The organism is Fundidesulfovibrio magnetotacticus (assembly GCF_013019105.1).
Classification (GTDB): Bacteria; Desulfobacterota; Desulfovibrionia; order Desulfovibrionales; family Desulfovibrionaceae; genus Fundidesulfovibrio; species Fundidesulfovibrio magnetotacticus.
Genome location: NZ_BLTE01000010.1, coordinates 1 through 52391 on the forward strand (window position 1 = coordinate 1; position 52391 = coordinate 52391).

Below are 52391 nucleotides of genomic sequence, written 5' to 3' on the forward strand. Positions count from 1 at the left end.
CTGATCTGGGGCCTCGGCCTGGACGACGAACTGGCAAAGTCCATCGAACTGGCCCTGGGCACGGGATACGCCATCAAGAACTGGCCCGTCTCGGGCCTGCCCTCCAAGAGGGACATGGACAAGGCCAGCCCCTTGACGGTGTGGGTGCCGCTTTCCGTGTGGAACGCCCTGCCTCCGTCCACGCGCCGTCACCTGCGCGACTGGGAGCTGACCCAGCGCGTGCTCGTGCTCGACAGCGACAAGAAGGGGCCCGACGTGGAGGAAATCCTCGAACTGGGCTTCCTCACGGCGCTCACGCCGCCCGTCACCGACAACAAGGTGCGCGACGCGGTGTTCCGCGCCAAGGAAGTGCGCGGCCTCTACGACGACATCTTCGGCATGACCCGCGAGATCATGCTGGAGCGCGAACTCCTGGCCCGCAAGACGGATCAGATCATCTTTCTGAACACGGTGCTCACCCGCGCCTCCCAGAGCCTGGAGCCCGGGCGCATTCTCTCCGACGCCCGCGAGGACCTGAGCCTGCTCTTCCCCGTGCACGGCCTCCAGGGCATCTTCTGGCAGCCCGACGACGAGGGCCGCCTGGAGGCCGAGCTGTTCCTGGCCCCCTGCCTGGATCCCCACGGACGCCAGCGCTGGGTGGAACACCTCATGAGCCACGGCACGCGCCTGGCCGGAGGCATGCTGGACGCCTTCACCGTGGAGTATCTGATCCAGAGCTCTCCGGAAGACTGCCTGGCCGACCCCACGCCCCAGAACACGCTGCTCCTGCCCCTCAAGGTGGCCGGAAGCGCCTTCGGATGCCTGGCCATCTCCAAGGACAAGGACCTGCGACTGGGCCGCGACCAGGTGACCTCCCTCAACGCCGCCGCCAACCACCTGGCCCTTGCCCTGCGCAACGCCATGCTCTTCCGTGACGTGAAGGCCAAGGCCGATCACGACGGCCTGACACGCATCCACAATCGCCAATCCTTTGACGAGCGGCTGGCCGACGAACTCAAGCGCCACCAGCGCTACCGCCACAACCTGAGCCTGCTGCTCTTCGACCTGGACCACTTCAAGGCCATCAACGACACCTACGGCCATCAGGCCGGCGACATGGTGCTGCGCGACGTGGGGGCCATTCTGGAGGAATCCTGCCGCGACACGGACTTCGCGGCGCGCTACGGCGGAGAGGAATTCGTGATCATCCTGCCCCAGACCAGCGAGGAGCAGGCCTGGGTGCTGGCCGAGCGCATCCGCCGCAAGGTGGAGCACAAGGGCTTCCAGTTCTCGGACAAGACCTTCAAGGTGACGGCCTCCATCGGCGTGGCCACCCTCACGCCCGGCTCCCTGGACCGGCGCGAGGACCTGATCCACAAGGCGGACCAGGCCCTGTACCTGGCCAAATCCGGCGGCCGCAACATGGTGTGCGTGTCGCAGGGGCGCGAACAGATGAAGGCGGCCGCCCTGGCGCGACCTGCTTGACAACGGACGTGCCCCGGCATACGAAGGCCAACTCGCGGGCAGTTAGCTCAGATGGATAGAGCGTTGGCCTCCGGAGCCAAAGGCCACAGGTTCGAATCCTGTACTGCCCGCCAAGAATTTCAGGTGGTTACGTCAGAGCATGACGTAGCCACCTTTTTTCACGGCTACCCTCGACCCCATTGTCTCAGGCGTCCCCTTTCCATCACACTTCCACTCCCCCGGGCTGAAGGCCACCTGGCGCAATGTGTAAGGCGGCGCGCGATTCGGCACTGATTTGCGCCGCATTCGGCACGCCGCCCTGTCTCATCTCACGCCTGTTTTAACGCCTCCTCTGCCTGCCTGATGCGGGCGGTGAGGAGGTCCATGTATTCGGGCGACAACTCCGCCCCTACGAAGCGCCGTTTCGTCTCCAGGCAGGCCAGCGCCGTGGTGCCTCCGCCCATGAACGGGTCAAGCACCGTCGCCCCTTCGGGCGTCACGGCCAGGAGGTCCTTGACCAGCTCCACCGGCTTGCCGGTGACGTGGACCTTCCTGGCCGTGTTCACCGCGTGCTTGAACACGCCGGGCAGGCAACGGCGATGGGTTGGGCGGGCCTTGTCCTTCACTGCATAGAGCACGAACTCGGTGTCGTGCTTGAACTCGCCCAGGTTGGGCCGGGCGCTTGGCTTGTGCCACACCACGATGCCGCGCCACGCCCACCCGGCCCCCTGGAGGGCGTCGGTCATGGCCGGGAGCTGCCGCCAGTCGCTGAAGACCATGCACGGCGCGCCGGACCTAGACACGCGCCAACATTCACCCAGCCACAGCGTGGCCCACATGGTGAATGACCTTTGGTCCTTGAGGTCGCCCAGCATGGGCGGGTAGGTGCGTTTCGTGCCCGTCCTTTGGTACTTGTCCGCCGGGTCCGCCTGGCGGGCCGCCATGTGCAGCCCTCCGCTCGAATAGGGCGGATCGGTGAGCACCGCATCGACGGACGCGCCCGGCATCTCCCGAAGGATGCCGAGCGCGTCGCCGCAAGATACTATTCCGTTTTCAAAGACCTCGCGCATGGTGCCTCCTGGGCAGAGGCTCCATGGCCTTCGGTGCTGGGGCTCGCGGCCCTCACGTGGTTGAGGGTTTGGCAGCGGGGGCATTTGATCTCGATTTCCACCACGCTGCCTTTGGCCAGAAGACGCTTACAGTGGCCGCAACGTATTTCCCTCATTACCTTTCTTTACAGGTAGCGCCGGAAGCGGTAGCGCTCTAACGCCCGCGCGGGCAGGAGCGCGGCTTCGGCCGTGGCGGGTTGTTTAGGCAACCCGTCGGTGGGGCGGTTGCCGCCGCCCTGCCGCTCCTCTCAGTACCTCGTGACCCGATCCGCCCCTTCGTCCGCTTCGATGGCCTGGCGGCAGTGTCCGGCCCCGAACACCGCGTCCAGGCAGCGCTCCAGCGCCATACCCAAAAGGCTCCCGGAGGCGGCCGCCTTGCCCACCCGGCTGCTCACGGTCTCGTCGGGGTCTCCGCCGGTGAGCACGGACAGGAACTGGTCCAGCCCCAGCAATACGTTCCAGATATAGCGCCGCATGGTTCACGCCCCGAGGATTTCGGCCGCCCGTCCGGCGGCGATGAGCCCGGCGGCCTCCATGCGCTGCACCGCGTTGACGGTCCGTGCATCGTCGGTGCGGATGGCCGTTGCCGCGCGCCACTCTTCCCAGAAGAGCCCCACGTTGGGGTCCGAGAACTCAAGACCTTTGAGCAGCACCAGCTCGGCCTCGGTGAAGCGGGCTAGGAACTCCAGGCGCGTCATCTCGCGGGAGACGGGCGGAGCGTTTTCTCCCCACGGCGCGTTCATGAAGTCCAGGCACTGCTGCCATGTCGTGGGACCGTTGAGGACGTGGACAGCCCCGTCCGCCTCGTAGACCAGTACAGGATAGCACCCGAACCCTGGGCACGCGGCTACGGCCTTGGCGTGGTCGGAGATGAGGCGCACGGGCTGACCAGAAACAACAACGTCGGTGTCGTCTTTGTCAGGCTCCTGGAGTCCAAGCGATGCAAGAAAATCCCGCGAAACGCCGTCGACCGGATTATGAAGGATGGTGATGCTCATATTAGATGTCCCATGCGATGAAGGTACTGGTGTCGGCCTTGCCCGCGCCTCCCGGGAGAGTCGAGGTGGCGTTTTGGTTATAGCCAAGACCGCCGTTAGCCTGGACCGTGGGGGAGCCCGTCACGGTACCGCCGGTAAGCAGTTTCGCGCGGCCCCCGCCTATACCGCCAAAACCCCAGACTCCCGGCAAGGTGGCCCGCTGCGGAGTGTTTGCGGACACTGTAAAACCAGGGCCTACCGTAAGGGTTCCAGCGACGGCGACAATTACAATCCCCGAAGGACTTCCTTGGCGGGTGTAATCATGAGACCAACTACCTCCCCCTGAGAGATAATGACCAGAAAATCCGCCGCGCCAGGACCTCGCCTTCTCGCCATCAGCCAGGGCATAGGGGTTGTTTATGGACTGCCAAAAGCTTCCAGTACAGCCTCCGCCGGGTCCATTTGCACCTGCCCCGGGACCTCCGCCCTGGTAGAAACCAGGGCCACCGCCAGCATATGTTCCCGCTCCGGCCGCCCCAAGCTGCGTTTTGTCCACAATAAGGTTTGTGCCGGGCGTGATGCTGCCGAACACCGTAGGAGAAAGGTCTTTCCAGAGTTGCGGATCACCAACGAAGTAGTTCTTCTCCCGGACCATGTTCATGATTGCGGCCTGGGACACCATGTCAGACGACAGTGAAAGCGCCTTGGGAATGCTAATGTCGTAGTTTTCCCAGTCCTTGTTGACGCTCGCCATGCCATCCATGTGAATTTTGGAGGCGCTTCCGGTGACAGTCACGTTGCCAAGGAAGAGGCAGAACAGGCCACGGCATTTGTTCAGCACCGTAATCGTCGCGCCGTTGAGGGTCACGTCCTTGTCCCAGACGGCAACGTGCATGGGGCCATCAAGCTCGCTGGGAAGCTGAAGCGTCCCCGTGACGCTCGTTTCGGTGCGCTTGTTATAGAGCGCGGCGAGCTTCGCCAGACCATCGCCAGCCTGTGACAGGGTGAGCACCTGGGACCAGGGCTGGAGAGCCCCGCCGTCAGCGCCCCCGCCTTTGAATGCGTACAGACTCATGCCATCCCCCTAGAGCGGCGCGACTTCGGCGGTTAGGTCGATGCGCTTGCCTGCGGCCACCGCGACCTTGGCGCGCACGCGCAGGGCCTCGCCCGGGGCCAGGGTGAGCGCCCGGCCCAGGTTGAGGGGGTCCATGAGGTCCGTCCAGGCGGTCGAACCGTCGGTGCCGGACCCGGCCGGGACCTGGACCTCGCCCAGCACGTAGTCCGCGCCCGAGAGACGCCGGGCGAACTGGAGGGTGGTTGCAATCGCGCAGTCGCTGGCGGCGCGCAGGCGGCCCAGGAGCACGCCATTGCCGCCTGATGCCTCGGAGGCGGCTTCGTAGAACGTGACGAACGCCGCGAAGTCGGTGTCCATGAGTGCGTGCGCCGCCGTGGTGGCAGGCAGGCCGGGGAAGGCAGGGGTAGAGCCCATGGTGATCTCCTAGAAATCTCCGAAATACGTGTAGCGTTCGGCCAGGGTGAGGGCCGAGCCCGCGCCGCCGTTGGAGCTGCCCTCGCCGGGAGGCCCCTGCGGCCCCTCCGGGCCACGTGCGCCGACCGGCCCTTGCGGACCTTCGGGGCCTTGCTCCCCTTGCGGCCCCTGGGGGCCTTGCGCGCCCTGGTCGCCCTTGTCCCCCTTCGGCCCGGCGAGGCCCTGCGGCCCGGTGACGGGCGTGGTGACGTGGGGGCCGACGATCACGGTGCAGGGGGCGTCGGGCACGGCCACGAACCGGACGAACCCGCCCACGGACAGGCTCCAGGAGCTGCCAAGGGAGCCCAGACCGTTGGGGAACAGCGCCAGCACCGCCTCGCCGTGGGCATCGGTGACGCCCTCCGCCAGTCCCGGGACCTCCATGCCCTGGTAACGCTCCTGGGCCGTCAGGGACGCCTTGACGGCGGCCCCCTGCACGGGCTGCCCCTGGCCGTCCAGGTAACGGACGGTGACGACCGCCGTGGGGATGGCGCTCACGCCTGCCCCGGCGCGGGCCAGGTCAGGGAGTCCAGCACGGCCTGGACGGCCTCCGGGCTCGCGGCCTCGCGGACCTGCTTCTTGGCGGCCAGGCGGGCAGCCTCGATGGCTGCCCCGATGGAGTGCCACGCCTGGGACATGGCCAGGATAGTCTCGGCCACCTCGCGCGGCGTCGCGCCGGTGATGCCCACCTCGCCCGCGATGAGCGGATAGTCCGCCGCAACGGGCTCCGAGGCGGCCAGGAACGCCCGGGCCTGGGCTTCCTTGGCCATGTAGGTCATGGCGCGCCCGGCGGAGAGACTCATGTAAGGCGAGAGCTGCTGGTCGGCCTGGGCGTCGATGACCGCCTCGGCATAGGCCGTCACGGCGGCCATGTCCGGCTGCCAGTCCTGGCCGCTCCAGACGTGAAAGCGCGTGGGCGGCGCGGCGAGGGTGCAGCCTTCGGGCAGCGGCCCCAGCGACTGGACGGCCAGGGGCTGTCGGGTGGCCGTGCCCCAGGCGATCTTGCCCCGGTGGTCCTCCACCACGCGCCAGGCGTTGGCCTGGGCGTCGAACACTGCGGCCTGGCCGTCGCCGGTCTCGGGCGGGGCTACGGCGGTGCAGTTGGCCGGGAAGAGGTAGTTGGGGCTGCCGTCCTCCTGTTGCGGGCGCGCGGGCGAGACGGGCGGGGTGTACGCCCTGAGATGCAGGCCTTGATCGTCGTAAAGGTACACTTGCACGGCTACCTCCAACGGAAGATGTATTGCACGGCGATGTTCACCGGGCGCGTCTCGTAGCGGGATATCTGGTTGCGGTGCCAGCCGGAGTTGGCTCCGGTCATGAACATGCCGCCTTCGGTCTGGGAGAGCAGGCCCGCCGTGCTCTGCACCGTGCCGCTGCCAGCGTAGGCCGTGCCGAATCCGCCGTTTTCAGACCCCACGCCGGTGCCCGGGTTGCCCACGAACAGACCGTGCACATGGTCCAGCGTGGCGCTGGTCTGCTTGGTGCCCACGCGGTCGCCGGTCACGCCGTCGCCCCGGTTTGTGCGGATGTCGGTGTCCAGGTCCACGCCTGCGCCGTCGTCCACGCCGCGCAGGAAAATGCCGTTCAGCTTCGGCGTGCCGAAGAGCGCCCCTTCCCCGCCGTAGGTGTAGCCCCACACGTCGAAGAGCAGGGGGTAGTCCAGCTTGGGCAGCTGGAGCCCCTGGGCCTTGAGCCAGTCGCCGCTTGCGGGCAGCTCGTCGGCGAACCAGGGAATCACCTCGCCCACCAGGCCGGAGCCGGAGAGGATGGCGAGGGCCTGGCGCAGCTGGTCATAGTCGCCCTTCACCAGCGTGATCCCGGCGGCGAGGATCACGCGGGCGATGTTCTCCTGAACGTCGTTCAGCCACTCAGGCGTTACCACCGTGGCCATCTGCGGGACGGTCGGGTCGCCCGCGCTGAAGAGGTTGTTCACGGCTCCCGGGCCGTCGATTCTGTGCATGGGTCATCCTCCGTAGGCGAAGTGGAATAAGGTGTGCGCCGGGACCGCCGCGCGGATGGCGCACTCCAGCAGCGCGTTGCTCCAACTGGCCAGGGGCTCCCCGGCGGCCGAGACGCCCGCGCGGAACAGCGCCGTGGGTTCGCCCCCGGCGTGGACCACCCAGACGTACTGCCAGGGCGCGCCCTGGCGCAGGGGCTCCCCGGCGCGGCTCCCGGCCGTGAAGAAGCCCTCGTAATTGGTGAGCCGGTCCCCGGCGGCGGAGTGCCCGGCCAGGAACTGGCCGAACTCCTGGATGGTGATGGTGTAGCCCAGCTGGGCGGCCAGCCAGACGTAGTAGTCGCGGTTGATGGCGGAGCGCTCCGCCAGGGCCACGGTCAAGAGCGCCAGACGCTCCTGGATGAGCAGGCCGGGCTGGCGGCAGTGGCCGGGCAGGCCGTAGCAGCGCTCGTAGTCCTCCAGCCACTCCAGGGATTGCAGGGGCGTGAGCCCGCGCAAGGGGTCCAGGGAGACGGCCAGGGCGCGGTCCAGGGCAGCGCCCTCGGCAGCCAGCTCCGCCTCGATGGGGCCGGTGAGGGCGTAGCTGGAGGGCAGCAGCTGGGCGAGCAGCTCGGCATGACCGGCCATCAAAGCGCCTCCACCTGCACCAGGCCCAGGCGCGGCCACTCCAGGCGCTCGCGGTCCACCACGGCCGCGAAGTTGGCCTGGGGCACGCGCACCACCCGGTCCAGCACGCCCGGCTGCCCGGAGACGACGGCCTCGATGCGTGAGCGGTAGACGGTCTGGCCGGGCGCGAGGGCCTTGAACTCGGCGGCCAGGGCTTCCTGGAGGCGCGCCGTGAGCAGAGCCAGGGTGGTCACGCTGGCGTCCAGGCGCACGGCCACGGAGACGAGTACGGCCACGGGCGTGGGGGCCAGCACCCAGGCGTCGCGGCAGGCGGCCGGGCGGGAGGCGTCCACGGCGGCCTGCGCGGCGGCCAGGGCCTCGGGAGACGGCGCGCCTTCCGGCCCCAGCACGGCCACATCCACGCTGCCCAGACCCCGGCGGTTGGGGAAGGTCCAGGCCCGGGAGATGCCGGGAACGGCCAGCGCCCAGCGGCGGTAGTCGTGGACGTTGCCGCCGCCGGGCGGGTGCTGGAGGTAGTCCAGGAGCCGGGCCAGCAGCTCGGCGTCCGTCTCGGCGTCCACGCCGCCGGAGAGCGTCAGGCTGGCCTGGGGCAGCACGCCCGCCGGGGCCTGGGAGAATAGCACCGGCTCCGCCACGAGCGCGGGCATGACGCCGGGCGCGGCGGCCAGGGCGGCCACGGTGGCCGTGCCGTCCTGACTGATGATGGCTTGGCCGGACGTTAGAAAGGTGAGCCCCGTGGCCACGTGCTTAACGGCCTCTCCCGAGGGGATGACCGATCCGGCCGCGCCCTGGATGACCAGCTGACCCGTGGCCGCGATGGCGGGCTTGCGGGTGATGCCGCGCAGGGCCGCGTGGCGATCCAGCCATTCGGGATCGGAGGTGTCCGGCAGCACCTGGCGGGCGATCCAGAGCTGATGGTGATAGAGGCCAACCACGGCGGAGGCCAGGGCCGTGGCGCGGATGTAGTGGTCCGAATCCGGGTCCGTTGCCGCGTCGGGCAGCAGGTTGAGGATGTCTCGCAGGTAGGCCTCGCGCACGGCCTCGAAGGTGGGGACGGTGTACATCAGGACACCCTCACCGGATGCTGGAAGGTGGCCTCGCGGCCCGTGGCGTCCTCCACGGTGATGAGCAGGAGGCAGCGGCCGTCGTGGGGCTGCTCCACCTCCACGGCGATGGAGCGGGCGCGACCGTCATCCAAAAGGGGGCGCAGGGCCTGCTCGGCATACTGCCGGGCCAGGACGCCGATGCGCGGGAGGTCCTTTGAGCGGGCCAGCTCGTGCAGGCGCGAGCCGATGGACGGATCGGCCCACCAGGAGCCCAGCGGCGTGGCAAGACGGATGTAGACGGCGTTGCCCAGATGGCTTATTCGGGCGGATAAGTACTCGCCGGTGTACGGATCAATGGCCTGGTCGATGCCCATGGCCGCCACTTTAGTGGCGGGCAGGGGAGGCGGGATAGGTGAAGGGGTTCAGTGGAGATGAAGGTTTGAGCAATAGTATCGAACAGGAGTCGTCCGTATGCGGTTGCTAATGAATGGAATCAATGGGCACTACCTTCAGTATATTATCGACAATGACCATGGAAAAACTGAAGAAGTCCTAGCAGCTGTCGCATATGCAACACAATCGTCACTCCTTTTTGACTGGTGCTGGAACAATAAAATACCGCTGACATTTTACGGAAGACTTGATGATGGCATAGCGGTTTCATCGTCAATACTTGACGGATTCATCAAGAGGCGTTCACAGAGATATATATGTCGCCTTGTTCAGCATCACCATGCAAAAGTAATATGGTGGAAAGGGTCTGGTCTGTACATCGGGTCGGCAAACCTATCTGGAAGTGCGTGGTATTCGAATGTTGAGACCGGCTGTTTTTTTGATGAAAGCGAGATTACCGACGAGATGGCTAATGACATCGACGATTTATTTCAGCTGCTCCAGGACAAATCAACTCCACTAACTGATGAGCTATTCAACGCAGTCAAAAAACGGGAACGCGCACTTCATTTATCCAAGCCCAATGCAGATGAATTCTGGGGATGTCCTGCCATTAAGAAGTGGTCCGGCTTAGTTCAGACTGCTCCTAAAAGTGCAAAGGCAAGGCAGCGCAGTAAATTTTTAGACGAGTGGCACTCTACACTTCAAGAATTGAGGGATATTGGAGATAGAATTAGCAAAGAGGGCAACCGTCCGGCCTGGGTGCATGAATCAACCCCACGAGGTGCTCAGGTTGATCAGTTTTTACACGCTCATTATTACAACAACACGTTCGATGGCCGAAATGCAAAATACAATGATTATTACATTAAAAACAAAGACAGAAAAGAGAATGCCCTCGATGAGGCTATCCACTGGTGGAGTCGGCTGCCTAACGCACCACACGGTGAAGATGTAATGTTGAATGACACTGGTCCTGCACTAATGAGCGCACTTTCAAAAGAAAGCCTCGCGTCGATGACAATTGAATCATTTGCAATGATATGTGGTGGCGTGCATGCCATCAAAGACTATGCACGAAGGGTCGACAATCACAAGGTTGGCCTCCCGTCAGGCGGGCAGTACACGGTTCAAGATAAAGTTGATGCACTTTCTAAAATGATCTGGAGTGACGTATCACTCGGCGGGTATAACGTTTGCCAAGTCATTGATCACGTACTGTATGGCGGATCACCAGACCATTTGCCAGAGCGAATTTGGGATGCCGTAACTGATCCTAAGTGGAAAATTCGAGGACTTGCCATTAGCTCCTTTGGAGAACTAGTAGGCTGGGCATTGCCAGACAGGTTCCCGCCTCGGAACGGTCGTACATCCAAGGCACTAAAATCTCTCGGCTATGACGTCACTATTCATGCCGAGTAACTTAGGGTAGCTAACAGCAGGCTCCTCCGTTGTCCTGCCGCCGTCGTTCTCCCGGTGCACGTGGTGCCGCAGGCTCACCTCTCTGCTCACGTGGTCCACGTCCGCGATGGAAGTGCTTGTTAAGTGCATGTTGTCGTAACATAGGCAACTTGGCCTCATGAACGGCTAGAACAATTCCATATTGAATGCGGTGGTAGCTTTCTATGTCGAGCAATATATCGAAGCACCCTTGCCCACGTTGTTGCAAACTAACAAACTGCGTTACGATTCGCTCACATAAAATCCACTGGGATGACGAAGACGCACCCATTAGCGGATGGGATGAGTATTCTATACTACAGTGCATGGGATGCGAAACTAACTTTTTCTTGCACGAAGAATGGTTTTCAGAATGGCAAGACTCTGACCCAGATGATCCTCCAGTAACAACAAAAATATACTTCCCAAAAATTGAGAAAAAGAAAGCAGGCTCATTGTCCTTTGATATTTTCGTTACTGATGAATATGCAGTAAAATCTTTGCATGATGAAATTTATAAGGCAATCAACAATGACATGCCACAGCTTGCAGCGGCTGGAATTAGGACGTTGATTGACAGATTTGCTGTTTCGATTACTGGGAAGAACCAAAATTTTGAGAAAAATATTGGATATCTCTGCGACAAAGGACACATTTCTATTGACCAGCTTGGCATGTTGACGACGATTCTTGATGTTGGACATAGTGTTGTACACCGCTCTAATGTCCCAAGAATGGAAGATGTCGAGACATGCTTAAGGATCATCGAACTATTAATGGTATTGGTAAATGACGGACCTGAGGTTGCAGCTAGAATCAAATCAAGAATTCCAGAGAGAACAAAATAGTATTTGTAGAGTTTAAAGTCATCAACCTGCCTTTTCTCCCCCTCCCTCCGGCTCCTCCGTCGGCCCGCCGCCGTCATTCTCCCGGTGGACGTGGTGCCTTAAGCTCACCTCCCCGCTCACGTGGTCCACGTCCGCGATGGACGTGCCCGTGAAGTGGACGTTGCCCCTCCACAAGGCCTCGCTGCCGCCGTTCTCTTCCCCGCCCATCTCCCATTCCGGCGCGTACAACCCCATGCGCTCGCTGGCGGTGGCTTCGATCTCGCGGGCCTCCATGCGGATGGACTTCTTCGCCGTGATCTTCAGCTCGTCGCAGTCGATTTCGATGATCCTGTCTTCCTTCAGGACGATCCGCGCGCCGCTCTGGTTGTACACGGCCACCTCGCCGCTTTTCAGCCCGTCTACGCGGTAGGCCCCGGCCTCGGTGGCCACGATGACCGAATGCGCCGTCCTGCCGCCCAGGGGTAGCACGATGCACTGCGTGCCCTCGGGCGGGGCAGAGGTGAAGCCGAAGTGCTGGAACAGCTCGCTGGCCTGGAGCTTCTCGCCGCTCAGGCCGTCCGCCTGCATGAGCTGCACGCCGGGCTTGGTGTCCAGGGCCGTGAGCGCCGCCCGGAAGGCCAGGCGGATTCGCCCCAGGGCGCGGCCGATGCGGGCGTCCAGGCGGTCCACGTCCTTCATGGCAGTTCCACCACCTCCAGGGCCTTCTTGCCCTTCTTCTTGGACTTGAAGCCCGAGGCCAGCTCCGGCAGCCAGACGCCGTCTTCCTTGAGCACCAGCTCGGTGATCTTCCCACTGTCCCGGCCACCGGTGAAGGTCCGCTTCATGAGGAAGTACACGCCGTCCAGGCCGTGGGGCTCGCTCACCACCTGCACGCGTTGGCCCGGCCGCCAGGGCTCGCCGCTCGCGCCGCCCACGCGGTGGCCGCGCACCCGGGCCGTGATCTCGAAGCCCTCCAGGCGAGAATCCGCCAGCTGCTTCCTGGCCCGTCGCGCGGCCTCCTCCTGGTTGTCGCACTCGCCCTCGGGGATGATGAGCGGCCGGTAGCCGGGCACGTCCGGGTCCGTCTCCCGGTGCATGATGTCGTGGCGGCCCTCCTTGTCCTCGGTGCCGTGGGTCTGGCCCAGCACCGTGACCTCGGAATACCGGCCGGACACGTCTTCGCGCACGGCGAGGCTGAGGGTGTTGTTGCCCTTGCCGTCCAAGCGCACCACCAGCGTGGCCACGGGCGCGGCCGTGTAGTCCGGCCCGCCCACCACCAGCGTGCCGTCCGGCTCGCACCAGGCCCAGCAGCCGTTGGCCTCGCAGGCCTTGGCCAGCAGGTCCCAGGCGCGCTCGCCCGGCTCCACGGCGACCTTCTCCTTGCGGCCTTCGGTCTCCACGCGGATTTTCTCCACGCCCAGGGGGCGGGCCACAAGGTCCACCACTTCCTGCAACGTGGCCTCGCGCTGGGTGAACACGGGCGCGGAGCAATCCACCAGCACGGCGGCGTTGTCGCGGCCCGAGATGGTCAGGCTCTGGGTGTCCTTGGCCAGCTCGCGCTCCACGCGGTCGATGCGCCCGGTGAGCAGCACGTCGCCGCCCAGGAGCACCTCCACGGGAGCCCAGGGCCGCACGCCAGGCGGGATGTCCCCGACGGGGATGCCCAGGGTCACGCGCCAGGCGTCGGCCGGGGTGAGGAGGTCGGAATCTATCGTGTAGGAGGTCCAGTCCCGATGCTCGCCGCCGCCCACCCGCAGGGTGAGGCGGTCCTCACCGGGCGTAGCCACTGAGCACCTGCCGAGGGGCGATGAAGTTCGGGTTGCGCACGCCGGGGTTGAGGCGCGCCAGTTCCTCGGAGCGGGTGCGGTCGCCGTAGAGCCAGTGGGCCAGGAGGTGCAGGTTGCACAGGGCCGGGGCCGCCACGGCCACCACGGGCGGGTGCAGCTGGATAACCTGGGCTCCCAGGTCCTGCACGGCCAGGGCGGCGGAGCGCATGGCCTCCACCATGGGGTAGGCGGTCTGGGCGGGGAAGATGGCCCGGGCCTCGTCAATGGTGTCCTGGAAGCGCTGGCGGGAGACGCCCACCACGGCCTCCACCTCGGCCGGGGTGAGGGACGGCGCGGCCGTCTCCGCCACCAGCACGCCCGAGGCGGCCTGGGCCACGGCCATGGCTGAGGCCAGGTTGAGCGTGGCGGCGGCCATGGCCCTGCCCTGCCCGGCCGGGGTGGAGAGGTCCGGGGCGGGCGCGGGGTTGGTCTGTTCCGCCGGAGGCGTGACCACCACAGGCCGGGGCGCGGCCTCGCTGGTGAGCGGGCCGCTCACGGGCGTTCCGGCGTAGAGCGCCGGGACCATGGGATAGGCGCGGCGCGCGCCGGACTCGCTCACGGAGAAGTTGGGTAGCAGGCCGGACAGGCTGGCCAGGGGCGCGAAGCGGCCGAACACGTCGGTGGTGGCCAGGGTGGACACGTTGGAAACGAGCGATTGCGCCGTGCCCAGCAGGCCAAGCCCCTGCCCGAAGACGCCCGGCACGGCGGGAACGGCCACGCCAGCCAGGGAGGCGGCCTCGGAGAACACGCCCCGGGCCGCGCCCAGCAGGTCGCCCCGGGCCACCTGGGAGAGGACGTTGTTCAGCTTCCCGGCCCAGCCCTGCACGGCGGAGAGGTTCAGGCTCTTGAGCTTGTCGAGCCAGCCCTGGAGCTTCGAGGCGTTGGCCAGGGCCTTGGCCTTGGCGGAAGCGCCCCCGGCGAAGAAGGGGGCGTCGGGCTCGGCCTCCACCAGGTCCAGGCTCACCTGGGCGAAGTCCGGGTTGTCCTCGTGGTGCTCCACGGCGTAGGAGAGGAGGCTCGCGTTCATGGAGCCGAACACCGGGTGGACCAGCTCCCCGGGGCCGGGCTTGTCCAGGGCGTCCAGGAGCTTGCGGAGTCCCGCCTCGTAGTCCTTGCCCCAGAACACGGCCTGGAGGCGCACGCTCCGGGCGCGCCTGCCCAGGTCCTCCACTTCCGCGCCGTCGCGGTAGGGGTATTCGTGGCGCACCTGGGCGCGCTCGGCCGTGTCGGAGGTGCTGCACACCGCGAGCTTGACGCCCTTGAAGCTGGCGTCCTGCAACGTATCCTTCCAGGCCATCAGTCTCTCCGAGCCTCGGAGGCGTTGTGATCGTTGACCACGCGGGCCACCTCGCGGCCGTCCAGCTTCAGGACGGACTCCACCTTGATGACGCCGCGATCCTCCACCACGAGCTGCCGGGCGGCTTCGGTGGTCTCCTGAGACGGCCCCCAGAGCATGTTGCCCACGCCGCGCCCGGCCATGCCGCCGGAGAACCACCCGGCGAGGCCTCCCAGGAGCGCGCCCAGGGCCGTGCCTACCAGGGGGACGGCCGATCCCACGGCAGCGCCCATGGCCGCGCCAGCCAAGGCCCCGCCCGTCTCGCCGTAGGTTTCGGAATTCTTGACGTTCTTCTGGGCGCGGGTGAGCGTGGAGTCGTTTTCGGTCTGGTAGATGTCCCACGCGGCCACGCCAGCGGAGAGCCACGGGAGGGAGCGCGACGCCCCCCCCGCGAGCGAGGAGGCGGAGCGCGCCAGCCACCCGCCGGAAGCGGCAGCCGTCACGCCAGCGCCGCCCGAGAACATGCGCATGGCCCCGAACGCGGCGGCTGCCGCCGTCATGGCCCCGATGGCCGTTGTGGCCTCCATGGCAACGGTGGCCAGGCCGGGGAACCTCTGGGCCAGGTCGGCCGCGCCGTCCGCCAGAGCCTTGAGCGGACCGGAGGCGTCCGAGAGCATGTTGGAGCGGGCGATCTCCGCCTCGTTGGCGGCGCGCTCCACCGAGGCGGCCGTGGACCCCTTGTAGGTGGCGAAGCTGCGCTCGCCCTCGCCGGAGGCGTTGGCCATGTCCCCGAGGATTTGCTTGACGTAGTCCTTCTGGTTGATGGCGGCCAGGAGCGCCAGCAGGGCCTGCCGGTCCTGCACCACCTGGCCGATGGCCGAAGCGCTGGCCAGGTCGGCCATGTCGCCCAGAATCTGCTGCTTCTCGTCGCCCTGGGCGGAGCCGAGGCGCTTCTTGAGGGCCTGATAGCGCTTGTCCTTGCCCATGACCTGCTGTTCGATGAGGTCGCCGAAGGCCTCCAGGGGCAGCTTGCCCTTTTCCCGGGCCTTGGTGAGCGTGCCGGTGAGGTCGATGCCCAGCTTGGCGAAGTCCTTCTGGGTGTCCTGGCTGTTGAGCTTCTGGAGCAGGTTGACCAGGTTGTTGCCCGCGTCGTCCTTGCTGCCCGCCGTGGTGGCCGCCGCCTGGGAATAGGCGAGCATCTGCTCGAACCCGGCCATGCTCTTCATGCCGGAGCCCAGGGCCAGCATCTTGGGCAGCCACTTGGCCATGTCCTTCAGCTCGAAGCCGCCGGACTGACCGGCCACCAATGCCTTGTCCAGGGCCAGGGCGGCTTCGTCCTCGCGGAAAAACTTGTTCTGCACGCCACGGATGACGATGTCCGCGATGTCGCCCGATTGCGTGCCGGAGGCGGTGGCGAACTTCTGGATGGTGGGGAGCAGCCGCTGGGCGGCGTCGGACTTGATGGCCCCGGAGGCCAGCATCTTGTCCAGGGCCTCGGCCGCCTCGTCGCGGGTGCCCCCGCCCTCGCGCACGGCCGCGTGGACGGCGTCAACCAGCTTGCCGCGTCCGGCCAGGCGCTTGGCCGGGTCCTTCTCGTCGGCGTAGGCGGTGTTGGCCATAAGCGTCATGCGTTTCTCGAAGGCGATGGGCTGGCGCAGGGCCGCCGCCGCGACGCCCGCCCCGGCCGCCGCGCCCGCCCCCACCTGGCCGATGCCGCGCATGGCGTTCATGGCTGCCCGGCCCGCGCCCCCGGCCTTGGTCAGGGCTCCGGCCAGGCGCTCGCCCGACTTGGAGGCCGCGTCCAGCTCGCGCCGGGCCTCGCGGGACTCCCGCGTGATCCGGGCCGCCTCCTGGGCCGCGCGCGTCAGGCGGTCGCTCCTGAAGGCCCCGGCGGCGCGCCCGGCGGATTGGAGGCCGCCCGAGGCCTCGCGGGCGTTCTCGCCCACCTGGCGCAGGGCGCGGGCCGTGACGCCCGCCCCCTGGGCCGTGCCCCGGGCCGCCTGGGTGATGGAGTCCAGGGCCTTGCGGGCCTGGCCGCCCAGCTCGTCGCGCAGGCGCAGGATGACTTCGAGGACGGTGCCCTTGGCCATCTAACGCCTCCGCCTGGGCACGATGTGGCGGCCCCGGCCGGGGGCCGGGGCCTTGCCGGTGAGGATGGCCACGAAGGATTCGATCTGGGGCATGGTCATGGAACGGATCTCCTGGAGGGTGAAGGACCGGCCCGCGAGCGCTGTTTCCAGGAGCCGAAGCTCCCTCAGCTGGCGCTCGCGGGCGCGAGCTTTCCCGCCAGCTCCTTCTCGGCGTCGTCCAGGACGGAATACTCGGCGTAGTGCAGCCCCTCCAGCAGCTCCGGGGTGATCTTTTCCGGCGGCAGGCTCCCCAGGCGCACCAGCGCGCGGGACCAGATGAACCGGGCCAGCTTGGCCGGGCAGGCCCCGTCCGGGGCCTGCTCCACGGCCCACTCCATGTCGCCCAGGGTGGGCGCGCGCATCTCGAATTCGGCGTGGCGCACGCCCTCGGCGTCCACGTGCCCGTACTTGAGGGTTCCGGTGACGGTGGTCCCGCTCATGCGGCTACTCCTTGGTGTGGCCCAGGGCCAGGAACTTGAGGTCCACGCGCGCCTCGTTCTCCACGCTGTACTTGCGCCCGGCGGAGATGCACACGCAATCCGAATAGCTCTCTCGCTGGCCGCCGTCGCTGGCCGGGTAGATGGTGAGCTTGGCACCCTCCACGGCCTCCCAGTCCTTGGGATCGTCCTTGGGGATGGCCGCCGTGACGGACAGCTCGAAGGTCTCCACGCCCTTGTGGAAGCCCAGGGCGCGCCCGGTCTTGTTCATGGTCTTGACCAGCTTCTTGCCGGTGTCGTGCTCCACGTTGAGGTCGATGACCTCGTATTCGGCCCCGTCCACTTCCAGGACGATGGCCCCGACGTATTCCTTGAGCGCCATGCGTTGTCTCCTTTACAGCAGCAGGTCGATGCGGCCCGCGAAGATGTGCAGCCCGTTGACCACGTCGCAGGGAATCTTGGCGTTGAGCCGGTTGGGGTCCTGGAGGTCGCGCTCCACGATGAGCCCGGGCAGGTTGGCCTTCACCTCCTCCACGATCTCCAGCTCTTCGAGCTTCAGGAGCACGTCGATGAGTTCCGAGCGGACCTTGGGCGCGGTGCGGCTGGAGAGCTTCTCGCGGGGGAAGCGCAGGCTGATGCGCGTGCGGCAGGCCAGGCGCACGTAATCCAGGGTGCGGATGGTGGTCAGGTCCAGGAGCGCGATGTCCTCCACGCCCTGGGGGTCCAGGGTGTAGGTGGTGATGGCGCGCACGACCTGCACCTTCTCGCCCGGCCCCACCTCCAGGGGCGTGACGCCGTTGGCCAGGAGCGTCTCCTGTTCCATGCGGCCCAGGCGCTTCTTCACCGGCGGCGCGGCGATGTTCGCAAGCGCCAGGGTGTTGAGCGGCCGGGCCGGGTCCTCCTCGGAGGCGATCACGGCCGCGAACGCCGCCGCCACCTCCCAGGGCAGGCTCACGGAGCCCGGCAGCAGCGCCCCGGTGATGCGCCCGGAATTGATGAGCCCGGCAAGGGTGGTGGCCGCCGCCAGGGTCCCGGTGGAGGCGTAGACGCCCACGGCCCCGCGCTGTTCCAGGGCGTGGCCTACGGCGTCCACGTGCTGGCGTAGGGCGGTGAGGCTGGTCTGGTCGGCGTAGGGCGTGACGATGATGTCGTGCCCGTCCGCGAACACGGCCGCCAGGGCGGGCGCGATGTCCGGGTCCGTGGCCCCGCCCGCCATGGGCGTGACCACAACGGCCACCCCGTCCACGGTGGAGCTGGCGCTCACGGGGATGAGGTTTCCGGTCGCGCCCTTGTTGCGCGCGGTCAGGGTGATGACGCCGTTCACGGCCCCGGCCGTCACCGGCAGGGAAGGATGGGCGTTGATCTTGTCGGCCAGGGCCTGGGCGATGGCCGCCGCCGTGGTGGCCAGGCTCACGGCGATCTGCACCGTCTGCGTGCCCACGGTCAGGCCCGCCACGCCCAGCCCCGCCGCCTGCCCCGTGACCGTGGCCGTGCAGCTGGCCGCGATCCCGGCCGCGTCGTCCGCGACGCCGATCACGCTGAGGCGCAGGTAGGCGTTGGCGGTGATGGCCGCGCGCGCCATGAGATGCGCCTGGGAGCCCGGCCCGAACAGCTCGGCCGCCTCCGCGTCGGAATAGACGTTCACGGGTGTGAGCGGGGCCTGGGCGCAGCCGGAGTTGCCCTGGGCCACGATGAGCACGCGCTGCTCGTTGTCGGGCAGGGTGCGCACCGCCAGCTTGGTGTTGAACTCGAAATACTTGCCCGGCTTCCTGATGGACGCCGGGAGCGTGTCGAAGCTGATGTGCTCACTGGCCATCGGGGGCCTCCTTGGGCAAGGCCTGGGCGGCGTCCGTCACGCGCTCCAGGTCGCCGTCGTCCAGGCGGCGCAGGTAGTAGGCGCTGGCGGGCACGTCCACGGCCTGGGCGTCGGTGATGTATTCGCGGGGCGCGCCCTCCCTGGGCACTTTCACGCCCGGAGCGGCCTTCACGCGGATGGTGTTCACGGGTTGCCTCCTTGCAGAGTGATGAGGTCCTGGGCGTCGGCCTGGCCGTCGTCCGGAACCAGATGGTAGTTCAGGCCCACGCGCTCCAGCATGAGCGGCTCGGGGCCGCCGGGCTCGCCCAGCACCACGTCGTAGCTGGTGTGCCACTCCATGACGTAGGCGGAGACGCTGTTGCTCTTGAGCCGGGCGTTGACCAGCGTGCGCGTGCGCCCCGGGGTCAGCTCCTCGATGTCCAGGCCCAGGTCCTGATGGAGCAGCAGCCGGCGCACGTCCTCAAGCATGGCGTAGGTGCCCACCTTCAGCACGTCGCCCTTGCGGGTGGCGGCTTCGGAGCGCGGATTGCGCGCCGCCACAATGACCGCGAAGGTGGCCGGGAAGCGCCAGACGCGCTTGGACATGGCCAGGGCCTTGCCCGGCCCGTCGCCCCCGAAGGCCACCCAGATGGCCGGGAAGGAGCGCACCACGCATTCGAGGCCCTCGTCGAACTCCCCGCCGTAGGTGGCCACGTTGGGCTTGTAGGGCAGCCCGGCCTCCGCGATCCGGGTCTTGATGGCCTCTTCGATGACGGCGATCATTCATCGCCCCCGGCCGGGCGCTGCCAGACCCGGCGGCCCGGGGAGAACAGCACGTCCCCCGCCGTGGCCGCCGGGTCCTGGAACCCTGGCAGGTTGATCTCGCCCCGGGCGATGAGCTTGAGCCAGCTGACGGCCCTGTCGTAGCGTTCCTGCACGGGGTCGGTTTCGTTCACCTCCGCCCCCGTGAGGCGGTAGCGGGCGATTTGGCACACCGCGTCGGTCAGGACCCGGTCAACCACGAGCACGGGCACGCGGTAGCGGGCGGCGAGGTAGCTGTCCGCCTCGCTGGAGGCCCTGGCAAGGGCCTCCAGGGCCACGGCTTCGTCCACCTCGCCGATGCGGGCGCGGTCGGTGAGGGCGATCACTTCGTCCTGGCCGAAGGCGTCGAGGAGGTCCTGCACGGTGGCGTACACGGGACGTTAGTCCTTCTTTTTGTTGTTCTTGGCGGGTTCAGGAGCGTCCACGGGCTCGGGAGTCTCTTCCACGGGCGCGGGGGCGTTCCCGGGGCTTTCGGGCTCTCCAGGAACGGTGGCGGCCTGGGAGCCGGAGGGAGCGCCGTCCTCGGGCGTCCCCACCTCGGGCGTCCAGGACGCCGAGGGCTGCACGCCGGTCTCCCTGGGCGCGGAGGCCTCCAGCACCCGCACGGCAAGGTCCGGATCGGCGCGCAGCTGCTTCAGCTGCTCCGCGCTGAACGTGCCCGAAGGCCAGGGCTTCTCCTCCGCCCCGTGAGGGACGCCCGCCCGGAAGTGCCCGCCGCGCAGGCTCCGGGTGATGACCACGGTGTCGATTCTGTCCACGGTGGCCCTCCTAGTTCAGCCAGGGCGTGACCAGCACGTCCACCAGCCCGGCGTTGGGGTTGTCGGAGCCGTCGGACCGGCGCGCTACCTGCACCACTTCGGCGGCGGCCGTGCGCAGGTTGGTGGGCACCACCAGCAGGGTGGGCTTGATGCCCAGGGGGCGGCCGCCGTCGGCCTTGAAGGCGCACATGGCGTCATAGGCCGCGTCGAAGTTGGCATCGGTCAGGGCTTTCTTGGAGCAGAAGCCGGTCTGCCAGAAGCCGAAGCCCGCGTTGCAGCGGTAGCGGATGCCGAAGCGGTAGGTGTCGGTCATGAACACGGCTTCGTCCTTGCCGTCGGTCATGGCGGACAGCTCGGGCTTGGTGCGCTCCTGGAACAGCACGGGCTTGAGCACGCGGGAGGTGTCCAGGAGAAACCAGGCCGGGTCCGTGCCCGCGTCGTAGTTGGAGACGGTGGCGGCCACGCCGGTGCCGTCCACCTTGGGGTAGACCGGGTGGTCGGTGTCGAAGAAGTTCTGCCCGTCGTAGCAGGCCGTGGAGAGCCCCAGCTTCAGCAGGGCGTAGACCAGCTCGTCCGGGAAACTCTTGGCGGCCCGGCCCATCTCGCCGAAGAGGGGCTTGTAGACGCCCACCTCGTCGTCTTCGATGTCCGTGCGCTTCACGCCCACCGTGGACTCGAAGAGCTTGTTGGTGATGGCATAGCCGTGGGCCGCCATGTCCTTGAGCACGCGCTCGCCCACCCACTCCACCAGCTGCGGGAACTGGCCCAGCCAGCCGTAGGTGTTGGCCCTGGACGTGGACGGCATGAGGGTGGCCACTTTGTCCCAATGCGCGGGCGTTTCGCCGAATACGCGCTGGAATTCGGCCTTGAAGCCCGTAAACAGAGCGGTGATGATCGCCGGGGTGATGAGTGCCATCTACTTGGTCTCCTTGCCTTTGGCGTAGTCTTCCTCGGACATGCCAAGGAGCTTGGCGGCTTCCTTCTCCTCCGCCGTGAGGGCGGCCGTGCCGGAGCCCGGCGCGCCCGGGGCGGGAGCGCCCCCCTGAGCCTGGGTCTGCATGCCGGAAAGCGCGGCGATGGGCGCGGCCTTGTCAAGGTAGGCCTTGGCCTGCTCGGGGCTCGTCTTGGCCAGGTGGCGCAGCCAGCCCTCCAGGCCCACGTTCACGCGGCCGTCCTTGAGGGCGGCGTCGATCTGGCCGGAGAGTGCGGCCGTGCCGTTGGCCTGTTCCAGCTCGGCCACGCGGGCCTTGAGGGCGGCGTTTTCCTCAGTCAGGGCCGTGAGGCCCTCCACCGGGGCGAACTTGGCCGGGTCGGGCTGGCCCGCCTGGGCGGTCAGGGCCGCGATCTGCGCGTCCTTGGCCTGGAGCACGGCCACCAGGTTCACGGACGCGGCGGCCTCGCCGCCCAGCTGCGCCTTCACTTTGTCCAGCTCGGCGATGATCTCCGCCGCCGTGGCCGTGACCGGCAGGTTGAGCATCCAGCGGAGGCGCTCCGCCAGGTCCTCGCTGAGGGCCGTCTGGCCCGCCTGTAAGTTCATCAGGTCATCCTCCTTATGGGTTTGCATCGCGGCGGCCACGGCGGCCATGCCGTCCAGGGCCGGGTTGTTGGTGAGCGCGGCGTTGATGAGGGTGCGGACGGCTCCGGTCTTGAGGTCGAAAGTGAAGAGGGGGGAGAGGAAGCGGTATTCGTCCGCCTGGATGTGCTGGCGTGCCGCGTTAGTCCATGCTACTTTGGCGAAGAGCCCTTTGGCAGGGACGTAGACCAGGGATTCGATCCACCCGGCGGCCACGGCCTTGTGGCCGCCGTCCTTGGCGGTGAGGGTGTGGTGCTCGTAGTCGATGAAGAGCGGCGTCTCGCGCGCCTCCACCTGGGCGATGAGCGCGGCCGCGATGTCCGCGTCCATGCGCCAGGTTTCGGCCTCGCTGCCCTCCATGACGCCAGGGCGGCCATCTCGGGCGGAGAACTCGCCGTCCGGGAAGAGCTGGACGTTGCAGCCTTCGGGCAGGTCCGAGGAGTCGGGGGTGAGCTGCACGGCCAGGGCGGCCGTAGCGTGCGTGGGGGAGTGTTTCGCGGTGCGCATGTCCGCCGCTTTAGCGGCGGCGGACTATGTGCGATAGGTGAAGGGGTTCAGTTCGTTATTGGACGTGAAGCTTTCGTGTTATTAAATGGAGATGCTATCATGAAGAAATTCATACTTACAAGCATAGAAAAAATCCGTAACTCACTAGGTTCTGGAAAGGCCATTGTTTTTGTTGGTTCAGGAGTCTCTTTAAATTCTGGAATGCCAAGTTGGTCTGAGTTGGTCCAAAAATTCGCCAACGAACTCGATGTCGATTCTAATAATCTATCGAGCGATGACTATATTAAAATTCCACAATATTACTACAACGAACGAGGCAGCAAAGAATACTTTGACCTATTAAGGCAATCAGTTGATTGCAGGCTTAAGCCGAACCCAATACATAATGTTATTGTCAAGTTAAATCCTTGGCACATAATTACAACCAACTTCGACAGTCTGATTGAATCTAGTGTGGACGAAAGCGACACAAAGTATCACCTAGTGAAGGAAAACAAAGACATTGCCTATGGCGACAGCAACAGAATGATAATTAAGATGCATGGAGACATTGACACATGCAATACTGTGCTCAAAGAGGATGACTATCTTTCTTATTCATCAAACTTTCGTTTGATTGAGAACACGGTAAAAACATTGCTGTCAAGTTATACAACAATATTCGTAGGGTTTTCAACGGATGACCCAAATTTTAAAATATTATACCAGTGGGTTAAGAATGAATTAGGCCTGCACATGAACGAGGCATATCTCATAGATACATCGCGCACATACAGCAAGCTGTTATTTGACTACTATAAGTCAAGAGGCATAAAGACGCTGTACATTAAAGACCTTGAAAAAATGGACCAGGATTATTGTCTGTTTTTGTCAAGAATTGCACTGGAAGAAGAGTATAAACAGATCGGCGCGGACAGCGGAAAGAGACTTTATGCAGTATTGCAATATATACTAAACAAGCCAGCTGTATCTTTCTCAGACCATGTTGCTAAACTGTACAATGCTCTCGAACCCTATGCAAAACTTAATGCACTGCTCCCGTCCATGATAGTTGAAGCGATAGGTGGTAAGGCTGTGCATAATTACAGGGCACATGGCGACCTGACCATTCTAAACAACAATGAATATTATAAGTTTTACGTTGAATTGTTCGATGATGGTAAACGGTGGAGAAATGTATTTAAAGAAAATCGCGTCAAATTGACAACAATACTAAAGACACTGAAAAAGGCAGGCATTAACACGCTTTGCCTAAGTGATGGTAGCCATAAATTTCGCTTCAATAACTTGAAGGATGATTCGTTGGGTTTTCCAAGTGAAATGTTTGATAGCATTATTACCTTTGACAATGAAAAGTTAGAACTGTTGCTCAATAAGCTCTTGTCAGGAATGCCTATTGAAGATAGAACTGCTCATGTCTTGTCTGCTGCTTATTGCCACTACAAACTTGGGAATTATATTGAATCCTATGCAGAGTTGAAAAGGGTTTCCGCAGAGTCACACAAGGCGAAGGACTACATATTAATGGCAATTGCTGAGTTCAACATTAAACTGCTGTCATTCTACATAAAGGTCAATCACCCTAAGTCAGACTTTCCAGAGATATGGAGCTATGCAGACAAAATTGATCTTGATGGAATCTTGTCGAGGCTGGCCCCTTCTCAACGTCATGTCGGGATGGCTTTAAAGAAAGTTTTCGACTTCGATTATGTGAATGAATACTTGGTCCGTTCTAATTCTAAGTATGAGGCTGTGTTGAACCAAAAGAGTATGATCGAGTCTGGGGGGGCGTCCTTCAATTCTGCACTCGCAGAGCAGCACACCAATGCCACAACTTTTTATTTATTTGTAGTCACAAACTTTATTATGATGGACGCATATACTCAATATCGAGGCGTTCTTGTTGATTATGTAAGAACAATATTTGCTAGTCACAGCATAACTCCAGCCGAGAAGAATCCATTTATCAGTCCTGATGATCACTTTAAGGCGTCTGAAATTGATTATTTTTGCATATTCATAGCTGCTAACTGCATGACATTTGACGATGTTTCTGCTATGTTTTCGAACAACAGCATGGATAGAATTGTGCTCTCGAAAGACGCCTGTGACAATATGATTTTAGCAATTGAAAATTCTAGCAAGCACAAGTTTTCATTTTTCAATCAGCCGAACACCACACACATTCTGATGCTACTCTTGGCACGATCCAACGCTGATCATGTTTTAGTTCAAAATGCTTTAAATATATATCTTCAGTATATAGTCACTGCCAAGCGTAATTATGAATACGCGAGCATTATACTTGCAAGTCTAAACAAAAATAGTCCAAGTATACTATCTGGTTTTGACTTTGAACATTTTGTGCAACTGTTGCTCAACATGTGTATTGCTGGGCACTTTGACGTTTTGTTTGATGAATTTTCTAGACTACTAAGAAATATATTTTATATCTCAGCAGAATATGGAAAGATTTACGAAAAAAGTGCCATTACAATTGACTCATTCTTGTGTCGTGTTGACGCATTGATTTCCTCAGATGATATACATGGATACCGTTTGTTCCAATATATTTGCATCGACATGTGCGCGGTTCTGCCAATTTCTGAGCGCTCTCATATTGAGAGTGTCATTAGCAATATTGCAATCGACAAGTATGATGGCGTTTATGAATCGATACGTATTGATATTTTGTTAGAAGCATTACGCTCCTCCGTGGCCTGCTCTGAAGATATTTCAAAGCGTGTTGTGGAATATTTGACTAAAAATATTAACAAGATCGATCAATACGATGCAGACTATAGCGAAATTATATCAAACGCCTCTGCTCTTCATGTTGCGAAGCTTATTGTTCTGCCGGACTCGATTGTCGACAAAATTTCAACACGAACTGATTTCTCAGGATTTGTGATTAATCCAGCGGGCTTTAATTATGCTAAATTTAAAATAGAATGGTTAAGGTATATTCCTGAATCAGTCCTTGGGAAATATCTAAAGAACTCGAATGTTATTACACTGGTCAAGAATGATTTGATGCGCATGATGCCTGCACGATTTAAGTTTTTTTACAGGCGCTTGCTTGATGTCTATTTTCAGGATGGCGACTGACAATCCGTCTATTGTGTGGACATTATGATGCGTTTATTGCGTTAGCGCCCCGTTAGAATCCATCGCAGGGGCTGTCGGCACATCAGCGCCCGCCAAGGAACCGCTGGAGGGCGCTGGAGGTCGTCTGTGCGATTTCGGCCTCGTCCTCCGGCCCGACGCCGAAGAACCGTCTGGCCGGGATGTCGCCCCATGGAATCGGCCCCCCGCGTCTGGTCCTTCCGAACTGGCCCTTCTTGGCCCCGAACTGATGCGTGGGGGCATAGGGCACGTTCGTGGTCACGCGGGCGAAGTCCGGACCGTGTTCGGCCTGGATGCTGCCCGCCAGGATGCCGCTCACTTGGAGGATCGGCGTGGAGCTGCCCCGGCGGTTCACCGTCACCGGCTTGAGCGGTGCCCAGGGCGCTCCCGTCACCGGGTCGCGCTGGCCCGCGAAGGCCCGCTCCGGGATGTCCGCCAGCACGCCCGCCAGGGGCCGGGTGACGGGCGTCATGTTCGCGCCCAGGGCGACGATGCGCATGAGCAGGGCGTCCACGGGGGAGGTGTTTACAAAGATTTCGATCATGGCTATTTCCTAACTGTCCCTGGTGGATGTGACACGGTAACATTCTCTCGGCCGTAGCACGGGCGGAAGCCCGGAGCGCCATGCGAGGTTTCCGCGCAAGCGGGTGAGGGGCCTCGCCATCCGCCAGGCAATCAGCGCTCGTCCCCTTGGGGGCGGGCGCTTTTGCGTTTCACCCGACGCACCACCCGGTCACGTTCCGCCTCGTCACGGCTCAGACGCCGCAGGCTCTGCACGTACATCTCGTCCCCCTCCACCGTGGCCTTCACCACCACGACAACCCCGCCCGGTTCGTCCAGCACGTAGAGCAGGCTGCGCGCCCCGTCCTTGAGCTTCTCCCCCTGGTCAACCGCGTCCTGGGCGGCCCGGTAGTCCGCCGGGCCAAGCTCCGGGTGGTTCCTGGTCTGCTTCCCGGCCGTGGCCTGGGAGAGCCGCCCCACCTGGCACTTGGCCCCGATGAGCGCCGCGTCCGCCTCGGGAACCACCACCAGGGGGAAGAAGGCCACCGGCCGTTCCAGCCAGTCGGGGAGCACCCGCTCTCCCATGTCCCGCACGATCTGGCGCGCGATCTCCGGTGGCGCGGCCTCGATGCGGCGCACCACGTCCTCCAGCTGCTGGCCCAGCCAGTTCGCGCCCGGGTTGGCCGAAAAGCCCACGTCCGTGAAGATGGTGTAGCCCGTCTCCGGGATCTTGTAGCCCGTGACCTTGCGGCGCGCCTCCTGACCCGTGGCCCGGTCCACCGTGGCCACCTCTTCCGTGACCATGTTGCCCACGCCGGATTCGGGCGTGACCTTCTCCGCCTCCATGCGCGAATCCGAGAGCGCCCGGACCCTGCACCGGCAGTTGAAGCCGTTGGGGGGGTAGTGGCTGGACCAGAACGGATCGTCGTAGCGGAAGGTGCGGCCGTTCAGAATCTTGTGGGCCGGGCGGGTCTTGCCGTCCAGGATGGCCACGTACTGCCACCAGGGCCGGGCGTCGGCGTTTTCGAGCATCTGCTTGTAGCGCCCGGCCATGAAGGCGGTCTGCATGTTCTGGCGGTAGATCAGGCGCAGGCGCGCCGGGCTGCCCAGCTGCACGCGGCGCTCCTCGCCGGTGCGCGGGTCCACCATGGGCTGCTTGCCCCACCAGCCCTTTTCGCAGAGCTTGGGCTCCAGGTGCTTGAGGAACCACGCCTCCGTCTTGCCCTCATTGAGGGCGGCCCGCGCGGCCTCCCGGATGTCCTGGAGCACGGCGAGCTGGGCCGCCTTGGCCACGGTGAAGCCCTGGGCGTGGGCGGCCTGGTCCATCTCCTTCCAGTCCCAGGTGATGCGGTGGCCCTTGGACTCGAAGTAGGCCACGGCGTCCTTGGGGGGCAGGCCCATGGCGAAGGAGAGGTTGACGGGCTGGGGCATCAGGCGTCGCCGGTTTCAGCCTGCGCGCTCAAGCGCCCCCACAGCTCCCCCACGAACAGCACCCGCGCGCACAGTTCTTCCAGGCCGCTCGTGTCCATCTTGGGGTACAGCTCCGCCAGCTTGCCCAGCAGGGCCTCCGGGGCCGTCCCGGCTTGGGCCTCCTCCAGGATCGGGGCCAGGAGGTCCCGGGCCAGGGCCGTGAGCACGGCGTCCGGGATGGTGGCCGCGTCCACGGCGTCCTGATCCGGGAAGAGCCCGGCGTCCACGTCCGCCTCGCCCTCTTCAGCGGAAAGCGCGGCCGTGGCCTCCGCCTTCCTGGGCTGCGGCGGCGCGGCGGGCTCCCCGGGTGCGGCCGTGGCCTGGCCCTTGCGCTTCAGCACCGGCTCGCCGTCCTCGGGCATGGGGATGCCCGCGCGCCGGTGCGCCCAGGCGGCCGGGATGTCCATCACGTCGGAGAGCATCGGCAGGGCCTTGGCCAGCTTCTCCAGGTCCTCGGGGCGGTTGGTGTCGAACTCGAACACCGGCATGAGCGCCCCGTCCGTGACGCCCGCGTTCAGCCAGGCCAGGGGCGCGCAGAGCTGGCGCGTGAGCGTGCTCGCGATCTGCCGGGCGTCGCTCCGCAGGATGTCCAGGCGCACCTCGTTGTGGATTTCGCCCAGGGCCTGGCTGCCCACGCCCTGGGTGTCCGTGGTCAGGGTGCTGCCCAGGATGGCCTTGCTCTGCCCCTTCTCGCAGATGTTGTGCATGGCCTCGAACGGCTTCTCACTGCCGCGTGCCGCGTCGTGGAATTCGATGAGCATGCCGTCCGGGATGGCCCCGGCCGCGTCGTGGCCGATGGCCTGGAGGGCGGTGAGCAGGGCCTTCTTCTCGTCGGCGCTGGCGGTGGCGGGATACTTGCCCAGCCTGAGCGGCAGGCCGTGGATTTCCAGGAACTCCGCGAAGTCGCCCCGGGCGTACTGCTTGAGGAGCCACGTCCACACGAGCACCCGGAAGAGCCCCTGGCGCGGCGACCAGCCGGACATGGAGGCGTGGCGGTGCACGATCCACCCGGCGGGCCACAGCTCCTGCCCATCGGGCGTCATGTCGCGCAGGCGCAGGGTCTGGAAGTCCGGGGCCAGCTGGAACATATTCTGCGGCCGGAAATGCAGGCCCACGGGCAGGCGCGTTGCGCCGTCCTGGCCCCATTCGATCTCCAGGCAGGCGAAGCCGTGGCCGATGGCGTCGGCCAGGTCCAGGATGGCGTCCTCGAAATCCGGGAGGGCCTCCAGCTGCTCGCGCACGCTGGCGGCCACCTCCTCCGCGCGCTTGTCGTTCGCGCGGCCGGGCCGGATGCTCCAGGGCACGGAGAGCAGCGCCCGGCGGCGCTTGGACAGCTCCGCGTGGATGTGCTCGTCGCGCTGTTCGATGGTGGCGAACAGCTCGTGCTGGCCCACGATGTCCCCGTGGTCGGCCGCGCGCAGGATGGTCTCCAGGCGGCGGGGTGTGACGCCGCCGGTGAGGCTGGCCAGGTACTGGCTGGCCAGCCCCACCACGGAGGCGTTGGGGGAGACCGTGCGCGTCTGCATCTCCTTCTGGCCCTTCAGGGCGCGGAACCCGGCCGCGAGGCGGTCAATCATCGTCGAGAGCATCCCAAATCCTCCGGATCAGCCCGCGCCCGCCGCTCTTGGGCACGGGGGTGAAAGCCATGGTGGTGAAGCCGCCCACGGCGACTTGCCAGAGCATTTCCAGGGCGTCGGGGCCATCGTCGTGGTCCGCTTTGGGGAAGTGCCGTAGTTGCTCGATCAGCGTGCGCTGGGTGGGGTGCAGGCGGATGCGCCCCTGCGCGAAATAGGGCTGCATGGCTTCGATGCGCAGGGTCTTGTCCGCGTGGGGCGTCACGGCCCGGGCCGGGATGGGCAGGCCCCGGGCGGCGGCGCGCGCGATCAGCTCCGTGCGCAGGAACTCCTGGAACTGGACGGACTCCACGGCCCAGAGCAGGCAGCGGAACTGCGCGTGCCAGGAAATCACGTCCTCAATGATGCGGTCCGGCAGGCGCTTGCGGATGTCCGCCACCACCACGTCCAGCACGGCGCGCTCCCGGGAATAGCCGCCCACGAGGATGGCTGAGGGGTCACGGCCCTGGCCGGACTTGCCCAGGGAGGGGTCCACCGCGCCGAAGAACTGCCAGTCGTTGGCGCGCTCCACCCAAAAGGTGATGCAGCCCGCGAAGGGCGCGCCTTCCCCGGCCACGGGGTCGTTTTGCTGCTCGGAGTCGAAAGCCGCATGGCCGTCGCGGGCGCGCTTGAGCATGAGTTTGTAGAGCGGCCGGGCGGACGGCCAGGAGACCACGGCCCCTTCCTCCATGGCGCTGGCGCGCTCCAGGTGGAAGGCGCGGGCGGCGTCCTCGCCATCCTGGAGGAGGATCTCCTCCCACTTGTCCCACAGGTCCAGGCGGTGGGGCCATTCGATGACGGCCCTAAACTTGCGCGAGCGCCAAAGCTTGTTGCCCAGCAGGCGAGAGAGCACGGAATCGTAGTGCAGCACCGTGCCGACAAGGATCACGTCCATGGCGTCGTCCGCGCCCGAGAGGTTGAGCACCGTGCGGGCCAGCCAGCTTTCCAGCTTGTCGCGCTGGTCAGGGCTGCGCACGTTCTCGTCGTTCTCCAGGTCATCGCAGATGACCAGGTCGGGCCGGTGCGGGCCGTGGCGCAGGCCGCGCATGCGCTTGCCGGAGCCGAACGCCTGGAGCTTCACCTCGCCCGCCGTGATGGCCACGCCAGCGTTCCAGAGCCGCCCCTGGCCGCAGGCCTCGGGGAAGTCCATGGCGAGGCGGGGGTTGGCCTCCAGCTCGGCCTTGAGGGGCTCCAGGAGCGTGGCGGCGGCCTGCTCGAAGGCGTCGGCGATGAGCGGGATGAATCGCTTACGCCCGGTGACGACGCACCAGAGCACGAAGATGAGGCTCACCACCGTGGACTTGGCCTCGCCGCGCGGGGCGGCCACGGCCAGGCGCTGGCCGTCCGGGTGGTCCACCAGGGCCGGAAGGGTTTCGTCCAGCCAGGTGTGCAGCACGGAGTCGCCGTGCCGGACGTAGTGCGGGAAGTAGGTGCGCCGGAAGAAGGCGAAGTCGCGCCAGGCGCGCTCCCGCCTGGCGGCGGAGGCGGCCGGATCGGGCGAGAAGCCCTCGCACTCTGCTTCGATGGTCCGGCGCAGCCCCTCGGAGAGGCGCGCCAGCTCAAGGAGGAAGTCCTTGCGCTTGAGCTTCATGGCTTACCCATACGCCCGCGCGATCTCCGCGCCGAAGGGCTCCAGCACTTCCACGAAGGCCGGGCCGTGCTGGGGGAAGCGGGCGCGGATGAAGTCCGAGAGTTTGTTGAGCACCGCCAGGGCCGTGGCCAGCTCGCTCGTCTCCGGCAGCACGCGCTTGCTGGCCGCCACGGTCTTGTTGAAGCTGTCCGCCAGGCTGGCAAGCATGGACACCTTGTCCTTGGCTTCGATGGTCTGGTCGGTGCTGATGGCGTCCATGATGGCCTTGTGCGCGACCACGTAGTCCGCCAGCATCTGGCGGGCCACGCTCTCCACGCCGTCACCGGCCAGCAGGCAGGCGGCGCGGAGCTTGTCCCAATCGTCGCCCAGCTCCTTGCAGCGGCGCTTCCAGCGCGCGGCCGTGGAGAGCGGCACACTGGCCTTCAAGGCGGCGATCTCCAGGGGCAGACGCTCGTGAATGAAGGCGGCGCGCACCGCCTCGCGCTTCTCGCGGGCGTGGGCCACGGGTTACCACCCCAAGAACTTGGCCTTGATGTAGAGCACCGCCGTGGTGACAACGCCCCCCACCAGCCCGCCGGAGATGCCACCGGCCACGGCCCCGGCCGTCATGGCCCGGCGCTCCATGCCGTCCAGGCGCACGTCCAGGGTGTCCAGCTTGTCTTCAATGCGCGCGAGCGCCTGCATTTCCGGCGTGTCCGGTTTGTGTACGTCCTTCACGGCTTCCCCCGTTCGACCAGCCGGTCGAGCTTGTCTTCGATGCTTTTCAGGCGGTCGAGCACGGCGTCGGTCTGCCGATGGCAGTCCTCGCGGCGCAGGAAGGTGTCCGCCGCCTTCTGGGCCTGTTCGGCCTGTGCCTTTTCCAGCGCGGCGCAACGGTCCTGGAGCGCGCGCACGGTGTCCACCTGGTGCTTGAGGATGAAGGCCCCGAGAGTCCCGGCCAGGGACAGCACGGCGGAGAGGATCAGGGCCGCCAGGGCGGCGGTGTCCATCTACCGGCCCCCCGCCGCGAACGCGGAGAGCGCCCGGGCCTGCGCCTGTACGGACCGGGACCAGGCCCCGTAGTCGCGGGCGTGGGCCAGGAGGTCCTCGGGAGATACAGGCGGCGTCACGGCTCTTCCCGGAAGTACCCCGGGGCCAGGGGCGGGGGCGGCTCCGGGATCGTGGCCAGCTCCGGCGGAAGCGGGGCCTTCGGGCAGAGCACCGCCGCCGTAACCGAGGGCTTCGTTGTACAGGCGCACGAAATCAGGGCCAAACAGGCAGCCAGGAGCAGAGCGCGCGGCATCCTTGATCCTCCGGGTGATGACTTTGGTCTGGACGACGATCCGTCCCTTCTCCTCCTGGAGCCGCACGGCCAGGGCGTTGGCCCGGCCGGTCTCCTCCTCCAGACGCTCGCGGGCCTTTTTCTCGGCTTCGGCGTAGGCGGAGGCGTATTCGGCCTTGAGCGCGGCCACCTCGGCCAGGCGCTCGGCGTCGGCCCGGGAATACCCGGCCCAATACCCGCCGCCGAACACGGTCAGCACCAGGAGCAGGGCCATGAGGGGATTGGCGATGAGGGCGGTCATGACGCGCCCCCGCAGACGCCGCGCCCCCACCCGGCCCGCTCGTAGAGAGGCTCCAGGGTGAGCAGGATGCGGCGGGGATAGCCCCGGTTCTCCTTGAAGGCGGCGGGCGAGCGCCCGGCGTTAAACCGCTCCAGGGACTCGAACCAGGCTAACGGGTCCGCGCCGTTCGCCCGGGCCACGGCCTTGTCCCGGGCAATCCAGCCCAGGCCGCCGTTGTAGGCGGAGAGGGTCATGGCCATGCGCTCGCAGGGCGCGCGGGCCTCCACCCGATCCCAGAGCCAGCGGTCGTAGGCGGCCAGCGCCCGGAGCGCCCAGCCGGGGTTGAAGGGCTGGGCCTGCGCCAGCTCCGGGTCCACGTTGCCCATCCACCGGGCTGTGGCAGGCATGAACTGCGTGAGCCCGGCCGCGCCCACGGGCGAGACGGCGTCCGCCCGCCAGCGGCTCTCCTGGTGCACCTGGGCGGCCATGGTGGCCACCGGAGCCTCCAGGCCCCAATGCACGCGGGCGCACCGGGTGAGGTCCGCCCGGTAGCGCACGGCCTGGGCGGGGATGGTTTCGGCGCGGGCGAAGGAGGCCAGGAACCAGAGCATCACCAGGACGCCCAGGATGAATCCCGCCCCGGCCATGAAGGACTGCCAGAAGATGTCCCCTGCCCGCTGGAGGTTGCCCCCCACGGTTCGCAGCCAGGCGCGCACGGCTAGAGCCCCAGCCCCACGGCCAGCATGCAGAAGCCGACGATGAGCGCCCGGCGGACCAGGGCGGCGGCGAAGACCTGCTCGTAGCCCGGCGCGACGGCGTGGTCCGGCTTCAGGGGCTTGAAGCCCTGCTCCAGCTGCCAGTTGCGCAGCAGGTAGCCGTCCGGCCGCGCGTAGGGGAAGAGCCACACGTCGAGCCAGTAGCCGAGGTAGCCCGCCAGGAGCACCAGGGCCAGCTTGTAGAGCGCCACGGGCAGCTGCACCGGCGAGACGACGGCCACCACGCCCAGGCAGACGACGGCAGCCACGCCGCAGAGCAGCATGCGGAAGGGGCTGGCGCTGTAGCGGTCGCCCCAGGTGTTGATGGCGCTCCGGTAGCGCCAGACGAGCATGGCCAGGATGGCCGCGACGATCAGGACCAGCAGGAAGGTGATGGGATCGAACATGCCGCCTCCAAATTGGTGGGTTTGGGGCGGAAAAGGGCCGCCCCCCGTCGCCGCCTGAATAGGCGGCTCCGGGGGGCGGTGATAGGTGAAGGGGTTCAGTGGATGCTTACAAGGTACCCTTCGGAGAAGACCTGCCCATCAGTTACCTACGGTAAATCCGGCAGGACCTTGGTATAGTTGTTCCCGGCCGTTGTTATCGGCTGGTTGGATGCCTTTTTGAATGAATGTTGTCTGCTATCTCATCAATTTTTGTGGCAGCAAATTTACTACATAGCAAGCCAGCTAGTGAACCAAGCATTGTCATCCCGGGAAGATTAGGTAGCACTATATACGCAAGTAAGCCAACCGCTACAGCCCCACTTAAACTTGTGGCAACTGTGCTAGTCAGTTTGGCAATCAGGCGGTTGTTGTTTGCCTGTTTACTATGGATACCTACCTGGTCTGTTATCATGCCAAGAATATTCTTGATATTATCCGGCTCAGAAAGCTCCGGATGTTTATTGGTCAAAACGCTTATTTCCCTCATCAATTCATTTTTATATTGATCAACACAAGACGGCATACTTTTTTTGCGGCTGTTCTTTCTACTCATTTGCGCCTCGTGTTGCTGCTGCTGTTGATACTGTTTCAGGCGCACCTTGCTTTTCACTGGACGCTTGTTTGTGTATATCCACTTCTTTCAACTTAACATTGTATCCTGCATAAAGTATTACAATGACGAGGGTCACGGCAAAAACATGAAGAGACGCGGGCGGATTATAAGCTGTATTTGTCCCCTTATATGTCATCGCGGCCAATAGCAACAAGAGACAAGCAACCCCTGCGAGTATGCACAATGCCGGGAAAAAATAATCATCTTGAGCTGGAAAACTCGCCAGTGCCAACTGTGCAGCAATGATCATAGCACCATAAAGCCAGCCGAGTGGATCTAGGGCCACAATCCATTTGTGATTGAATGATGCTTTATTGTCGCTGGCGGCATATCGAAAAACTCCCCAACAAGTGTAAAGAAATCCTGCGCCCATGAGTGGGACCAGGCCTTGAAACAATAGCCACTTGACGCATGGATCACCCATTAAATTCTCCAGACAGAAATGGCCATGAACCAAAATACTCTGCAGGCACCAGCGCAAAGACACAGCCTCAAAACACATTAATTCATCATCTAGAAATATTTCCTCAAAGTAATCGGCATTGCGCTGCAGGCTGCGTTACGGTTTTAAGAATATCCCAGACCCGCCTGTCGGTGAGCTTATACTTCCTTGCTAGCTCGTTGACAACCCCTGTGGTTGACCGTCCTGCCCGGATGGCCCGGGTGGCCTCCTCGTTGATGGCCGCGTCGCGGGCCGCCTGGATGCGCCGCGCGCCACGGGGGATGTACAGGTCGTTGCCGCCGTAGTGGTAGACCAGGAGGTCCGCCGCCTCCGTGCCCACCACCTCCACCAACTGGCGATAGCGCAGCTCGCCCTGGGCGCTCTCCCGCTTGGGGACCGGGAACGTGGTCCCGCCCAGGCGGCGCACCAGCACGTCCGCGACGGCAGCCCCCAGCAGGGGGATCACGTCCGTGGCGAAGGTGGAGCGGGTGGGGGGGGGCATGCCTACGGCCTCCTTCCGTGCCTTTTCGCGTCCTTGCTCAGTGCCGTGATGATGCCCTGCAACTCCTTGGGCGCGCAGAAGTCCAGCTTGTCGCGCTTGTACATGCGCCGGGCGATGCCCTCGGCGTACTCCTCTTTGCGGCCCGCTTCGGTGAGCAGGGCGGTGATCTTGCCCATGAGCGCCGCCTTGCCCTTGGCGGGCTTGGCTTTGCCCTGGGTCGGGCCTGCTGTCTGGGTGGGGTTCCAGCCCTTGCGGCGGAACTCGGCCACCACGCGCACCAGCTCCGGCAGGGAGCAGTCCCGGGCGCTTTCGTGGCCCGTCACCCGCTTCAGCACGGCCCGGTAGGTGTCTTCGTCCAGGGCCAAGTCCTTCTTGGCGATGTGCACCTTGGCCAGCAGGCTCCCGCGTGTCTCGTGTTTCCTCATGGCAACTCCTCGATGTCGTCTGCCAGGGTCCTCAAATCCGCCGCGAAGCGCTTGCGCGCACCGGGCTCGGTCCACTCCAGAAACAGCCGGTCGATGGCCGGTTTCAAATACTCCAGCATCACCTGCACGTAGGCCTCTTCGGGGCTGGCCACGGTGCGGTAGGGCATGCTCACGCGCCGGACCTCGCGGCGTGGGCGGCCTGGATGCGCTCGTGTTCGGCGTTGAGGGCCGCGCAAATCAGCTCCTCCACGCGAGCCGGGCCGCCCGGGCGCTCCGGGTCCGGCAGGAGGAGGCAGACGGCGCGGTCGCGGCGGTGGGTGTCCACCACGGCCCGCGCGCCGCCGTGGGCGCGGCCGGGCTTGAACCTACCTCCGGCCATGCTCCGGCTCTCCATGCTCCGGCCCCTGGGCCGTCTTCGTCTCGTGCCGGGCCTCCCAGGCGTCCAGCCGGGCGCAGTGGTCGGCGCAGTAGGGGCCGTGCACCCGGCAGGCGAGACAGGGGAAAGCGTCCGGCACGATCACGCGCTCGGTGTAGGCAAGGGCGATCACGGCGCGGGCCTCGGCACGAGATGGGCAGGCATGATGTCTCCTCCTGGCTGCTCGTCAGGCCGTGGCCACCACGCCACGGCGACCGCCCGCGCGGGGCGGTTTCGCAGTCACATCGCCGCCAAATCCAGGGCGATGGCTTCGTATTTGCCGTCCTCGCGGCGCTCGTAGACGCGCAGGTACGTCTTGGAACCGGCCACGCGCAGGCTGTCCGAGACGGCCTGCATGGCCTCCTTCCAGCGGGGATCGTCGATGTTCAGGCGGCGCAGGCCCAGGACGCGGCCGGTGTTGATGCGGCCCTCCTTGTCCACCTGGAAGGCGTCGGCGATCAGGGCGCGGATTTCGTCGCGGCTGCCCTCGCTCCACTCCGTGATGCATTCGTCGATCAGGGACTTGGCGGCCTGGAGGCGTTCGTCGAAGACGAGGTTCTCGCTCACTTGGCGCTGCACCTTGTAGCGGCCGTCGTAGGAGACGAGCGTCAGGTTGCCCTTGTCGCCTCCCAGCTTGGCCCCGTACTTCTCACCCGAGAGCTGGACGAAGGCGGCCACGTCGCCCATGGCGTCGTCCCGGAAACGGGCCATGGCCTGGCGCAGCTCCTGGGCCTTGCCCACGATCTCCAGCACCAGCTCGTGGCGGGCCTTGTCCACGTCCTTGACCATGCCCACGGGCACGAAGCGGCCCTGGGAGTCCTGCATGAAGGCGGCGGGATCGAACGTCATTGGAGAACCTCCTCGGGATTGCGCGCGGCCAGGGCCTTGGCTTCGTCGTCCAGGCGGTTGAAGCAGGCCTCCAGCTCGCGCCGGTAGGGTTTAGGGGTCGCGGCCATGAGCGCCACCAGCATGAGTTGGATGGCACGGAGCCTGAGCAGGGTGGTCATGATGTCGCCTCGCCGGTTCGGGGTTTGTGGGGGCAGCCCTGGCAGGAGCGCCACAGGCGCAGGGCCGCCGGGCTGGACGTGGGCATCTGACCGGAGGCGTCCGCGCATCGGGCCGGTGTCACGGCGAGCCCCAGGTGCTGGCACTCCACCGTGCCCAGCACCTCCAGGACGCGGGCGGCCAGCTTGTCCGTGTTTCCGGGGTACTTCCCGGCCAGGGCCAGGCTGACGGACGGGCGGGCGTAGCCGATCCGCCGGGCCGCAGCCGCGATGGAGGTTCGGGCGGCCTCCTCGGTGAGCAGAGCGAGCCAGTCACGCGGCATGACGGGCCTCCCGCTTCCTGGGGATGGTGAACGCCTCGCCGGTGTTGTGGTCGCGCAAGACTCGGGTCGCTTTGTTCCAGGCTGGGGGCTCGACTCCGGCGCGCTCCCGCTTCAAGCGCCAGCGTGGCTTGCCGGTGCGGCCAGACCGCAGGGACGCGAGGTATCCGGCCGCTTCCAGTGCATGGACGTAGCTCGTCAGGTTGCGCTCCGCGTCGCCCTCCTCCCCGTCGCAGAGCATGGTCAGGAGGTCATCCACGCCGAACCCTTCGAGCATCTGCATGACGCGCCAGGCCTTGGCGCGCAGGTTGTTCCGGGAGCGGGAGGCGGCGCTGCCGCCGCATGGTCCCGAGGTGATCTCACGCCCGGTGCTCAAGGCCTGTCGGCCCGCAGCCGTCAACTCGTGGACGCCTTCGACGCTGAGGATAAGGCCGCGCCTGCTGAGGCTGCCCAAGCAACCCGTCACATCGCGGGACGCTTTGCCCAGCACGGCGGCGATCTGCCGCGTGAGGAGTGGCCCGTCCGCCAGGGCCTGGAGGATGGTGAGCCCGTTCCAGGCCATCACCGACCCCGCGTCGCCTTGACGGCCTTGGCCGTCCTAGTCTGCCAGTCATAGGACAGGGCGGCCCCTTCCAGGTCCGACACGTCCAGGGTGCTCTGGCCGTTGATGGCCGCGATGCGCTCCACGGCGGCGATCACGTTGAGCACCTCGCGCATGCGCCCGCCGGAAATGCGGTGCACCTCGGCGACCAGGGCCGGGGTCATGCCCACCTCGGCGAGCTGGCGGCAGGCCTGCTCCACGTCGGCAAGAGTGGAGGGCACGAACTCCACCACCTGGGCGATCCGGCTCGAAAGCTGCTTGTGGCGGGCAATGGACTGCTGGATGCGCTCCATGCCGATGAGCACCACCGTCACCTCGGCCCGGTCGGAGAGGTCGCGGACCTTTTCCAGGGCGGCGGCGTTCTGATGCAGGCTGAACTCGGCTTCATCAATCACGATGGGGGTCTGCGTCTCCACCACGCGCTCAAGGAGGCGGGAGAAGAGCTGCTGAGCGGTGCCGGTGGGGTCCACCCGCAAGGCCCTGGCCAGCTCCACGAGGAAGTATTTCGGGGTCCAGTCCACGTTGGCCCGAAGGAAGACGGCGCTTGCCTCTGCGGCCCAATGTCCCACGATGTGGCTCTTGCCGAAGCCCGGCGCGCCGTGGACAAGCATCATGCCTGCCTCGGCCGCGCCGCGCTGCTCCACGGCCTGGATGCCTGCCACGAAACGGCTGTAATTCTCGGTCTTCACGAACTGCTTGCGCATTCAATCCCCCTCGGATGTCTAGTTCCTGGCCTGTTGCTCGAAGCCGGGCCAGGCGATGCACCGGGCCTCGAAATAGGTGTGCAGGTCGGCATACTGGTCGCTGGTCACGTAGCCAGCGACCCACTTGCGGTCGGCGTCGGTCCAGCTGTCCGGGTTGTGCATGAGCCATGCGTAACGGTCCTGCATGCTGGTGAAGACCGGCCGCCTAGTCGAAAGCTCCGGCACGGTCGGTTCGGCCTGAAGGTCCAGCACGGGCTTCACGGGCAGGGGCTGCGCCTTGACGATGGAGTCGGCCATGATGGTGTGGGTGGACGGCGCGTCCGGCAGCAGCACCGTGGCCCCGGGGGCCACGCGCTGGACCTTCTCAACTAGGCGCGCGATCCGTCCCGTGGCGCGGCGCTCGCGTGCGGCCTCGATCTGGGCCATGGGGAAGTAATCCATGGCGTTGCCTTCCAGCTCGGCTGCGCAAATCTTCGCGCCCTCGGTGGTCCAGCAGTACACGCGCGAGGCGTCCCAGATGTCGTAGCGCACCTCCACGTAGTCGCCGTGGAAGTCCGCCAGGTCCTCCGAGAAGTAGGTGGCGTTGAAGAGCTGCACCATGCCGTTGCGTACCTTTCGCGGGATGCCCGGCATGAACAGCTCGTCGCGGATACCCTCGGGCACGGGGAGCGCCGCGAAACCCCGGGGGCCGAAGCTGTGCCAGTATTCGTCCGGCGTAAGATGCCGCCGCCTTCCGGAGGCGTCCACGACACGGGGCAAAGAACGGTGCGGCGTGGCGTTGTATTCGTCCACGCGGTCCAACAATGCCGTTTTGAACGCCTCGAAGGTGGGGAGCAGCGGCGACTTGCCGTGCTGCTTCAGACCCGCCCGGGTGATCTTGAAGACCTTCTTTCCCGCGTCCTGGTCCATGTCGCCGTGGGAGCAGGATGCGAGGCGCTTGGCAGCCGGGACGCAGATGGTCTGCACAGCGCGCTCCATGAGCCCCTTGCCCTGGGGGCGGCCGGGGATGGAGTTGCGCAGCTCGATGTCCAGCCGTGCAAGCATGCCGCTGGCCTCGCTGGCCATGAGCGTGTTTTTGTAGCCCGGGCCGTTGTCCGTGTAGAGGATGCAGGGGATGCCGCCCCAGAGACAGGCCACCCTCAGGGCGTCCAGCACGGTGAAGGCGTTCTCCGCTTCCCCCACGGCCAGGCCTACGCAGCGGCGCGTGGCCACGTCGATGACCAGGGTGATCTCCGGCTTCCAGGGGCTTCCGTGCAGGGGGTGCTGAATCTCCGCGTCGAATGTGGTGCCGTCGGCCGTGTACACGTCGGTGGGCCACAACTCGTCGGTCCGGCGGCGCTTGTAGGGACGCAGTTTGAGCAGGGCGTTGCCCGTTGCGCGTCCGGCCTCGCGGTCGGGGGCCGCCACCTTCTCCAGGAAGCGGCGCACCGCGAAGATGGAGGGCAACGTGCCGGTGCATTCGTCCGCGAACTGGCGGTAGGCGTCGGCGATGGAAGGCTTTTGGGGGCGCTGCCAGATGGCCAGAAAGGCGGGAGCCCACGCAGGGACTGCCATGTCCTTGCCCTGATGACGGGGCGCGAGGGCCGCATCTCCTCCCGAAGCGAAAAGCGAGCACCATTCGTAGAGACGGCGGCGCGAAAGACCGCGCTTCTCGCCGGAGCCGAAGCGGTCGTTGGCGACGCTGACCAGTTCCGACAGGCGCGGGGCCAGGGAGCCGTCCGCGAGGGCCTTGAGGAGGTTGCGGATGGCCTTTTCCTTGCCGATCATGGCGGCGGCGCGTTCGATCTCGCGCACGAAGGCCAGGCGGGCCAGGGCCGTCTCGCGCTGGTGCTGGGTGAGGCGTCCGAGAGATTCGGCCGGGGCCTGGACGGCCGGGGCCGGGGCAGGATCGGGGACGGCCGGGGCGTCCTGGGCCATGAGCGCGGAGGCGATGGCCTCGCGGGTGGCGGAGGGCATGGAGGTCACAAGCCACTCGTTGCCGCCGCCGCGTCCCTTGCGCGGACGGGAGCGCCAGGACTCGCGCTTGGCGCGCTCCCGCACGTTTCTGGCGTCAATTCCCAGAAAAGGGGCCAGCTCGGACGCCGTATATGCCTCTTGAAGCGCCATCAGGCGGCGTCCTGCGCTTTCAAGTCCTCGGGGAGGTCAAGATAGCTCACGGGGCATCCATGATCGACCAGGGCCTTCAAGACTTTCCGGTTGTTCTTCTTGCCCTGCACCGTGAGATAGACGGCGGTTCGTGAAATGCCGAGTTGCTCCGCGATGTCCGCCATCAGCATTCGCTTGGAGTCCAAAAACTCCTTGATCCTCCACGGCTTGCGTTCCTTCCCGACTCCAGGGCGTCTCATCGCCATTCCTCCAGGATCATATCTTCCAATTTTCTTTTGGCCTTGGCCCGCGCCTTGTCCTCGATACAGGCTCGGCCGTAGTCTCGAAGCTTCCGATCCTCGGCCGTCATCACGTCGCAACCGAAGGCGGCCAGCCAGGCACGCAAGGGGGCGGTGTCCTCCAGGGCAAGGCAGAAGATGTGCAGGGCAAGCAGCGACGGGACGTGCTCCCGCTCCTCGCTGGAGAGCCACTTGTCCAAGGTGTCCAGGCTGATGACCTTGGAGCGCCCTTTGGTCATGCGCACACCGGCGCTCACGGCCAGGGCGTTCATCCGGTCAAGAATCTGCTCGCGGCTGAAGGCACTTTTCTTGGCAGCTTGGCCCATCGCGGATTTGATGGCCGGAATGAAACCGCCCGTCCGCATGGCGCTGGGGTTCGCTTCCCCGAAAAGTGAGAGCCTCTGAGCCTTCATTCTGTCGGCTTCTCCTGGCCCCTACCGTCCGAACGAAAACGGGTTGGGGCCATTGACCGGAATCCTCTGCGCGGTTAGTCCCTTGGGTGGGTTAGCCAGATAACTTGCACAACTTTTCTTTGGCCACTTTTCTTTGTGTGGTCAACAAGAAAATTGCGTCCGAGTTGACTTTTCTTTGTGCGCTTGCCCCGAGCCAAACTTGTTTAGTTATCACAGATACATGCTGCCTTGGGCGAGTTGTGCGAAGCCCATCCGGCTAAACGTCCGACTTCGCGAGAGGAACCTGGATGCAAACTTTATTTGGTGAGCGCGTTCGCAAGGCCAGGGAGGTTCTGGGGCTTAGCCAGCAGGAGTTTGCAAGTAAAGTTGGTGTCAGTGTTACAACGATTCAGAACTATGAGGGCGGGAAGCTGCCGAAGGGAGAGCACGCTATTAGTCTTGCCAAATGTCTTGGCTGCTCTATTGACTGGCTGCTGACTGGAGCGGGAGAGGCCTTTGACCCAAGCAAGATTTCTTTGGATTTGGCCCGTGCGGGCACTCTTCGCGCGGGCGATCCGCTAGCTAAGGTTGTCGTGGCTTCGGATCAGCAAGAGGACAATCCGGTCATCATCGAGTGCGACACGAGTGAAATCGTCATGGTCCCGATGGTGGAGGCGCGTCTCTCTGCGGGGTCTGGCTCATTTGAAACAGGCGGCGACCTTGGCCGCCACTATGCGTTCCGCCTGGATTTCCTGCGCCGCAAGGGAATTCCGTCAAAGATGGTGCTGATGCGCGTTGCAGGCGACAGCATGGACCCTGAAATCAAAGACGGCGACGTGGTTCTCATCGACCAGAACCAGGCAACGCCGATTCCCGGCAAGCTCTACGCCGTCGGCGTCGAAGACATGGTGTACATCAAAGAGGTCAACGCGGAGCCCGGCAAGCTGGTTCTCAGCAGCTACAACAAGGCTTACCCCGCGTTAGAGGTGGACGCCCGGGGTGATCTCAAGGATGGAATCCGCATCATCGGACGTGCCGTCTGGGTGGGGCGGGAACTGAAGTAGCCCCGCGATCATTCCGAGGCACGAGCCGGACATGCCGTGCCATTTCAAGCGCAACTTCCGCGCATTCTGAAGCCATTTCCTTCCAGTCGGTGCCAAATCGTTAGAGCGTTTGGCAGTGCCCGTCGTTCGTTAACTGGCGCTGCTTCGCGGACCTTTCACAGGCTTTCCGTCCAGTGCCAATCTGGCCGCCTCCCCGGTCAATGATCGACGCCAGCGTGGCGGCGTCTCGGCAAAGCGAGGAATCGAAGCCGTATGTTGTACGCCTAGTCGACGGCCCGGGCGGCGGGGCCTCGGGATGGCGCTCGCCGCACATCCGAAGCCCCGGCCAGCCCCTGCCGCTCGTGCCGCAAGTCTACCGCGACGAACCGTTCAGGCGCGCGCCGCCAGTTGCGCGGCCGCGAAGGCCGCACCGGCCCGCACCACCTCCCGGAAGGCCATGGCCGCCGGGGTCTGGCCCTTCACGGCCAGGAAGGTCTCGCCCTGGTCGGCGGCGCGGCCCACGGCGGGTTCGATGGGGATGCGTCCCAAAAACGGAACGCCGCACTCCTGGGCGAGGCGCTCGCCGCCGCCGCTGCTGAAGATCTGGTGCACGGCCCCGCAGTCCGGGCAGGAGAAGCCCGAGAGGTTTTCCACGATGCCCAGCACGGGGTTGCCCAGCTCCCGGCAGAAGCCCACGGAGCGGCGCACGTCGTCGATGGCCACGTCCTGGGGCGAGGTGACGATGAGCCCGGCGGCCTCGCGCCCCAGCAGCTGCATCACCGAGAGGGGCTCGTCGCCCGTGCCCGGGGGGCAGTCCACCACCAGGCAGTCCAGGTCGCCCCAGGCCACCTGGGTGAGAAACTGCTGGATCACGCCGCCCTTCATGGCCCCCCGCCAGATCACCGGCGTGCCGGGATCGGGCAGGAAGAAGCCCATGGAGACCACCTTGAGGTTCCAGTTCCATTCCACGGGCACGATGACGTCCCCGGCCGTGGTGGTGTTGGCCCCCGCAAGGCCCATGATCCGGGGGATGCTGGGGCCGTGCACGTCGATGTCCAAAAGGCCGGTCTTGAGGCCCTCCAGGGCCAGGCCCGCGGCCAGATTGGCGGCCACGGTGGACTTGCCCACGCCGCCCTTGCCCGAGAGCACCACGATCTTCGACTTGATGCGTTCCAGGGGGCCGGGGATTTCGAGAGGCTTAAGCGGCTCCGGGGAGCCTTTGGTCTGAGATGGCTGGTTCATGGTCCTGTCTTGTGCCGCGCCGGGCGCGGGTAGGAGTTCGGTGGGTGGCGGACGCTTGAAGATGATTGCCGGAACGCGGGGGCCGTCCCTTACGTTCGCCGTGCTTGGCCGGTGGTCGGCGCTAACACGGCTTCCAACCGCGCCAGGAGTTCCCGGGCGTGGCGCTCCCCGGGTTGCGGCGGCAGTTGGGCCAGCACGCCCAGGCCTTCGGCCTTTTCGTGGAAATCCTCCTCTGAGAGGGAGCTGACCACGGCGGCGTTCACCGCCGCGTCGATGCCAAGGATCCTGAGCACCAGTTGCAGGGGCGTCAGGTCCGGGAGTCCCTCGTCGGCCACCACCAGGACGGGTCGCGCCTGTGTGACGCTCTCCAGGGCGGCCAGACCGGTTCGCGCGTGGCCGACCCGAGCGCCGCAATCCACGAGGCCCTGGACGAAGCCCTCCCAGCCCGCCAGGGTGGGCGCGGCCAGGAGCACGGGCAGCGGGCCGGACACGGCTAGGCCCCCCTGCCGGAACAGCAGGAGCCCGGTCCCGCGCAGGCGGCCTCGCCGGGGCGCGAGCCGCAGCAGGCGGTGTCCTTGGGGCCGGGGAGCCCCTGGACGGCCCTGCCGGTCAGGCTGCTCACGGCGCTGGGGAGCCGGTCGGGGTCGGGGCGGCCGCAGGCCGGGCAGGCCGGGAGCTCCTGGGCCGCCAGGGTGATCACTTCGCCTTCGAAGCCGCAGGCGCAGCGGATGTCATGGATGGGCATGTCGTGATTCCTTTCGCTGGCGCGCGCGGGCCGGAACCGCCCGGCCCGCGCGCGGCGCGGACTGCGCGCCGGCCGAGGAGCCTGGCGCGGGACAGGGCCAGGCCCGCGTCAGGAGCAGCCGCCGCAGGTGAAGTCGGTGGAGAAGCGCGCCAGCTTGCCTTCGAGCAGTTCCTGCACGGCGTGGCCCACGCTGGGGGCCTTGCCGCCGTGGTAGACGGCGATGCCCTTCTGCTGGAAGCCCATGAGCGGGCGCATGCCCATGCCCCCGGCGATGAGGGCGCGCACGCCGTTGCCGGCCAGGTGTTCCACGGGGGCCATGCAGCCGCCGTGCTGGTGGGGGACGTTGGGCAGCGTGCCCACCGAGAGGACTTGCTCGCCCTTGATTTCCACCAGGGTGTAGAGTTCGCAGTGGCCGAAGTGCTCGCCCACGCGGGCCTCCAGGCCTCCGGGATTCTCCGAGGGGATGGCGACGATCAGCGATTCCATGTGAGTCTCCTTAGGGTTCAGGGCCGCCAGGGAGCGGGTCTGCCCAGCTCCGAGAGGGCGGCCAGTCGATTCCATGCCTGTTTCAACAGCGTGGCCATGGGGGCGCCGGGCAACTCCGTGACGGCCCGGCCCCTGAGCATGGCCTCGAACACGATGTCGTCGTGGGGCAGGCGGGCCACCACTTCCACATCGCGCGCGGCGCACAGTTCCTCGATGGCCCGGGCCTCGGCGGCGTTGAGGTCGCACTTGTTGAGCACGCAGCAGGCCCGCGTGCGCAGCCTGGCGCACAGCTCCAGGAGGCGCTCCAGGTCGTGGCGGCCCGAGGGCGTTGGCTCGGTGACGGCCACCGCCAGGTTGGCCCCGGCCAGGGAGCTGATCACCGGGCAGCCGATGCCGGGCGAGCCGTCGCAGAGCACCAGTTCCAGCCCGTCGGCCAGGGCGATGGCCCGGGCCTCCTTCTTGAGCAGCGTGACGAGCCGCCCGGAGTTCTCCGCCCCGGGCGTGAGCCTGGCGTGCACCAGCGTGCCGAAGCGTGTCTGGCCGGTGAACCACTCGCCGCAACGGCGCTCGGGGAAGTTCACGGCTGCTTCGGGGCACAGGGACACGCAGACTTTGCACCCCTCGCAGCGCGTGGGGTCGATGCGGTAGCCTCCGCCCTCCGGGAGCACGGCCCCGAAGCGGCACAGGGTCGCGCAGATTCCGCAACCCGTGCAGCGAGCCGGGTCGATGACGGCCTCGTGGCCGGAAAAGAAGTCCTCGCGGCGCTCCAGGGCGGGGGTGAGCACAAGATGAAGGTCGGCCGCGTCCACGTCCAGGTCGCAGACCACGGCGCGTCCGGCCAGGTCCGCGAAGGCGGCGGTGAGCGAGGTCTTGCCCGTGCCGCCCTTGCCGCTCACCACGACGATCTCACGCATGGGCGGCCTCCTTGATCAGGCGCGGCAGGGCGTCGCGCAGGTCGGCGAAGCGCGCGGCCATGCGCGGGTTCATGGCCGCGAGCACTCCGCCCGAGGCGTATTCGCGCGCGATTTCGCGGTCATAGGGGATCTCCAGGAGCACGGGCACGCCCTTCTCGGCGCAGAGACGGGTCAGGGTGGAGTCGGCGTGCCCCGCGCGGTTGATCACCACGCCCATGGGTTTTCCCAGGGGCGCGAAGGCCTCCAGGGCCAGGGTGAAGTCGTGGATGCCGAAGGGCGTGGGCTCCGCCACCAGCAGGATCACGTGGGCGTCGCGCACGGCGTTCACGGCCGGGCAGCTCACGCCCGGGGGGCAGTCCAGGAGGGCGTCGCCGCCCGTGCGCGAGAGGATGCTTGCGAGGCGCGCCTTGACCGCGCGCTGCAACGGCGGGCTCATGGCCTCGCCCACGCGCAGCCTTCCCGCAAGGTAGTGGCCGTTGCGGGTCTCCCCGCCCTCCACAGAGCCCAACTCCCGGCTCCCGACGCCGAGCGCCCCCTCTGGGCAAACGGCCAGGCAGCCGCCGCAGCCGTGGCACATCTCGGGGAAGACCGCCAGACGCTTGCCCAGGACGGCCACGGCCTTGAACTGGCAGAGGTCCGTGCACTTGCGGCACAGGGTGCAGCGCGCGGGGTCCGCCACGGGCGTCTCCAGGGTGGCCGCCTCACGCCAGCGCACCACGGGGCGCAGGAAGAGGTGGAGGTTGGGCTCCTCCACGTCCAGGTCCACGGCCACGGCGGGGCGCTCCCACACCGAGGCCAGGGAGGCGCACACGGTGGTCTTGCCCGTGCCCCCCTTGCCGCTGGCCACCGCCACGATCACGGCGGGCCTACTTGTTGGGGCCGTCGGCGAAGGGGACCTCGCCGGCCTTGTAGCGGTTGACGGCCTGGCCCACGGTGAGCCCCTCCAGGTTCTGGCCCACCTTGACCCCGGCGGCCTCCAGGGCCTGGAAGGCCTTGGGGCCAACGATGCCCGTGAGCAGCACGCCCGCGCCCGCGTCCGCGATGCGCTCGGCGGTCTGAATGCCCGCGCCGTGGGCCATGGCCTGGGAGGCCCCGTTGTCCAGCCAACTGGTGGCCATGGTGTCCAGGTTCACCACCACGAAGCCGGCGGCGCGTCCGAAGCGGGCGTCCACGGCGTCGTTCAGGGAAGGTCCTTCGGCGCTTACGGCGACGATGTTCATGTCGGGTGTTCTCCTTGCGGCCGGCGGGGTCTCGTGCCCGGGGCCGTCCACGGCGTAGTCTCCGCCTTCGATGCGCAGGGCCAGGGCGTTCACCAGGGCGTCGGCCACGGCGCGCCGGGCCTGGCCCAGGATGCGCCCGAAGGTGTGGCGCGAGACGCCCATGCGCCGGGCGGCCTCGGCGGTGGTCAGGCTCTCCAGGTCGGCCAGCCGGAGGGCTTCCAGCCCCTCCACGGCGAGGTAGGCCTCGCCCAGCTCGCTCAGGGGGACGCCCCGGGGCTTGAAGTAGCTGGCCTTGGGCGTTGCGGTCACTTTGCGGCAGAGGCGCGGCCTTGGCATCGAGACTCCTTTGTTTTGCTCAAGTGAGCATTAAGACTGCTTCGGGGCGCTGTCAACCGCGAGCCGGACAAAAGAAGGGAGGCCTTGCGACCTCCCCTGACCCCGACGTTTTCCGGCGCGCCCCCTTCACGGACTTGCGCGGCGTGTGCGCGCCATGCGGGCGCCATGCGCCGGATTGCGCCGACACACGGGCGGCCGGGCGCCCTGCCGTGGCCCCGGCGCGCCGTGCCGCCGCCTCGCGGCTAGCCCTGGTTCCGGCAGAGGCCCGCGCGCATCCCGCGCCTGCAGCGGCCGGGCCGGGCCAGGGGCTCCTGGCCTTCCGGAGCGATGTATTCCGGCGCGGTGTCGGCGTCCTGCGCCATGCCTTCGTCGGGAAACGCCTCGCGCGCGGGGGCGGCCGCTCCCGGCTCTGCCTGGAAGCGAGCGGCACGGCCCTGGCCCCGCCCCGCGCCCATTGCGCCCGGGCCCATCCCGCCCGTGCCTGATCCGGCCTGGCCGCATCCCGCGCCCCTTCCCTGGCCCATGCCTTGCCCGCCGCACTGTCCCTTCCGGCCCATGCCGCCCTGTCCGCGGCCCATGCCGCCCTGTCCCGATCCTTGTCCGTTCATGAGGGTTCCTCCTCTGGTTGCGGAGCGCCGCGCCTCCGGCCGCACCCGCGCCCACGGCACGGCGGGGCGGGTCTCCCGGCTTCGTCCGGGGCCTCCTGCTCCACGCGGATGGCCCACCCGGCCGTGATGGCCCGGGCCACCACGGACCGGGCCTCGCCCAGGATGCGGCAAAGCGTGGGGCGCGAGACCTCCATGCGTGCGGCGGCCTCCTCCTGGCTCAGGCCCAGGGCGTCCACGAGGCGCAGGGCCTCGAAGCCCTCCAGGCTGAGCACCACGCCGCGCAACTGCTCCAGGGGCACGCCCTGGGGCTTGAAGAACACGGCAGGCGGGGCCTGGCCGATGCGGCGTCGTTTTCTCGGACGGGGCACGTACGCTCCTTTGTTATGAAACTATGTTCATAACTAGTTCCACGTCAGGGGGGTGTCAAGAGGTCGGACGAATACAGGCGGCCGCAGGCGGGCTCTCCGGATGGAGGGCTAGAGCCCGTGCTTCTTCATTTTGCGCCACAGCGTGGTGCGGCTCACGCCCAGGGCGCGGCAGGTTTCCAGCACGGAATAGCCGTGGTCTGCAAGGGCCTCCTGGAGCATGGCGCGCTCGCGCTCCTGGATGGTCCTTGCCTGGGGCTCGGCGGCCGGGCGCGGCGGGGCCTCGGGAGCGCCCAGGATGTAGGCGGGAAGGTGGGCGGGCTCGATGGTCCTGCCCTGGCAGAGGATCACCGCGTGCTCCACGGCGTGCTTGAGTTCGCGCACGTTGCCCGGCAGGCGGCAGGCCGCCAGGGCGCGCCGCGTGGCCTTGGAGACGGCGGGCGTGCCGATGCCGTAGCGCGCCGCCGAGATGTGCACGAAGTGGTCCGTGAGCAGGTCGCAGTCGCCGGGGCGCTCGCGCAAGGGGGGCAGCTCGATCTCCAGCACGCGCAGCCGGTAGTAGAGGTCCGAGCGGAAGGTTCCGGCGGCCACCCGGGCGCGCAGGTCGCGGTTGGTGGCCGAGATCACGCGCACGTCGGCCTGCACGGGCTTCACCGAGCCCAGGGGGTGGAAGCGTCCGTCCTCCAGGGCCTGGAGCAGCTTGGCCTGGAGCGCGGCGGGCAGGTCTCCGATCTCGTCGAGGAAGATGGTCCCGCCCGAGGCGGCCTCGAAGAGGCCCGGCTTGTCCCGGTCGGCCCCGGTGAAGGCGCCCTTGCGGTAGCCGAAGAGTTCCGATTCCAGAAGGTTCTCGGGAAGGGCGGCGCAGTTCACGTCCACGAAGGGCCCCGCGCGCCGGGTGCTGTTGGCGTGGATGGCCCGGGCGAAGAGCCCCTTGCCCGTGCCGGTCTCGCCCGTGAGCAGCACCGAGGCGTCCGTGCGAGAGACGGCCCCCAGGGTGGCGTAAAGTCGCTGCATGGGCCGGGAGCGCCCGATGATCTCGGCGGACGAGGCCTGCGGCGGGACAGGCGCGGCCACCAGCTTGTCGGAGAAGCACTCCACGCCGCCCAGCACCCTGCCCTGGGCGTCGCGCAGCACCGAGGCCGTGATCTCGAGAGGGATCCTGCGGCCCTCGCGGCTGACGAAGTGCACGCGGCGTTTGGTCTCGCTGCGGCCCTGGCGGATGGCCTTCTGGAGGTAGCAGCGGTGGTTGCAGCACTCGGTGCAGAACACCTCCCAGCATTTGGCCCCCACGGCCTCCCGGCTGGAGAAGCCCGTGATGCGCTCGGCCTCGCGGCTGAAGAAGACGATGGTCCACTCCCTGTCCACGGCGAAAACGCCCAGGCCCATGGAATCGAGGATCGAACCTTTGTCCAGCCATTCCTTGAGGCTCATGCCCTCCTCCCCCTGCCTTGAAGCGCCCCGGGTCGCGCCGGGGGGCGTGCTGATCGACTGCGTTTTCCGGTCCATGACGGCCCCGGCCCTGCAGCCATCGGGCCAAGAGCGCGCGGCGCACGGCAATGCGGACCGTCGGACGCCCCTCGCCGCACGGGGAGCGCGGCCGGTGCGCGGGGCCGCCAGGCCAGGCGCTTAGGCCCCGGACAGGCGCGCGCCCCAGAAGGCGCGGCATTGCATCGCGCGACGCGGACCAACAGGTTCCAGGCCTGGAACATCCGATGTTTCATATCTGCAACGCCGTACACCCGCCGCGCAACCCGCGCAACCCATTCCGCACGTCTAAAATGCCGTATTTCGGGGACTTTCCGAACAGCCTCACCGGCGGGAACGCCCCTTGCTCAAGGGGCGTCGTCGAGACGCGGTCCGCCGCGCCCGCCGGGACACTCCCACCCCCCCGGCGGGCGCGCTTGGCGCATGGGCAACACCTCAACAGCGAGGGAAGGCTATGGACGGCTTCATCACGTGCGAAGGAGTCCGTGTGGGCGGCGTGCCCGACGGCAAGGCGCTTGAACAGTTGGCCGCGCAAGGCGTCAGGACGCTGGTGGACGCCCGGGAGGAGGGCGAGGCGTCCGGGGAAGACGTGGCGGCCCTGGCCGCCGGACTGGGAATGACCTGCCTGCGCATGCCGATCTCCAGGCGGCGCGTGGACGTGGCGCAGATCGAGCGCTTCCGCGACTGCGTGCAGAACCCGGCCAATGCGCCGGTCTACGCCTTTTCCAAGGGTGGCAAGCGGCCGGCGGGCGTGCTGTGCTTCCTGGCCTGCGCCCGCATGGGGGATTCGGTGATCGAGGTCTTCCGCAGGGCCAAGCAGTACGGTCTGGAACTGGAGCGGGAACGGGGTCTGAAGCGTTTCATCCTCGACTTCTACTCCAGCCATCGCGGCGACATGCTCAACAATCATTTCCAAAAGCATTTCCAACATCATCCCGCGTGAAGCGGCACGACATCAATCCGGAGAAGCGATGCTCAAATCCATGGACTACGACTGGGAGACCGGCACGCGCGTCGTGGCCGATCTCGACCAATGGCGCGAACGCCACGAGTGGGTGGAGGAGCCCTGCATCGGCGCGGACGGAGCGCAGGCTGCCGCCGTGTGCAAGGTCGAGGGCGAGGACTCCTTCACCGTGGCCACCACGGACGGCGACTGGCCCACGCCCTTCGAGAAGATCTGGAACCTGCGGCACGCCCCGGACGGCCGCCTCACGGCCCTGGTTCAGGTGGACGGCCTGTGGACCCTGGCCGTGGACGGGGAGCCCTGGGAGGAGAGCTTCGACTTCGCCTGGAATCCGCTCTTCGGGCAGGACGGCGGGCAGATCGGCCTGTGCGTGCAGGTGGAGGGCGAATACGGCCTGGCCGTGGACGGCACGCCCTGGGAAACTCTCTACCCCAACGCCAACAACCCCGTCATGAGCCCCACGGGCGGGCGCACCGCCGCCGCCGTGCAGACCGTTCCCCTGGGCCAGGCCGAGATCGACAAGTTCCAGTCCGGCATCTTCTCGGCCTCGGTGGACGGCGAAACCTGGGACGCCACCTTCATGAACGTCTGGGGCCTGGCCTTCAGCCCCGACGGCGCGCGCACCGCGGCCGAAGTGCGCCTGAACCTCTACGAATACTCCGTGGCCGTGGACGGCAAGCCCTGGCGCAAGAGCTTCGGCGGCGTCTGGGAACCCGTCTTCAGCCCCGACGGCAGGCGCGTGGCCGCGCCCGTGCGTCTGGCCGGCAAGTGGACGCTGGCCGTGGACGGCGAGCGCGCCTGGAACACCGACTACTACCAGCTCTGGCATCAGGTCTTCACGCCCGACGGCAAGCGCATCGCCGCCATCGTCAGCCCCTCGTTCGGCAAGTGGACCGTGGCCGTGGACGACAAACCCTGGGAGATCGCGCACGCCGTGGTGCGAGACCTCACCGTGAGCCCCGACGGCAAGCGCTTCGCCGCCGTGGCCGGAAGCCCCGGCGCGTGGACCATGCTCGTGGACGGCCAGCCCTGGAACGCCTCCTTCGAGCGCCTCTGGGCCCCGGTGTTCAGCCCGGACGGACGGCGCGTGGCCGCCATGGCCGAAACGGACGGCAGGCGTGTGATCGTTCTGGGCGGCGCGGCCCTGGACATGGGCGCGGCGGACAGCCTGGACCCGGTGTTCTCGCCCGACGGTTCCAGGCTGCTGGTGAAGTGCCTCGACGGACGCAAGGTGATCCGCCACGTCCTCAACCTGGACGCCGTGAAACCGGCCTGAGGAGGATTTCGTGAACGCGCTCTACAACTTCGTCAGCGGCCCCTTGGTCTGGATCGCCCTGGCGTTATTCGCCGGAGGTTCCGCCTGGAGGCTTTGGTCGCTGGTGCAGCTCTCGAAGAAAAAGGATATCTACGTCCACGAGTATTTCAGCTGGCCCCACGCCCTGCGCTCCATCCTGCACTGGATCGTGCCCTTCGCCAACGAGAGCACCCGCAAGAACCCCGCCCTGACCGTGGTGGCCTTCGTGTTCCACCTGTTCCTGCTGGCGCTGCCGCTCTTCGTGATCGGCCACGTGGCCATGCTGGACAAGGCCCTGGGCCTCTCCTGGCCCACCCTGCCCGAGGGGCTGGCCGACGCCATGAGCTTCGTGGTGGTGGGCGCGTGCGTCTACT

General features: G+C 66.0%; 68 protein-coding genes, 1 tRNA gene and 1 other RNA gene (1 of these 70 running past the window's edge). 9 read left to right on the forward strand and 61 right to left on the reverse strand.

What is annotated here, in order from left to right; translation table 11 throughout:
• Together NNJEOMEG_RS11215 and NNJEOMEG_RS11220 are read left to right on the forward strand one after the other, a co-directional pair.
• Window positions 1–1464 (forward strand): GGDEF domain-containing protein (locus tag NNJEOMEG_RS11215; RefSeq protein ID WP_308464636.1); only part of this gene is annotated, 1464 nt, incomplete at its 5' end.
• A 36-nt stretch (window positions 1465–1500) separates the two neighbouring features.
• Window positions 1501–1577 (forward strand) — tRNA-Arg (locus NNJEOMEG_RS11220).
• A 195-nt stretch (window positions 1578–1772) separates the two neighbouring features.
• Here NNJEOMEG_RS11220 and NNJEOMEG_RS11225 read toward each other — a convergent pair.
• The 12 genes from NNJEOMEG_RS11225 to NNJEOMEG_RS11280 form a co-directional block, all read right to left on the reverse strand.
• A complete protein-coding gene (locus NNJEOMEG_RS11225; RefSeq protein WP_173084455.1) occupies window positions 1773–2513 on the reverse strand; it encodes a DNA-methyltransferase in 741 nt (246 codons plus the stop codon).
• Window positions 2486–2668: a Com family DNA-binding transcriptional regulator gene (locus NNJEOMEG_RS11230; protein WP_173084457.1), complete on the reverse strand. Its 183-nt coding sequence runs from the start codon at window positions 2666–2668 to the stop codon at window positions 2486–2488. Before NNJEOMEG_RS11230 ends, NNJEOMEG_RS11225 begins: the two co-directional genes overlap by 28 nt.
• Window positions 2669–2800: 132 nt before the next feature.
• A complete protein-coding gene (locus NNJEOMEG_RS11235) occupies window positions 2801–3028 on the reverse strand; it encodes a hypothetical protein (RefSeq protein ID WP_173084459.1) in 228 nt (75 codons plus the stop codon).
• A gap of 3 nt (window positions 3029–3031) precedes the next feature.
• Window positions 3032–3550 carry a hypothetical protein gene (locus NNJEOMEG_RS11240; protein WP_173084462.1) on the reverse strand — a complete coding sequence of 173 codons (519 nt, stop codon included), beginning with the start codon at window positions 3548–3550 and terminating at the stop codon, window positions 3032–3034.
• Window position 3551: 1 nt separating this feature from the next.
• Window positions 3552–4604 carry a hypothetical protein gene (locus tag NNJEOMEG_RS11245; RefSeq protein WP_173084464.1) on the reverse strand — a complete coding sequence of 351 codons (1053 nt, stop codon included), beginning with the start codon at window positions 4602–4604 and terminating at the stop codon, window positions 3552–3554.
• A 9-nt stretch (window positions 4605–4613) separates the two neighbouring features.
• Window positions 4614–5018 (reverse strand): hypothetical protein, encoded by a 405-nt coding sequence (locus NNJEOMEG_RS11250; RefSeq protein ID WP_173084466.1) that lies wholly within the window; start codon window positions 5016–5018, stop codon window positions 4614–4616.
• A 9-nt stretch (window positions 5019–5027) separates the two neighbouring features.
• Window positions 5028–5555, reverse strand: a complete 528-nt coding sequence (locus NNJEOMEG_RS11255) for a collagen-like domain-containing protein (RefSeq protein WP_217270516.1) — start codon at window positions 5553–5555, stop codon at window positions 5028–5030.
• Window positions 5552–6274 (reverse strand): tail fiber assembly protein, encoded by a 723-nt coding sequence (locus NNJEOMEG_RS11260; protein ID WP_173084468.1) that lies wholly within the window; start codon window positions 6272–6274, stop codon window positions 5552–5554. Before NNJEOMEG_RS11260 ends, NNJEOMEG_RS11255 begins: the two co-directional genes overlap by 4 nt.
• 2 nt (window positions 6275–6276) lie before the next feature.
• Window positions 6277–7017: a phage tail protein gene (locus NNJEOMEG_RS11265; RefSeq protein WP_173084470.1), complete on the reverse strand. Its 741-nt coding sequence runs from the start codon at window positions 7015–7017 to the stop codon at window positions 6277–6279.
• Between the two features lie 3 nt (window positions 7018–7020).
• Window positions 7021–7641, reverse strand: coding sequence for a putative phage tail protein (locus NNJEOMEG_RS11270; RefSeq protein WP_173084472.1), 621 nt, complete (start codon window positions 7639–7641; stop codon window positions 7021–7023).
• Window positions 7641–8705, reverse strand: a complete 1065-nt coding sequence (locus NNJEOMEG_RS11275; RefSeq protein WP_235956935.1) for a baseplate J/gp47 family protein — start codon at window positions 8703–8705, stop codon at window positions 7641–7643. Before NNJEOMEG_RS11275 ends, NNJEOMEG_RS11270 begins: the two co-directional genes overlap by 1 nt.
• Window positions 8705–9061 (reverse strand): phage GP46 family protein, encoded by a 357-nt coding sequence (locus NNJEOMEG_RS11280; protein WP_173084474.1) that lies wholly within the window; start codon window positions 9059–9061, stop codon window positions 8705–8707. Before NNJEOMEG_RS11280 ends, NNJEOMEG_RS11275 begins: the two co-directional genes overlap by 1 nt.
• A 109-nt stretch (window positions 9062–9170) precedes the next feature.
• Between NNJEOMEG_RS11280 and NNJEOMEG_RS11285 the strand changes: the two genes are divergently transcribed.
• Window positions 9171–10502: an anti-phage END nuclease gene (locus NNJEOMEG_RS11285; RefSeq protein WP_217270521.1), complete on the forward strand. Its 1332-nt coding sequence runs from the start codon at window positions 9171–9173 to the stop codon at window positions 10500–10502.
• Window positions 10503–10870: 368 nt separating this feature from the next.
• The gene (locus NNJEOMEG_RS11290) at window positions 10871–11368 is read left to right on the forward strand and encodes a DUF4145 domain-containing protein (protein ID WP_173084478.1); all 498 of its coding nucleotides are present in this window, start codon (window positions 10871–10873) and stop codon (window positions 11366–11368) included.
• 21 nt (window positions 11369–11389) lie between these two features.
• Here the strand turns inward: NNJEOMEG_RS11290 and NNJEOMEG_RS11295 are convergent, their stop codons facing one another.
• The 13 genes from NNJEOMEG_RS11295 to NNJEOMEG_RS11355 all read right to left on the reverse strand — a co-directional run bounded on the left by NNJEOMEG_RS11295 (window position 11390) and on the right by NNJEOMEG_RS11355 (window position 22470).
• On the reverse strand, window positions 11390–12046 hold the full coding sequence (locus NNJEOMEG_RS11295; protein ID WP_173084480.1) for a phage baseplate assembly protein V: 657 nt from the start codon (window positions 12044–12046) through the stop codon (window positions 11390–11392).
• On the reverse strand, window positions 12043–13134 hold the full coding sequence (locus NNJEOMEG_RS11300) for a phage baseplate assembly protein (protein WP_173084482.1): 1092 nt from the start codon (window positions 13132–13134) through the stop codon (window positions 12043–12045). Before NNJEOMEG_RS11300 ends, NNJEOMEG_RS11295 begins: the two co-directional genes overlap by 4 nt.
• Window positions 13118–14470, reverse strand: coding sequence for a DNA circularization protein (locus NNJEOMEG_RS11305; protein WP_173084484.1), 1353 nt, complete (start codon window positions 14468–14470; stop codon window positions 13118–13120). Before NNJEOMEG_RS11305 ends, NNJEOMEG_RS11300 begins: the two co-directional genes overlap by 17 nt.
• Entirely contained in the window at window positions 14470–16539 is a 2070-nt protein-coding gene (locus NNJEOMEG_RS20985; protein WP_173084486.1) for a phage tail tape measure protein, read from the reverse strand. The genes NNJEOMEG_RS11305 and NNJEOMEG_RS20985 overlap by 1 nt, the downstream gene beginning before the upstream one ends.
• Window positions 16540–16703: 164 nt before the next feature.
• The gene (locus tag NNJEOMEG_RS11315; protein ID WP_173084488.1) at window positions 16704–17018 is read right to left on the reverse strand and encodes a phage tail assembly protein; all 315 of its coding nucleotides are present in this window, start codon (window positions 17016–17018) and stop codon (window positions 16704–16706) included.
• Window positions 17019–17022: 4 nt separating this feature from the next.
• A complete protein-coding gene (locus tag NNJEOMEG_RS11320; RefSeq protein ID WP_173084490.1) occupies window positions 17023–17397 on the reverse strand; it encodes a phage tail protein in 375 nt (124 codons plus the stop codon).
• A 12-nt stretch (window positions 17398–17409) separates the two neighbouring features.
• Window positions 17410–18831 (reverse strand): phage tail sheath subtilisin-like domain-containing protein, encoded by a 1422-nt coding sequence (locus NNJEOMEG_RS11325; protein ID WP_173084492.1) that lies wholly within the window; start codon window positions 18829–18831, stop codon window positions 17410–17412.
• A complete protein-coding gene (locus NNJEOMEG_RS11330) occupies window positions 18821–19018 on the reverse strand; it encodes a DUF2635 domain-containing protein (protein WP_173084494.1) in 198 nt (65 codons plus the stop codon). Before NNJEOMEG_RS11330 ends, NNJEOMEG_RS11325 begins: the two co-directional genes overlap by 11 nt.
• Window positions 19015–19593, reverse strand: coding sequence for a phage protein Gp37 (locus tag NNJEOMEG_RS11335; RefSeq protein WP_173084496.1), 579 nt, complete (start codon window positions 19591–19593; stop codon window positions 19015–19017). Before NNJEOMEG_RS11335 ends, NNJEOMEG_RS11330 begins: the two co-directional genes overlap by 4 nt.
• Window positions 19590–20006, reverse strand: coding sequence for a gp436 family protein (locus tag NNJEOMEG_RS11340; protein ID WP_173084498.1), 417 nt, complete (start codon window positions 20004–20006; stop codon window positions 19590–19592). Before NNJEOMEG_RS11340 ends, NNJEOMEG_RS11335 begins: the two co-directional genes overlap by 4 nt.
• 6 nt (window positions 20007–20012) lie before the next feature.
• Window positions 20013–20390 (reverse strand): HI1506-related protein, encoded by a 378-nt coding sequence (locus NNJEOMEG_RS11345; protein WP_173084500.1) that lies wholly within the window; start codon window positions 20388–20390, stop codon window positions 20013–20015.
• A 10-nt stretch (window positions 20391–20400) separates the two neighbouring features.
• The gene (locus NNJEOMEG_RS11350) at window positions 20401–21306 is read right to left on the reverse strand and encodes a Mu-like prophage major head subunit gpT family protein (RefSeq protein WP_173084502.1); all 906 of its coding nucleotides are present in this window, start codon (window positions 21304–21306) and stop codon (window positions 20401–20403) included.
• Window positions 21307–22470, reverse strand: a complete 1164-nt coding sequence (locus NNJEOMEG_RS11355) for a phage protease (RefSeq protein ID WP_173084504.1) — start codon at window positions 22468–22470, stop codon at window positions 21307–21309. It abuts the gene before it with no gap.
• Here NNJEOMEG_RS11355 and NNJEOMEG_RS11360 point away from each other — a divergent pair.
• Window positions 22441–25578 carry an SIR2 family protein gene (locus NNJEOMEG_RS11360; RefSeq protein ID WP_173084505.1) on the forward strand — a complete coding sequence of 1046 codons (3138 nt, stop codon included), beginning with the start codon at window positions 22441–22443 and terminating at the stop codon, window positions 25576–25578. The genes NNJEOMEG_RS11355 and NNJEOMEG_RS11360 overlap by 30 nt on opposite strands.
• Window positions 25579–25660: 82 nt before the next feature.
• On the opposite strand, the gene NNJEOMEG_RS11365 is transcribed toward NNJEOMEG_RS11360, so the two are convergent.
• From NNJEOMEG_RS11365 to NNJEOMEG_RS11490, 26 genes are all read right to left on the reverse strand, one after another.
• Window positions 25661–26140, reverse strand: coding sequence for a phage virion morphogenesis protein (locus NNJEOMEG_RS11365; protein WP_173084507.1), 480 nt, complete (start codon window positions 26138–26140; stop codon window positions 25661–25663).
• Between the two features lie 131 nt (window positions 26141–26271).
• Window positions 26272–27528, reverse strand: a complete 1257-nt coding sequence (locus NNJEOMEG_RS11370) for a phage head morphogenesis protein (RefSeq protein ID WP_173084509.1) — start codon at window positions 27526–27528, stop codon at window positions 26272–26274.
• Window positions 27528–29156, reverse strand: a complete 1629-nt coding sequence (locus NNJEOMEG_RS11375) for a DUF935 domain-containing protein (protein ID WP_173084512.1) — start codon at window positions 29154–29156, stop codon at window positions 27528–27530. Before NNJEOMEG_RS11375 ends, NNJEOMEG_RS11370 begins: the two co-directional genes overlap by 1 nt.
• A complete protein-coding gene (terL, locus tag NNJEOMEG_RS11380; RefSeq protein WP_173084514.1) occupies window positions 29137–30771 on the reverse strand; it encodes a phage terminase large subunit in 1635 nt (544 codons plus the stop codon). Before terL ends, NNJEOMEG_RS11375 begins: the two co-directional genes overlap by 20 nt.
• A gap of 3 nt (window positions 30772–30774) precedes the next feature.
• Window positions 30775–31275 (reverse strand): DUF1804 family protein, encoded by a 501-nt coding sequence (locus tag NNJEOMEG_RS11385; protein WP_173084516.1) that lies wholly within the window; start codon window positions 31273–31275, stop codon window positions 30775–30777.
• Between the two features lie 3 nt (window positions 31276–31278).
• A complete protein-coding gene (locus tag NNJEOMEG_RS11390; protein ID WP_173084451.1) occupies window positions 31279–31488 on the reverse strand; it encodes a hypothetical protein in 210 nt (69 codons plus the stop codon).
• Entirely contained in the window at window positions 31485–31760 is a 276-nt protein-coding gene (locus tag NNJEOMEG_RS11395; protein WP_173084518.1) for a hypothetical protein, read from the reverse strand. Before NNJEOMEG_RS11395 ends, NNJEOMEG_RS11390 begins: the two co-directional genes overlap by 4 nt.
• Complete coding sequence (locus NNJEOMEG_RS11400) at window positions 31761–32333, reverse strand: hypothetical protein (RefSeq protein ID WP_173084520.1); 573 nt, start codon at window positions 32331–32333, stop codon at window positions 31761–31763.
• Window positions 32330–32959 (reverse strand): transglycosylase SLT domain-containing protein, encoded by a 630-nt coding sequence (locus NNJEOMEG_RS11405; RefSeq protein ID WP_173084810.1) that lies wholly within the window; start codon window positions 32957–32959, stop codon window positions 32330–32332. The genes NNJEOMEG_RS11400 and NNJEOMEG_RS11405 overlap by 4 nt, the downstream gene beginning before the upstream one ends.
• 71 nt (window positions 32960–33030) lie before the next feature.
• Entirely contained in the window at window positions 33031–33474 is a 444-nt protein-coding gene (locus NNJEOMEG_RS11410; protein WP_235956936.1) for a putative holin, read from the reverse strand.
• A gap of 193 nt (window positions 33475–33667) precedes the next feature.
• The gene (locus NNJEOMEG_RS11415; protein WP_173084522.1) at window positions 33668–34066 is read right to left on the reverse strand and encodes a hypothetical protein; all 399 of its coding nucleotides are present in this window, start codon (window positions 34064–34066) and stop codon (window positions 33668–33670) included.
• Window positions 34059–34499: a hypothetical protein gene (locus tag NNJEOMEG_RS11420; protein ID WP_173084524.1), complete on the reverse strand. Its 441-nt coding sequence runs from the start codon at window positions 34497–34499 to the stop codon at window positions 34059–34061. Before NNJEOMEG_RS11420 ends, NNJEOMEG_RS11415 begins: the two co-directional genes overlap by 8 nt.
• Window positions 34500–34653: 154 nt before the next feature.
• The gene (locus tag NNJEOMEG_RS11425; protein WP_173084526.1) at window positions 34654–35070 is read right to left on the reverse strand and encodes a Mor transcription activator family protein; all 417 of its coding nucleotides are present in this window, start codon (window positions 35068–35070) and stop codon (window positions 34654–34656) included.
• 2 nt (window positions 35071–35072) lie between these two features.
• Window positions 35073–35495: a gp16 family protein gene (locus NNJEOMEG_RS11430; protein ID WP_173084528.1), complete on the reverse strand. Its 423-nt coding sequence runs from the start codon at window positions 35493–35495 to the stop codon at window positions 35073–35075.
• The gene (locus NNJEOMEG_RS11435) at window positions 35492–35668 is read right to left on the reverse strand and encodes a hypothetical protein (RefSeq protein ID WP_173084530.1); all 177 of its coding nucleotides are present in this window, start codon (window positions 35666–35668) and stop codon (window positions 35492–35494) included. The genes NNJEOMEG_RS11430 and NNJEOMEG_RS11435 overlap by 4 nt, the downstream gene beginning before the upstream one ends.
• Complete coding sequence (locus tag NNJEOMEG_RS11440; protein ID WP_173084532.1) at window positions 35665–35874, reverse strand: hypothetical protein; 210 nt, start codon at window positions 35872–35874, stop codon at window positions 35665–35667. The genes NNJEOMEG_RS11435 and NNJEOMEG_RS11440 overlap by 4 nt, the downstream gene beginning before the upstream one ends.
• Window positions 35861–36043: a hypothetical protein gene (locus NNJEOMEG_RS11445; RefSeq protein ID WP_173084534.1), complete on the reverse strand. Its 183-nt coding sequence runs from the start codon at window positions 36041–36043 to the stop codon at window positions 35861–35863. The genes NNJEOMEG_RS11440 and NNJEOMEG_RS11445 overlap by 14 nt, the downstream gene beginning before the upstream one ends.
• A gap of 41 nt (window positions 36044–36084) precedes the next feature.
• An RNA gene (locus tag NNJEOMEG_RS11450) (hammerhead ribozyme type II) lies at window positions 36085–36150 on the reverse strand.
• The gene (locus tag NNJEOMEG_RS11455) at window positions 36151–36759 is read right to left on the reverse strand and encodes a DUF3164 family protein (RefSeq protein ID WP_173084536.1); all 609 of its coding nucleotides are present in this window, start codon (window positions 36757–36759) and stop codon (window positions 36151–36153) included.
• Window positions 36756–36917 carry a hypothetical protein gene (locus NNJEOMEG_RS11460; RefSeq protein WP_173084538.1) on the reverse strand — a complete coding sequence of 54 codons (162 nt, stop codon included), beginning with the start codon at window positions 36915–36917 and terminating at the stop codon, window positions 36756–36758. Before NNJEOMEG_RS11460 ends, NNJEOMEG_RS11455 begins: the two co-directional genes overlap by 4 nt.
• A complete protein-coding gene (locus tag NNJEOMEG_RS11465) occupies window positions 36914–37237 on the reverse strand; it encodes a LacI family transcriptional regulator (RefSeq protein WP_173084540.1) in 324 nt (107 codons plus the stop codon). Before NNJEOMEG_RS11465 ends, NNJEOMEG_RS11460 begins: the two co-directional genes overlap by 4 nt.
• Window positions 37227–37796 carry a winged helix-turn-helix domain-containing protein gene (locus NNJEOMEG_RS11470; protein ID WP_173084814.1) on the reverse strand — a complete coding sequence of 190 codons (570 nt, stop codon included), beginning with the start codon at window positions 37794–37796 and terminating at the stop codon, window positions 37227–37229. Before NNJEOMEG_RS11470 ends, NNJEOMEG_RS11465 begins: the two co-directional genes overlap by 11 nt.
• Window positions 37796–38539 (reverse strand): AAA family ATPase, encoded by a 744-nt coding sequence (locus NNJEOMEG_RS11475; RefSeq protein ID WP_173084542.1) that lies wholly within the window; start codon window positions 38537–38539, stop codon window positions 37796–37798. The genes NNJEOMEG_RS11470 and NNJEOMEG_RS11475 overlap by 1 nt, the downstream gene beginning before the upstream one ends.
• An 18-nt stretch (window positions 38540–38557) precedes the next feature.
• The gene (locus tag NNJEOMEG_RS11480; RefSeq protein WP_173084545.1) at window positions 38558–40645 is read right to left on the reverse strand and encodes a Mu transposase C-terminal domain-containing protein; all 2088 of its coding nucleotides are present in this window, start codon (window positions 40643–40645) and stop codon (window positions 38558–38560) included.
• Window positions 40645–40815 carry an XRE family transcriptional regulator gene (locus NNJEOMEG_RS11485; protein ID WP_173084547.1) on the reverse strand — a complete coding sequence of 57 codons (171 nt, stop codon included), beginning with the start codon at window positions 40813–40815 and terminating at the stop codon, window positions 40645–40647. The genes NNJEOMEG_RS11480 and NNJEOMEG_RS11485 overlap by 1 nt, the downstream gene beginning before the upstream one ends.
• Before the next feature lie 65 nt (window positions 40816–40880).
• Window positions 40881–41195 (reverse strand): hypothetical protein, encoded by a 315-nt coding sequence (locus NNJEOMEG_RS11490; protein ID WP_235956937.1) that lies wholly within the window; start codon window positions 41193–41195, stop codon window positions 40881–40883.
• A gap of 428 nt (window positions 41196–41623) precedes the next feature.
• Here NNJEOMEG_RS11490 and NNJEOMEG_RS11495 point away from each other — a divergent pair, with 428 nt between their 5' ends.
• Window positions 41624–42379 (forward strand): XRE family transcriptional regulator, encoded by a 756-nt coding sequence (locus NNJEOMEG_RS11495; RefSeq protein WP_173084551.1) that lies wholly within the window; start codon window positions 41624–41626, stop codon window positions 42377–42379.
• A gap of 369 nt (window positions 42380–42748) precedes the next feature.
• Here NNJEOMEG_RS11495 and NNJEOMEG_RS11500 read toward each other — a convergent pair whose 3' ends face one another.
• The 10 genes from NNJEOMEG_RS11500 to NNJEOMEG_RS11545 all read right to left on the reverse strand — a co-directional run bounded on the left by NNJEOMEG_RS11500 (window position 42749) and on the right by NNJEOMEG_RS11545 (window position 49705).
• Complete coding sequence (locus tag NNJEOMEG_RS11500; RefSeq protein WP_173084553.1) at window positions 42749–43600, reverse strand: Mrp/NBP35 family ATP-binding protein; 852 nt, start codon at window positions 43598–43600, stop codon at window positions 42749–42751.
• Between the two features lie 89 nt (window positions 43601–43689).
• Window positions 43690–44091 (reverse strand): response regulator transcription factor, encoded by a 402-nt coding sequence (locus NNJEOMEG_RS11505; protein ID WP_173084555.1) that lies wholly within the window; start codon window positions 44089–44091, stop codon window positions 43690–43692.
• Window positions 44092–44093: 2 nt separating this feature from the next.
• Window positions 44094–44345: an FmdB family zinc ribbon protein gene (locus NNJEOMEG_RS11510; protein ID WP_173084557.1), complete on the reverse strand. Its 252-nt coding sequence runs from the start codon at window positions 44343–44345 to the stop codon at window positions 44094–44096.
• Window positions 44346–44453: 108 nt separating this feature from the next.
• Window positions 44454–44831 carry a NifB/NifX family molybdenum-iron cluster-binding protein gene (locus NNJEOMEG_RS11515; protein ID WP_173084559.1) on the reverse strand — a complete coding sequence of 126 codons (378 nt, stop codon included), beginning with the start codon at window positions 44829–44831 and terminating at the stop codon, window positions 44454–44456.
• Between the two features lie 17 nt (window positions 44832–44848).
• The gene (locus tag NNJEOMEG_RS11520) at window positions 44849–45745 is read right to left on the reverse strand and encodes an ATP-binding protein (RefSeq protein ID WP_173084561.1); all 897 of its coding nucleotides are present in this window, start codon (window positions 45743–45745) and stop codon (window positions 44849–44851) included.
• Window positions 45738–46604 (reverse strand): nucleotide-binding protein, encoded by an 867-nt coding sequence (locus tag NNJEOMEG_RS11525; RefSeq protein WP_173084563.1) that lies wholly within the window; start codon window positions 46602–46604, stop codon window positions 45738–45740. Before NNJEOMEG_RS11525 ends, NNJEOMEG_RS11520 begins: the two co-directional genes overlap by 8 nt.
• A gap of 7 nt (window positions 46605–46611) precedes the next feature.
• On the reverse strand, window positions 46612–47301 hold the full coding sequence (locus NNJEOMEG_RS11530; RefSeq protein ID WP_173084565.1) for a DUF134 domain-containing protein: 690 nt from the start codon (window positions 47299–47301) through the stop codon (window positions 46612–46614).
• 242 nt (window positions 47302–47543) lie between these two features.
• Complete coding sequence (locus NNJEOMEG_RS11535; protein WP_173084566.1) at window positions 47544–47909, reverse strand: hypothetical protein; 366 nt, start codon at window positions 47907–47909, stop codon at window positions 47544–47546.
• Entirely contained in the window at window positions 47906–48277 is a 372-nt protein-coding gene (locus NNJEOMEG_RS11540) for a DUF134 domain-containing protein (RefSeq protein WP_173084568.1), read from the reverse strand. The genes NNJEOMEG_RS11535 and NNJEOMEG_RS11540 overlap by 4 nt, the downstream gene beginning before the upstream one ends.
• Before the next feature lie 108 nt (window positions 48278–48385).
• Complete coding sequence (locus NNJEOMEG_RS11545) at window positions 48386–49705, reverse strand: sigma-54 interaction domain-containing protein (protein WP_173084570.1); 1320 nt, start codon at window positions 49703–49705, stop codon at window positions 48386–48388.
• 508 nt (window positions 49706–50213) lie between these two features.
• Between NNJEOMEG_RS11545 and NNJEOMEG_RS11550 the strand changes: the two genes are divergently transcribed.
• The 3 genes in view from NNJEOMEG_RS11550 to tmcC are tightly spaced (at most 28 nt apart) and all read left to right on the forward strand, a layout consistent with a single transcriptional unit that may run on beyond the window.
• Window positions 50214–50702 carry a fused DSP-PTPase phosphatase/NAD kinase-like protein gene (locus tag NNJEOMEG_RS11550; RefSeq protein WP_173084572.1) on the forward strand — a complete coding sequence of 163 codons (489 nt, stop codon included), beginning with the start codon at window positions 50214–50216 and terminating at the stop codon, window positions 50700–50702.
• A gap of 28 nt (window positions 50703–50730) precedes the next feature.
• On the forward strand, window positions 50731–51999 hold the full coding sequence (gene tmcD / locus NNJEOMEG_RS11555) for an electron transfer complex subunit TmcD (protein WP_173084574.1): 1269 nt from the start codon (window positions 50731–50733) through the stop codon (window positions 51997–51999).
• Window positions 52000–52009: 10 nt separating this feature from the next.
• Window positions 52010–52391 carry the 5' portion of a TmcC family electron transfer complex membrane anchor subunit gene (gene tmcC / locus NNJEOMEG_RS11560; RefSeq protein ID WP_173084576.1) on the forward strand. 278 nt of this gene lie beyond the right edge of the window, so only the first 382 of its 660 coding nucleotides appear in the window; it begins with the start codon at window positions 52010–52012; its stop codon lies beyond the right edge, outside the window.

Bases quoted from the DNA above. Each gene is read 5' to 3' on its own strand.
- NNJEOMEG_RS11225 (WP_173084455.1), bottom strand. From the start codon at position 2,513: ATGCGCGAGGTCTTTGAAAACGGAATAGTATCTTGCGGCGACGCGCTC.
- NNJEOMEG_RS11230 (WP_173084457.1), bottom strand. From the start codon at position 2,668: ATGAGGGAAATACGTTGCGGCCACTGTAAGCGTCTTCTGGCCAAAGGC.
- NNJEOMEG_RS11235 (WP_173084459.1), bottom strand. From the start codon at position 3,028: ATGCGGCGCTATATCTGGAACGTATTGCTGGGGCTGGACCAGTTCCTG.
- NNJEOMEG_RS11240 (WP_173084462.1), bottom strand. From the start codon at position 3,550: ATGAGCATCACCATCCTTCATAATCCGGTCGACGGCGTTTCGCGGGAT.
- NNJEOMEG_RS11245 (WP_173084464.1), bottom strand. From the start codon at position 4,604: ATGAGTCTGTACGCATTCAAAGGCGGGGGCGCTGACGGCGGGGCTCTC.
- NNJEOMEG_RS11250 (WP_173084466.1), bottom strand. From the start codon at position 5,018: ATGGGCTCTACCCCTGCCTTCCCCGGCCTGCCTGCCACCACGGCGGCG.
- NNJEOMEG_RS11265 (WP_173084470.1), bottom strand. From the start codon at position 7,017: ATGCACAGAATCGACGGCCCGGGAGCCGTGAACAACCTCTTCAGCGCG.
- NNJEOMEG_RS11270 (WP_173084472.1), bottom strand. From the start codon at position 7,641: ATGGCCGGTCATGCCGAGCTGCTCGCCCAGCTGCTGCCCTCCAGCTAC.
- NNJEOMEG_RS11275 (WP_235956935.1), bottom strand. From the start codon at position 8,705: ATGTACACCGTCCCCACCTTCGAGGCCGTGCGCGAGGCCTACCTGCGA.
- NNJEOMEG_RS11280 (WP_173084474.1), bottom strand. From the start codon at position 9,061: ATGGGCATCGACCAGGCCATTGATCCGTACACCGGCGAGTACTTATCC.
- NNJEOMEG_RS11285 (WP_217270521.1), top strand. From the start codon at position 9,171: ATGAATGGAATCAATGGGCACTACCTTCAGTATATTATCGACAATGAC.
- NNJEOMEG_RS11295 (WP_173084480.1), bottom strand. From the start codon at position 12,046: ATGAAGGACGTGGACCGCCTGGACGCCCGCATCGGCCGCGCCCTGGGG.
- NNJEOMEG_RS11305 (WP_173084484.1), bottom strand. From the start codon at position 14,470: ATGGCCTGGAAGGATACGTTGCAGGACGCCAGCTTCAAGGGCGTCAAG.
- NNJEOMEG_RS20985 (WP_173084486.1), bottom strand. From the start codon at position 16,539: ATGGCCAAGGGCACCGTCCTCGAAGTCATCCTGCGCCTGCGCGACGAG.
- NNJEOMEG_RS11315 (WP_173084488.1), bottom strand. From the start codon at position 17,018: ATGAGCGGGACCACCGTCACCGGAACCCTCAAGTACGGGCACGTGGAC.
- NNJEOMEG_RS11320 (WP_173084490.1), bottom strand. From the start codon at position 17,397: ATGGCGCTCAAGGAATACGTCGGGGCCATCGTCCTGGAAGTGGACGGG.
- NNJEOMEG_RS11325 (WP_173084492.1), bottom strand. From the start codon at position 18,831: ATGGCCAGTGAGCACATCAGCTTCGACACGCTCCCGGCGTCCATCAGG.
- NNJEOMEG_RS11335 (WP_173084496.1), bottom strand. From the start codon at position 19,593: ATGATCGCCGTCATCGAAGAGGCCATCAAGACCCGGATCGCGGAGGCC.
- NNJEOMEG_RS11350 (WP_173084502.1), bottom strand. From the start codon at position 21,306: ATGGCACTCATCACCCCGGCGATCATCACCGCTCTGTTTACGGGCTTC.
- NNJEOMEG_RS11355 (WP_173084504.1), bottom strand. From the start codon at position 22,470: ATGCGCACCGCGAAACACTCCCCCACGCACGCTACGGCCGCCCTGGCC.
- NNJEOMEG_RS11365 (WP_173084507.1), bottom strand. From the start codon at position 26,140: ATGATCGAAATCTTTGTAAACACCTCCCCCGTGGACGCCCTGCTCATG.
- NNJEOMEG_RS11370 (WP_173084509.1), bottom strand. From the start codon at position 27,528: ATGCCCCAGCCCGTCAACCTCTCCTTCGCCATGGGCCTGCCCCCCAAG.
- NNJEOMEG_RS11375 (WP_173084512.1), bottom strand. From the start codon at position 29,156: ATGCTCTCGACGATGATTGACCGCCTCGCGGCCGGGTTCCGCGCCCTG.
- terL (WP_173084514.1), bottom strand. From the start codon at position 30,771: ATGAAGCTCAAGCGCAAGGACTTCCTCCTTGAGCTGGCGCGCCTCTCC.
- NNJEOMEG_RS11395 (WP_173084518.1), bottom strand. From the start codon at position 31,760: ATGGACACCGCCGCCCTGGCGGCCCTGATCCTCTCCGCCGTGCTGTCC.
- NNJEOMEG_RS11400 (WP_173084520.1), bottom strand. From the start codon at position 32,333: ATGACCGCCCTCATCGCCAATCCCCTCATGGCCCTGCTCCTGGTGCTG.
- NNJEOMEG_RS11405 (WP_173084810.1), bottom strand. From the start codon at position 32,959: ATGGCCGGGGCGGGATTCATCCTGGGCGTCCTGGTGATGCTCTGGTTC.
- NNJEOMEG_RS11410 (WP_235956936.1), bottom strand. From the start codon at position 33,474: ATGTTCGATCCCATCACCTTCCTGCTGGTCCTGATCGTCGCGGCCATC.
- NNJEOMEG_RS11415 (WP_173084522.1), bottom strand. From the start codon at position 34,066: ATGAGTAGAAAGAACAGCCGCAAAAAAAGTATGCCGTCTTGTGTTGAT.
- NNJEOMEG_RS11420 (WP_173084524.1), bottom strand. From the start codon at position 34,499: ATGGGCGCAGGATTTCTTTACACTTGTTGGGGAGTTTTTCGATATGCC.
- NNJEOMEG_RS11425 (WP_173084526.1), bottom strand. From the start codon at position 35,070: ATGCCCCCCCCCACCCGCTCCACCTTCGCCACGGACGTGATCCCCCTG.
- NNJEOMEG_RS11430 (WP_173084528.1), bottom strand. From the start codon at position 35,495: ATGAGGAAACACGAGACACGCGGGAGCCTGCTGGCCAAGGTGCACATC.
- NNJEOMEG_RS11440 (WP_173084532.1), bottom strand. From the start codon at position 35,874: ATGGCCGGAGGTAGGTTCAAGCCCGGCCGCGCCCACGGCGGCGCGCGG.
- NNJEOMEG_RS11455 (WP_173084536.1), bottom strand. From the start codon at position 36,759: ATGACGTTCGATCCCGCCGCCTTCATGCAGGACTCCCAGGGCCGCTTC.
- NNJEOMEG_RS11460 (WP_173084538.1), bottom strand. From the start codon at position 36,917: ATGACCACCCTGCTCAGGCTCCGTGCCATCCAACTCATGCTGGTGGCG.
- NNJEOMEG_RS11465 (WP_173084540.1), bottom strand. From the start codon at position 37,237: ATGCCGCGTGACTGGCTCGCTCTGCTCACCGAGGAGGCCGCCCGAACC.
- NNJEOMEG_RS11470 (WP_173084814.1), bottom strand. From the start codon at position 37,796: ATGGCCTGGAACGGGCTCACCATCCTCCAGGCCCTGGCGGACGGGCCA.
- NNJEOMEG_RS11475 (WP_173084542.1), bottom strand. From the start codon at position 38,539: ATGCGCAAGCAGTTCGTGAAGACCGAGAATTACAGCCGTTTCGTGGCA.
- NNJEOMEG_RS11480 (WP_173084545.1), bottom strand. From the start codon at position 40,645: ATGGCGCTTCAAGAGGCATATACGGCGTCCGAGCTGGCCCCTTTTCTG.
- NNJEOMEG_RS11485 (WP_173084547.1), bottom strand. From the start codon at position 40,815: ATGCTGATGGCGGACATCGCGGAGCAACTCGGCATTTCACGAACCGCC.
- NNJEOMEG_RS11490 (WP_235956937.1), bottom strand. From the start codon at position 41,195: ATGAACGCCCTGGCCGTGAGCGCCGGTGTGCGCATGACCAAAGGGCGC.
- NNJEOMEG_RS11495 (WP_173084551.1), top strand. From the start codon at position 41,624: ATGCAAACTTTATTTGGTGAGCGCGTTCGCAAGGCCAGGGAGGTTCTG.
- NNJEOMEG_RS11500 (WP_173084553.1), bottom strand. From the start codon at position 43,600: ATGAACCAGCCATCTCAGACCAAAGGCTCCCCGGAGCCGCTTAAGCCT.
- NNJEOMEG_RS11510 (WP_173084557.1), bottom strand. From the start codon at position 44,345: ATGCCCATCCATGACATCCGCTGCGCCTGCGGCTTCGAAGGCGAAGTG.
- NNJEOMEG_RS11515 (WP_173084559.1), bottom strand. From the start codon at position 44,831: ATGGAATCGCTGATCGTCGCCATCCCCTCGGAGAATCCCGGAGGCCTG.
- NNJEOMEG_RS11520 (WP_173084561.1), bottom strand. From the start codon at position 45,745: ATGCGTGAGATCGTCGTGGTGAGCGGCAAGGGCGGCACGGGCAAGACC.
- NNJEOMEG_RS11530 (WP_173084565.1), bottom strand. From the start codon at position 47,301: ATGCCAAGGCCGCGCCTCTGCCGCAAAGTGACCGCAACGCCCAAGGCC.
- NNJEOMEG_RS11535 (WP_173084566.1), bottom strand. From the start codon at position 47,909: ATGAACGGACAAGGATCGGGACAGGGCGGCATGGGCCGCGGACAGGGC.
- NNJEOMEG_RS11545 (WP_173084570.1), bottom strand. From the start codon at position 49,705: ATGAGCCTCAAGGAATGGCTGGACAAAGGTTCGATCCTCGATTCCATG.
- NNJEOMEG_RS11550 (WP_173084572.1), top strand. From the start codon at position 50,214: ATGGACGGCTTCATCACGTGCGAAGGAGTCCGTGTGGGCGGCGTGCCC.
- tmcD (WP_173084574.1), top strand. From the start codon at position 50,731: ATGCTCAAATCCATGGACTACGACTGGGAGACCGGCACGCGCGTCGTG.